General features: G+C 60.8%; 56 protein-coding genes and 6 pseudogenes (1 of these 62 running past the window's edge). 14 read left to right on the plus strand and 48 right to left on the minus strand.

Translation table 11 applies throughout. The features are described from left to right. Positions 1–361 (plus strand): annotated as a pseudogene (locus tag DMX12_RS29365) (hypothetical protein); the annotation flags it as partial. 584 nt (positions 362–945) lie between these two features. Here DMX12_RS29365 and DMX12_RS01145 read toward each other — a convergent pair. The 7 genes from DMX12_RS01145 to DMX12_RS01175 are packed head-to-tail and all read right to left on the minus strand — an operon-like array spanning position 946 to position 6,006. Then, positions 946–1,506 (minus strand): arsinothricin resistance N-acetyltransferase ArsN1 family B, encoded by a 561-nt coding sequence (locus tag DMX12_RS01145; RefSeq protein WP_110675762.1) that lies wholly within the window; start codon positions 1,504–1,506, stop codon positions 946–948. Continuing rightward, a complete protein-coding gene (locus tag DMX12_RS01150) occupies positions 1,499–2,581 on the minus strand; it encodes an ArsO family NAD(P)H-dependent flavin-containing monooxygenase (protein ID WP_110675764.1) in 1,083 nt (360 codons plus the stop codon). The genes DMX12_RS01145 and DMX12_RS01150 overlap by 8 nt, the downstream gene beginning before the upstream one ends. A gap of 25 nt (positions 2,582–2,606) precedes the next feature. Further along, a complete protein-coding gene (locus tag DMX12_RS01155) occupies positions 2,607–3,110 on the minus strand; it encodes a cyclin-dependent kinase inhibitor 3 family protein (RefSeq protein WP_110675766.1) in 504 nt (167 codons plus the stop codon). 4 nt (positions 3,111–3,114) lie between these two features. Then, positions 3,115–3,828, minus strand: a complete 714-nt coding sequence (gene arsH, locus DMX12_RS01160; RefSeq protein ID WP_023048559.1) for an arsenical resistance protein ArsH — start codon at positions 3,826–3,828, stop codon at positions 3,115–3,117. A gap of 23 nt (positions 3,829–3,851) precedes the next feature. Then, positions 3,852–4,322 (minus strand): arsenate reductase ArsC, encoded by a 471-nt coding sequence (locus DMX12_RS01165; protein ID WP_110675767.1) that lies wholly within the window; start codon positions 4,320–4,322, stop codon positions 3,852–3,854. 14 nt (positions 4,323–4,336) lie between these two features. Further along, positions 4,337–5,620, minus strand: a complete 1,284-nt coding sequence (locus tag DMX12_RS01170; RefSeq protein ID WP_110675769.1) for an arsenic transporter — start codon at positions 5,618–5,620, stop codon at positions 4,337–4,339. A gap of 29 nt (positions 5,621–5,649) precedes the next feature. Continuing rightward, on the minus strand, positions 5,650–6,006 hold the full coding sequence (locus tag DMX12_RS01175) for a metalloregulator ArsR/SmtB family transcription factor (protein ID WP_027917261.1): 357 nt from the start codon (positions 6,004–6,006) through the stop codon (positions 5,650–5,652). 177 nt (positions 6,007–6,183) lie between these two features. On the opposite strand from DMX12_RS01175, the gene arsN2 reads away from it, so the two are divergent. Together arsN2 and DMX12_RS01185 are read left to right on the plus strand one after the other, a co-directional pair. Beyond that, the gene (gene arsN2 / locus DMX12_RS30200) at positions 6,184–6,678 is read left to right on the plus strand and encodes an arsenic resistance N-acetyltransferase ArsN2 (protein WP_218277978.1); all 495 of its coding nucleotides are present in this window, start codon (positions 6,184–6,186) and stop codon (positions 6,676–6,678) included. A 103-nt stretch (positions 6,679–6,781) separates the two neighbouring features. Next, on the plus strand, positions 6,782–7,348 hold the full coding sequence (locus DMX12_RS01185; RefSeq protein WP_177411210.1) for a hypothetical protein: 567 nt from the start codon (positions 6,782–6,784) through the stop codon (positions 7,346–7,348). Positions 7,349–7,549: 201 nt separating this feature from the next. On the opposite strand, the gene mobH is transcribed toward DMX12_RS01185, so the two are convergent. Then, a complete protein-coding gene (gene mobH, locus DMX12_RS01190) occupies positions 7,550–9,262 on the minus strand; it encodes a MobH family relaxase (protein WP_110675771.1) in 1,713 nt (570 codons plus the stop codon). 224 nt (positions 9,263–9,486) lie between these two features. Here mobH and DMX12_RS01195 point away from each other — a divergent pair, with 224 nt between their 5' ends. Continuing rightward, positions 9,487–9,681, plus strand: coding sequence for a hypothetical protein (locus DMX12_RS01195; protein WP_110675773.1), 195 nt, complete (start codon positions 9,487–9,489; stop codon positions 9,679–9,681). A 124-nt stretch (positions 9,682–9,805) separates the two neighbouring features. Next, positions 9,806–10,171, plus strand: coding sequence for a histone-like nucleoid-structuring protein, MvaT/MvaU family (locus tag DMX12_RS01200; RefSeq protein WP_110675775.1), 366 nt, complete (start codon positions 9,806–9,808; stop codon positions 10,169–10,171). A gap of 82 nt (positions 10,172–10,253) precedes the next feature. Here the strand turns inward: DMX12_RS01200 and DMX12_RS01205 are convergent, their stop codons facing one another. The 3 genes from DMX12_RS01205 to DMX12_RS01215 form a co-directional block, all read right to left on the minus strand. Next, positions 10,254–11,192, minus strand: a complete 939-nt coding sequence (locus DMX12_RS01205; RefSeq protein WP_110675777.1) for an ArdC family protein — start codon at positions 11,190–11,192, stop codon at positions 10,254–10,256. Between the two features lie 88 nt (positions 11,193–11,280). Further along, positions 11,281–11,604: a hypothetical protein gene (locus tag DMX12_RS01210; protein WP_256598370.1), complete on the minus strand. Its 324-nt coding sequence runs from the start codon at positions 11,602–11,604 to the stop codon at positions 11,281–11,283. A gap of 298 nt (positions 11,605–11,902) precedes the next feature. Then, on the minus strand, positions 11,903–12,268 hold the full coding sequence (locus DMX12_RS01215; RefSeq protein ID WP_110675781.1) for a DUF3085 domain-containing protein: 366 nt from the start codon (positions 12,266–12,268) through the stop codon (positions 11,903–11,905). A gap of 464 nt (positions 12,269–12,732) precedes the next feature. Between DMX12_RS01215 and DMX12_RS01220 the strand changes: the two genes are divergently transcribed. Then, positions 12,733–13,092, plus strand: a complete 360-nt coding sequence (locus tag DMX12_RS01220) for a hypothetical protein (protein WP_110675783.1) — start codon at positions 12,733–12,735, stop codon at positions 13,090–13,092. A 6-nt stretch (positions 13,093–13,098) separates the two neighbouring features. Here the strand turns inward: DMX12_RS01220 and DMX12_RS01225 are convergent, their stop codons facing one another. The 4 genes from DMX12_RS01225 to DMX12_RS01240 are packed head-to-tail and all read right to left on the minus strand — an operon-like array spanning position 13,099 to position 17,281. Continuing rightward, the gene (locus DMX12_RS01225) at positions 13,099–14,637 is read right to left on the minus strand and encodes a conjugal transfer protein TraG N-terminal domain-containing protein (protein ID WP_110675785.1); all 1,539 of its coding nucleotides are present in this window, start codon (positions 14,635–14,637) and stop codon (positions 13,099–13,101) included. A 9-nt stretch (positions 14,638–14,646) separates the two neighbouring features. Further along, on the minus strand, positions 14,647–14,952 hold the full coding sequence (locus tag DMX12_RS01230) for a hypothetical protein (protein WP_110675787.1): 306 nt from the start codon (positions 14,950–14,952) through the stop codon (positions 14,647–14,649). After that, positions 14,949–16,304 carry an integrating conjugative element protein gene (locus DMX12_RS01235; RefSeq protein ID WP_110675789.1) on the minus strand — a complete coding sequence of 452 codons (1,356 nt, stop codon included), beginning with the start codon at positions 16,302–16,304 and terminating at the stop codon, positions 14,949–14,951. The genes DMX12_RS01230 and DMX12_RS01235 overlap by 4 nt, the downstream gene beginning before the upstream one ends. Beyond that, on the minus strand, positions 16,304–17,281 hold the full coding sequence (locus tag DMX12_RS01240) for a TIGR03756 family integrating conjugative element protein (protein ID WP_110675791.1): 978 nt from the start codon (positions 17,279–17,281) through the stop codon (positions 16,304–16,306). Before DMX12_RS01240 ends, DMX12_RS01235 begins: the two co-directional genes overlap by 1 nt. On the opposite strand from DMX12_RS01240, the gene DMX12_RS29670 reads away from it, so the two are divergent. Continuing rightward, a complete protein-coding gene (locus tag DMX12_RS29670) occupies positions 17,280–17,408 on the plus strand; it encodes a hypothetical protein (RefSeq protein ID WP_256127447.1) in 129 nt (42 codons plus the stop codon). The genes DMX12_RS01240 and DMX12_RS29670 overlap by 2 nt on opposite strands. A gap of 93 nt (positions 17,409–17,501) precedes the next feature. Here DMX12_RS29670 and DMX12_RS01245 read toward each other — a convergent pair whose 3' ends face one another. The 9 genes and pseudogenes from DMX12_RS01245 to DMX12_RS01285 form a co-directional block, all read right to left on the minus strand. Beyond that, positions 17,502–20,243 carry a conjugative transfer ATPase gene (locus tag DMX12_RS01245; protein WP_110675793.1) on the minus strand — a complete coding sequence of 914 codons (2,742 nt, stop codon included), beginning with the start codon at positions 20,241–20,243 and terminating at the stop codon, positions 17,502–17,504. Then, positions 20,243–20,662: pseudogene (locus DMX12_RS01250) on the minus strand (TIGR03751 family conjugal transfer lipoprotein). Before DMX12_RS01250 ends, DMX12_RS01245 begins: the two are co-directional and overlap by 1 nt. Beyond that, a complete protein-coding gene (locus DMX12_RS01255) occupies positions 20,625–22,133 on the minus strand; it encodes a TIGR03752 family integrating conjugative element protein (RefSeq protein WP_110675795.1) in 1,509 nt (502 codons plus the stop codon). The pseudogene DMX12_RS01250 and the gene DMX12_RS01255 overlap by 38 nt, the downstream one beginning before the upstream one ends. Next, positions 22,123–22,929: a TIGR03749 family integrating conjugative element protein gene (locus DMX12_RS01260; protein WP_110675797.1), complete on the minus strand. Its 807-nt coding sequence runs from the start codon at positions 22,927–22,929 to the stop codon at positions 22,123–22,125. Before DMX12_RS01260 ends, DMX12_RS01255 begins: the two co-directional genes overlap by 11 nt. Further along, positions 22,926–23,567, minus strand: coding sequence for a PFL_4703 family integrating conjugative element protein (locus tag DMX12_RS01265; protein WP_064492718.1), 642 nt, complete (start codon positions 23,565–23,567; stop codon positions 22,926–22,928). The genes DMX12_RS01260 and DMX12_RS01265 overlap by 4 nt, the downstream gene beginning before the upstream one ends. After that, positions 23,564–23,965, minus strand: a complete 402-nt coding sequence (locus DMX12_RS01270) for a TIGR03750 family conjugal transfer protein (RefSeq protein ID WP_110675799.1) — start codon at positions 23,963–23,965, stop codon at positions 23,564–23,566. The genes DMX12_RS01265 and DMX12_RS01270 overlap by 4 nt, the downstream gene beginning before the upstream one ends. A 7-nt stretch (positions 23,966–23,972) precedes the next feature. Further along, entirely contained in the window at positions 23,973–24,350 is a 378-nt protein-coding gene (locus DMX12_RS01275) for a TIGR03745 family integrating conjugative element membrane protein (RefSeq protein ID WP_100773722.1), read from the minus strand. 15 nt (positions 24,351–24,365) lie between these two features. Continuing rightward, positions 24,366–24,605, minus strand: coding sequence for a TIGR03758 family integrating conjugative element protein (locus tag DMX12_RS01280; RefSeq protein ID WP_012315164.1), 240 nt, complete (start codon positions 24,603–24,605; stop codon positions 24,366–24,368). Continuing rightward, complete coding sequence (locus DMX12_RS01285; protein WP_177411212.1) at positions 24,592–24,927, minus strand: RAQPRD family integrative conjugative element protein; 336 nt, start codon at positions 24,925–24,927, stop codon at positions 24,592–24,594. The genes DMX12_RS01280 and DMX12_RS01285 overlap by 14 nt, the downstream gene beginning before the upstream one ends. Positions 24,928–25,211: 284 nt before the next feature. Between DMX12_RS01285 and DMX12_RS01290 the strand changes: the two genes are divergently transcribed. Further along, positions 25,212–26,351 carry a glutathione-independent formaldehyde dehydrogenase gene (locus DMX12_RS01290; protein ID WP_110675999.1) on the plus strand — a complete coding sequence of 380 codons (1,140 nt, stop codon included), beginning with the start codon at positions 25,212–25,214 and terminating at the stop codon, positions 26,349–26,351. A 46-nt stretch (positions 26,352–26,397) separates the two neighbouring features. Here the strand turns inward: DMX12_RS01290 and DMX12_RS29675 are convergent. The 15 genes and pseudogenes from DMX12_RS29675 to DMX12_RS01375 all read right to left on the minus strand — a co-directional run bounded on the left by DMX12_RS29675 (position 26,398) and on the right by DMX12_RS01375 (position 39,126). After that, positions 26,398–26,646: pseudogene (locus tag DMX12_RS29675) on the minus strand (hypothetical protein). Between the two features lie 30 nt (positions 26,647–26,676). After that, positions 26,677–27,390, minus strand: coding sequence for a glycoside hydrolase family 15 protein (locus tag DMX12_RS01300; RefSeq protein WP_110675803.1), 714 nt, complete (start codon positions 27,388–27,390; stop codon positions 26,677–26,679). Between the two features lie 489 nt (positions 27,391–27,879). Further along, on the minus strand, positions 27,880–28,608 hold the full coding sequence (locus tag DMX12_RS01315; RefSeq protein ID WP_110675806.1) for a TIGR03747 family integrating conjugative element membrane protein: 729 nt from the start codon (positions 28,606–28,608) through the stop codon (positions 27,880–27,882). A 35-nt stretch (positions 28,609–28,643) separates the two neighbouring features. Continuing rightward, positions 28,644–30,770, minus strand: coding sequence for a type IV conjugative transfer system coupling protein TraD (traD, locus tag DMX12_RS01320; RefSeq protein ID WP_110675807.1), 2,127 nt, complete (start codon positions 30,768–30,770; stop codon positions 28,644–28,646). A 9-nt stretch (positions 30,771–30,779) separates the two neighbouring features. Next, a complete protein-coding gene (locus tag DMX12_RS01325; RefSeq protein ID WP_110675809.1) occupies positions 30,780–31,199 on the minus strand; it encodes an integrating conjugative element protein in 420 nt (139 codons plus the stop codon). Then, positions 31,196–31,750, minus strand: coding sequence for a glucosaminidase domain-containing protein (locus DMX12_RS01330; RefSeq protein WP_110675811.1), 555 nt, complete (start codon positions 31,748–31,750; stop codon positions 31,196–31,198). Before DMX12_RS01330 ends, DMX12_RS01325 begins: the two co-directional genes overlap by 4 nt. After that, positions 31,732–32,451, minus strand: coding sequence for a TIGR03759 family integrating conjugative element protein (locus tag DMX12_RS01335; RefSeq protein ID WP_110675813.1), 720 nt, complete (start codon positions 32,449–32,451; stop codon positions 31,732–31,734). The genes DMX12_RS01330 and DMX12_RS01335 overlap by 19 nt, the downstream gene beginning before the upstream one ends. A 10-nt stretch (positions 32,452–32,461) precedes the next feature. Next, positions 32,462–33,133 (minus strand): hypothetical protein, encoded by a 672-nt coding sequence (locus DMX12_RS01340; protein ID WP_110675815.1) that lies wholly within the window; start codon positions 33,131–33,133, stop codon positions 32,462–32,464. Further along, the gene (locus tag DMX12_RS01345) at positions 33,130–33,645 is read right to left on the minus strand and encodes a PilL N-terminal domain-containing protein (RefSeq protein WP_177411214.1); all 516 of its coding nucleotides are present in this window, start codon (positions 33,643–33,645) and stop codon (positions 33,130–33,132) included. The genes DMX12_RS01340 and DMX12_RS01345 overlap by 4 nt, the downstream gene beginning before the upstream one ends. Before the next feature lie 130 nt (positions 33,646–33,775). Next, positions 33,776–34,492, minus strand: coding sequence for a hypothetical protein (locus DMX12_RS01350; RefSeq protein WP_110675819.1), 717 nt, complete (start codon positions 34,490–34,492; stop codon positions 33,776–33,778). A gap of 65 nt (positions 34,493–34,557) precedes the next feature. Then, on the minus strand, positions 34,558–35,052 hold the full coding sequence (locus tag DMX12_RS01355) for a JAB domain-containing protein (protein WP_110675821.1): 495 nt from the start codon (positions 35,050–35,052) through the stop codon (positions 34,558–34,560). A 67-nt stretch (positions 35,053–35,119) separates the two neighbouring features. Next, positions 35,120–35,377, minus strand: coding sequence for a hypothetical protein (locus DMX12_RS01360; RefSeq protein WP_110675823.1), 258 nt, complete (start codon positions 35,375–35,377; stop codon positions 35,120–35,122). 67 nt (positions 35,378–35,444) lie between these two features. Continuing rightward, a complete protein-coding gene (locus DMX12_RS01365) occupies positions 35,445–35,975 on the minus strand; it encodes an STY4534 family ICE replication protein (protein ID WP_110675825.1) in 531 nt (176 codons plus the stop codon). Positions 35,976–36,716: 741 nt separating this feature from the next. Continuing rightward, positions 36,717–38,684 carry a DNA topoisomerase III gene (locus tag DMX12_RS01370; protein ID WP_110675827.1) on the minus strand — a complete coding sequence of 656 codons (1,968 nt, stop codon included), beginning with the start codon at positions 38,682–38,684 and terminating at the stop codon, positions 36,717–36,719. Between the two features lie 97 nt (positions 38,685–38,781). Then, the gene (locus tag DMX12_RS01375; RefSeq protein ID WP_110675829.1) at positions 38,782–39,126 is read right to left on the minus strand and encodes a helix-turn-helix domain-containing protein; all 345 of its coding nucleotides are present in this window, start codon (positions 39,124–39,126) and stop codon (positions 38,782–38,784) included. Positions 39,127–39,268: 142 nt separating this feature from the next. Here DMX12_RS01375 and DMX12_RS01380 point away from each other — a divergent pair, with 142 nt between their 5' ends. Further along, positions 39,269–39,496 carry a hypothetical protein gene (locus DMX12_RS01380; protein ID WP_064492784.1) on the plus strand — a complete coding sequence of 76 codons (228 nt, stop codon included), beginning with the start codon at positions 39,269–39,271 and terminating at the stop codon, positions 39,494–39,496. Between the two features lie 94 nt (positions 39,497–39,590). On the opposite strand, the gene DMX12_RS01385 is transcribed toward DMX12_RS01380, so the two are convergent. The 9 genes from DMX12_RS01385 to DMX12_RS01425 all read right to left on the minus strand — a co-directional run bounded on the left by DMX12_RS01385 (position 39,591) and on the right by DMX12_RS01425 (position 46,694). Continuing rightward, positions 39,591–40,019 (minus strand): single-stranded DNA-binding protein, encoded by a 429-nt coding sequence (locus DMX12_RS01385; RefSeq protein ID WP_064492701.1) that lies wholly within the window; start codon positions 40,017–40,019, stop codon positions 39,591–39,593. 5 nt (positions 40,020–40,024) lie between these two features. Next, positions 40,025–40,519, minus strand: coding sequence for a DUF3158 family protein (locus DMX12_RS01390; RefSeq protein ID WP_110675831.1), 495 nt, complete (start codon positions 40,517–40,519; stop codon positions 40,025–40,027). Continuing rightward, entirely contained in the window at positions 40,516–41,271 is a 756-nt protein-coding gene (locus DMX12_RS01395) for a PFL_4669 family integrating conjugative element protein (RefSeq protein ID WP_110675833.1), read from the minus strand. The genes DMX12_RS01390 and DMX12_RS01395 overlap by 4 nt, the downstream gene beginning before the upstream one ends. Before the next feature lie 151 nt (positions 41,272–41,422). Further along, positions 41,423–42,640: an STY4528 family pathogenicity island replication protein gene (locus DMX12_RS01400; RefSeq protein ID WP_110675835.1), complete on the minus strand. Its 1,218-nt coding sequence runs from the start codon at positions 42,638–42,640 to the stop codon at positions 41,423–41,425. After that, positions 42,634–43,185, minus strand: a complete 552-nt coding sequence (locus DMX12_RS01405; RefSeq protein ID WP_110675837.1) for a DUF2857 domain-containing protein — start codon at positions 43,183–43,185, stop codon at positions 42,634–42,636. Before DMX12_RS01405 ends, DMX12_RS01400 begins: the two co-directional genes overlap by 7 nt. Positions 43,186–43,201: 16 nt before the next feature. Next, complete coding sequence (locus tag DMX12_RS01410; protein ID WP_110675839.1) at positions 43,202–44,740, minus strand: ParB family protein; 1,539 nt, start codon at positions 44,738–44,740, stop codon at positions 43,202–43,204. A gap of 14 nt (positions 44,741–44,754) precedes the next feature. Next, positions 44,755–45,624 carry a ParA family protein gene (locus DMX12_RS01415; protein WP_110675840.1) on the minus strand — a complete coding sequence of 290 codons (870 nt, stop codon included), beginning with the start codon at positions 45,622–45,624 and terminating at the stop codon, positions 44,755–44,757. 3 nt (positions 45,625–45,627) lie between these two features. Further along, a complete protein-coding gene (locus DMX12_RS01420; RefSeq protein WP_110675843.1) occupies positions 45,628–45,843 on the minus strand; it encodes an AlpA family transcriptional regulator in 216 nt (71 codons plus the stop codon). Between the two features lie 113 nt (positions 45,844–45,956). Next, complete coding sequence (locus tag DMX12_RS01425; protein WP_110675845.1) at positions 45,957–46,694, minus strand: hypothetical protein; 738 nt, start codon at positions 46,692–46,694, stop codon at positions 45,957–45,959. A gap of 353 nt (positions 46,695–47,047) precedes the next feature. On the opposite strand from DMX12_RS01425, the pseudogene DMX12_RS01430 reads away from it, so the two are divergent. The 5 genes and pseudogenes from DMX12_RS01430 to DMX12_RS01450 form a co-directional block, all read left to right on the plus strand. Next, positions 47,048–47,305: pseudogene (locus DMX12_RS01430) on the plus strand (enolase C-terminal domain-like protein); the annotation flags it as partial. 269 nt (positions 47,306–47,574) lie between these two features. Further along, a pseudogene (locus tag DMX12_RS01435) lies at positions 47,575–48,561 on the plus strand (IS5 family transposase). A gap of 345 nt (positions 48,562–48,906) precedes the next feature. Continuing rightward, positions 48,907–51,108: pseudogene (locus tag DMX12_RS01440) on the plus strand (putative bifunctional diguanylate cyclase/phosphodiesterase). 133 nt (positions 51,109–51,241) lie between these two features. Further along, positions 51,242–54,238 (plus strand): molybdopterin cofactor-binding domain-containing protein, encoded by a 2,997-nt coding sequence (locus DMX12_RS01445; protein WP_110675847.1) that lies wholly within the window; start codon positions 51,242–51,244, stop codon positions 54,236–54,238. Continuing rightward, positions 54,235–54,305, plus strand: partial view of a xanthine dehydrogenase family protein subunit M gene (locus tag DMX12_RS01450; RefSeq protein ID WP_110675849.1) — the beginning only. It continues 736 nt past the right edge of the window; only the first 71 of its 807 coding nucleotides appear in the window; the start codon lies at positions 54,235–54,237; its stop codon lies off the right edge, out of view. The genes DMX12_RS01445 and DMX12_RS01450 overlap by 4 nt, the downstream gene beginning before the upstream one ends.

The following is a 54,305-nucleotide window of genomic DNA, read 5'->3' on the forward strand; positions in this document are numbered from 1 at the left end:
CTTTCTCGGTCACTTGCTTGACCGCTTCGATCTTGAATTCTTCGGGGTAACGCTGACGACTCATGGCACCTCCTATTTGGGCCTCATTATGAGGCTTGGAGGTGTCTACGAAACCAGGGGCGATTCACTATGTGGGCAGATCGATGGCTACATTGCTCCGCAAGTCGAGATCAGTCCTGATGAGAAATCTAAGCTTTCTGCGCTACTGAGGCGCCTGGTGGAAAAGCTAACGAACGCCTATGTGTTCAACGAGCAGCGGCACCAGTACAAAATCAGAACCTTGCAGGTCTCCAACTTTAAGGATTTTGTGAAGCTGGTGCCATTGCTTCCAGCAGAGGCGGACAGGCTCAAAGACTTGTAGGCTAATCTGAGCCCGCTTGAGCATGATGATGTGCGGAATTACTACTCCACCAAATCCATCTATCAATTTGGCACGTGGTACGAAGAGATCAAGTCGATCAAAAATGCGGTTGAGGTGCGGCGTATATAACCTGCCACGACCCCGTCAGTGCGGCCTTTTCTGCGCATGTGGAAGTTCGCGGGTTTTTAGAAGGATCATGTGCCCGAGGGAGTGGGACTAGGACCCTGGCCCATTCCGCGTAGCGGGTCAAGATGTCGATAGCCGGTACACAGGCGACAGGCCCTGTGATGCGAAAAGCAGCTGGCGCAGCGTTTCGCACCTGATGCTCATCTGTAACCTTGCAGCTGTCTTGGATGTGCACCCTATGTTCGGCTTACCTCCGGCCAAGGATGCGGCACGCATTGTGGAGTGAGCAGGTCTCCAGGTCATTGACCAGTGGTGGATCAGGTTGATCACCAGACGCAACTCTCACAGAAAGTGCTCGCCGTGACCGTCTGCTATGGGTCGACAGCGGCCAGTCGCGAATGACCGCCTTCGACCCATAGCTGCCTTTCGCGGAAGACAGCTAAACTCACTGGGACCCTCTAACGTGGCATTCGGATTTGGGATAGGAAGCTTAATGGAGCCTCGGGGTGAAGGCCTTCGTCACCGAAATCAAACCACCAATACCCCACATCATGCCAAGCACCGAGCTTGAATCCGACCTGCGGAAACGTACCGATGTGCTGGAAGCCGAGTCGCTCGTGCAGCCCGACACTGCCTTCATTCGGCAAGGCAATGCCGGCATACGCCGAGCGATATCCCAGACGCTTTAGAACCGGCAGCAGCACGTCATAGAGTTGGCGAGCAATCCCGCTGCGGCGTTGCCCTTCAGCGACATACACCGTCACATCCACCGCCCACCGGTACGCCGCACGCGCGCGGTGCTGACTGGCGTAGGCATAGCCGACTACTCGTCCTTCTCGCACAGCCACCAGATACGGGTAGGTTTGCAGCGTCGTGGAGATCCGCTCACGCATTTGCTCCACGCTCGGCACTGCCTCTTCGAATGAGATAGCCGTGTTGAGCACGATGGGCGCGTAGATGATCTGGATCTCTTCTGCATCCTCTGGTCTGGCGACACGAATATCGATTCCGCTATGCATCCGGCTGCTCCAAGCTGTTCAGGTGTTCAACTACTTCGTTGACCGTGCTGCGCGCGGTACGGGTGACGCCGATCAACGTCGCCGAGGCCAGGCCGGTCCAGTCGCCATATCCGACCAGCCAGAGGCGCGGCTCGCGGATAGAGTGCCCCCCATCAACCTCGACCCTACCGTTGTCATCCAGCACGTCCAGTGCCTTCAGATGATCCAGCGCCGGCCGGAACCCAGTACACCAGACCACAGCATCGACCTGGGTTTTCTCACCGTTGAGCCAAGCGACCCCGTCCGGCGTGAATGAGGTAAAAGGCCTTACAGCACGAAGGGCCCCGCGCTCGCGAGCCCGGACCACTGAGGGCACCATGACGATATCGCCAAGCCCACCGACCGGTGCGTCGATAACACGGCCCTCCTGTTGAGCCTTGAGGCGCTCGGTAGCCCGTTCGAACAGCACCCGGCCATCAACGTCATCAGGCAGAAACGCCGGTTCCTCCGTGGTTACCCACGTTGCGTCGGCGACCTCGGACAGCTCCGCATAGATTTGCGCCCCCGAGTTGCCACCACCAACGACCAGCACGCGCTTTCCTTGGAAAGCCTCGGGTGATTGATAATGGGCGGAGTGAATCTGCTGTCCCTGGAACAGCTCTATCCCCGGATAGGCCGGAACATAGGGGTTGCTCCAGGTCCCCGTTGCGCTGATGACGACACGAGCCTCCCAGTCGCGGTCCTTCGAGCGTACACGAAGACCACGCCCGGTCCGCTCCACAGACGTGACGCTGACGGGACGAACGATAGAAAACCCGTAGCGTGCCTCGTACTGCTCCAGATAGCTGACCACGTGATCCCTATCGGGATTACCTTCGGTGACTGGCGGCATCGGCCAGCCCGCGATCGTGCTCCATGCGGAGGGCGAGAACAGCGTCAGCGAGTCCCAGCCATGGCGCCAAGCCCCGCCCGCAGCCTCTTCGGCATCGAGCAACAGGAACGACAGCTTGGCTCGCTTGAGAAAATAAGCCACCGTCAGCGCGGACTGCCCGCCGCCAATCACAATGACATCAAGTAGTTCGCCTTCGGTGGCCATGGTTTCTCCTGTCTGGCTGGAGCGCTCAGTCTTCGCCGAACTGGTTGATGTAGTTGATGTGCGCAGGCTTCTGAATCGCCCGAGGGCGAAGCTCCTGCACCCAGGCGATCGCCTCGCGGCGCGGCATTCCGGATTCGATCAGCAGACGGGCAGCGAACAGCCCGGTGCGGCCGGAGCCGCCCTTGCAGTGGATTGCCAGGGCCTTGTTGGAAGCGAGCAAAGCGTACAACTGGTGGCGAACCTCTCCCAGCCGAGCCTCGAAGTTTTGATCAGGAGCCTGATCATCCTCGATCGGCAGCTGGAACCACTCCAACCCATGCTGCTTGGCCGCGATGCCAAGCTGGGCAACTCCGTTTTCCTGAAGCTCTGCGTCCGACATCAGCGTAACAAGCGCTACGGCACCGGCCTGCTTGAGCGTATCCAGGCTTTCAGCGAGAGCGCTGGTCTGGGTGCCCGGACAAGGCGTAAAAATCAGTACACCCGGAGCATGGGGCAAGGATTTCAATGAGTAAGGATGCGACATGCTCATGACCTCAAATAGACCGAATATTGACTCTCTTGGATAGTTCTTCCGCCGACTCTTTGCGTTCGGAGTAGCGGTCTACCAAGTAATCCTGGCGATCACGCAGCAGCAGCGTGAACTTGGTCAGTTCCTCCATCACATCGACCAGCCGATCGTAGAAAGACGACGGTTTCATGCGTCCGGCTTCATCGAACTCCAGGAAGGCTTTTGGCACCGACGACTGGTTCGGGATGGTAAACATACGCATCCAGCGGCCAAGCACGCGCAGTTGGTTCACCACGTTAAAAGACTGCGAGCCTCCACACACCTGCATCACCGCGAGGGTCTTGCCCTGGGTTGGGCGAACGGCGCCCATGGCCAGCGGTACCCAATCGATCTGCGCTTTGAAGACAGCACTCATTGAGCCGTGACGCTCGGGGGAGCACCACACTTGGCCCTCGGACCATTGCATCAGCTCGCGGAGTTCCAGCACCTTCTCGTGGGAGTCCGGAGCGTCATCCGGCAGCGGCAGGCCGGAAGGGTCGAAGATACGGGTTTCAGCGCCGAACTCTTCCAGCAGGCGCGCAGCTTCCTGGACCATCAAGCGGCTGAATGAGCGTTCGCGGGTCGATCCGTACAGCAACAGGATGCGCGGTTTGTGTGTGGAAGGATCCTTCGGCGCCAGCCGCTCCAGCGACGGCAGATCAATCAGTTCTGGTTGGACATTTGGCAGGTGGTCGTTCATTTCTGTCTCCATTGATCCAGGGCCTACAGCGCGCCGATTCGGGCAAGTTCGGCTTTCAGTTCGTCCTGGCTCAGTTGCGAGAAAGGCAGCGCAATGAAGGCGCGCACGCGCTCATCGATCTTCGCAAGTGTGGTCTGGAAGGCTTCTTCGATTTCTGTCTCACTCCCGGTGACCGCTGAAGGATCGGCCAGGCCCCAGTGGGCTTTGAGCGATGGACCGAAGAAGATCGGGCAGGCTTCGCCGGCAGCCCGGTCGCACACGGTGACAACGATGTCGGGAAGAGAACTCTCGAAGGCATCCGAGGCCTTGCTTGAAAGACCAGCGGTGGGGATACCGGCGGCTTCCAAGGTTTTCAGTGCCCGCTCATTGACCTTGCCGCTTGGGAAGCTGCCAGAACTCACAGCTTCCATACCCTCGGGGGCCAGGTGATTGAACAGCGCCTCGGACAGGATGCTGCGGCAGCTGTTGTGGGTGCACATGAACAAGACTTTCATCAGGTATCTCCGGTTCAAAAGCTCAGGCGGATGGCCAATGCGGCCAAGGTGGCAAGCAGGATCGGCAGCGTCAGGACTATGCCGGTACGGAAGTAGTAGCCCCAGGTGATGACGATGTTCTTGCGGGCCAGCACGTGCAGCCACAGCAAAGTGGCCAGGCTGCCGATTGGGGTGATTTTCGGACCGAGGTCACAACCGATGACGTTGGCGTAGACCATGGCCTCGCGCACGATGCCGGTGGCCTCGGCGGATTGGATCGACAAGGCCCCTACCAGCACAGTGGGCATGTTGTTCATGACCGACGACAGGCCAGCAGCGAGCAGCCCCGTCCCGAGGGATGCGCCCCAGATCCCGTAGCCGGCGAAAACATTGAGGATCTGCGTCAGGTATTCGGTGAGGCCGGCGTTACGCAGGCCATAGACCACGAGATACATGCCAAGCGAGAACACCACGACCTGCCAAGGCGCGTCCTTGAGCACCTTGCGGGTAGAAATCACATGCCCGCGAGCGGCGATCAGGTAGAGGATCAGCGCGCAGGCAGCAGCGATGGCGCTGATCGGAACACCCAGCGGCTCGATGGCAAAGAAGCCGACCAGCAACAGCGCAAGCACCCACCAGCCGGCAACGAACGTCGCTTTGTCGCGGATAGCGGCCTCGGGAGCCTTCAGTTGGTCGAGTTCATAGGTACGCGGCAGGTCCTTGCGGAAGAACCACAGCAGCATGCCCAGGGTGGCGGCGATGCTGACCAGGTTCACCGGCACCATGACCGAGGCGTACTCGCTGAAACCGATGCCGAAGTAGTCGGCGGAGACGATGTTCACCAGGTTGGACACCACCAGCGGCAGGCTCGCGGTATCGGCGATAAAGCCTGCTGCCATGACGAATGCCAGCGTCGCCGCCGGGGAAAAGCGCAGGGCCAGCAGCATGGCGATGACGATCGGAGTCAGGATCAGTGCCGCACCGTCGTTGGCGAACAACGCCGAGACGGCGGCGCCCAGCAGGATGATGAAGGCAAACAGCTTGCGGCTGCTGCCCTTGCCCCAGCGCGCCACGTGTAATGCCGCCCACTCGAAGAAGCCCGCCTCATCCAGCAGCAGGCTGATGATGATGACGGCGATGAAGGTGGCGGTAGCGTTCCAGACGATCTGCCAGACCACGGGGATATCGGACAAGCTCACGACGCCCGCCAGCAGCGCCACGACGGCCCCCAGTGCGGCACTCCAGCCCACACCCAGGCCTTTGGGCTGCCAGATGACGAGAACGATCGTCACCAGGAAAATCATAAATGCGATCAGCATGACTACAACTCAATCAGCGAAGGGAAGTCTCAAGCACAAGCAACAGGGTTCTGCGGCCGCTCGCCCATTTCGGCAAGGCGCAATGCATCGGGGCTCAACCATTCCTGGTTGGCATCGACCACTCCCTTCAGCATCGCGTCCACCCACTGAGGCAGTTCGGGGTGCAGTCGGTAATACACCCATTGACCCTTGCGGCGATCCATCAGGATTCCAGCCTCGCGCAACTGGGCAAGATGACGGGAGATCTTCGGCTGGCTCAGCTCCAGCGCGTGGGTAAGTTCGCAGACACAGAGTTCGCCTTCACGGGCGATCAGCAGGGTCATCCGGGCCCGGGTGTCATCAGCCAGGCATTTGAAAACGATGGGGGGAGTCAGTGTTTCCCGCATGTGCCCTCCTGAGGAATGTATGCACGGCCAATATCTGGAAATTCGAATATATGCTGATTTGTATATGCGGTAAAGCAGATATTTACAATCGACTCGCCTTACGGGACGTCATAGAACTGGAAAAAGCCCGCGCTCTAGGCCCTATACTGGCCGTCGATACCATCCCCAGAGTTCCCAATGAACCGGTCTGATATCTCTGTCCGATTGCTTGATACCGATCAAATCCAAGGCCTAGCTGCGCATCTGACTGCTGCGGGCTTGCCGACCCAAGACCTTTTGCAGCCCGGTCGAATGTTCTATTCCTTTCACCGGGGAAAAACGGAGCTGGGATACGGGGGCATTGAAGGAAGCGGTCGGACTCGTCTGATTCGCTCACTGGTTGTCGTACCGGCCCAGCGAAGGTCAGGGATCGGTAACCTGCTGCTCAGAGCACTTGAGCGAATAGCGGAAGCTGACGGAGCCCAAAGCCTTCATCTGCTGACCACAACAGCACCCGACTTCTTCGCGGCTCGGGGATATGAGCAGAGAGACCGATCCCAAGCCCCAAAGGCAATTTCCAGTTCGGAGGAGTTCAACAGCCTCTGCCCGACGTCTGCGGTTTACATGGTGAAGGAGCTTGGCGACATAAACTCGGTGTCACCACAGGTAACTCGCCTCCACGGACGTCAGTGAGTTCATTCTCAGGTGTCCCAGGAGCGAGTCCTGCGCCCCCCGAGAGATGTCAGTTAAGCCCGACCTCCGGCTCAACAACGCTCTGGATAATGATGTCGAGGTGATGACCAGTGTGGATAGGGTGCTGATTTATGACCGCTCAATAGGACATGCCGGTTTGCTATGGCGTGACCTGCAGTCATGGTACGAGGAGAAGGAAGGGCTCAGTAAAGGGGAGGGCAAAAAGCCCTTGTATCAACGCTTGAGCGAGAGTCTCAAGGGCACATCGAAGGTGCGGTTACTGGCGTTCACAAGCTTCTACAAAGCGTTCCCCAGGGAGAACGTTCCAAACCTCCCAGCTCTACTGCCAGAGGTCTGGTTTCACTGGGATCCGCAGACGGTTGCGCAACGTGGCAAAGACGCGTTGCTCCGGTCGCGGATGGATTTTCTTCTGCTGCTGCCCGGCGGTGTCAGGATAGTCATCGAAGTCGACGGCCAGCACCATTACGCAACGGATGATGGCCGAGCTAGCCCGCAGCAATACTCGGACATGGTGGCTGCCGACAGACTGCTCAGGTTGTCAGGCTATGAAGTGTATAGGTTTGGGGGATACGAGCTTGGTCAGTCTGGCGCTGAAGAGATGCTGGTCCGGTTCTTCCGAGCACTATTTGATCGATACGCTTTGTTATGACAGCGTGATGTGATGAGCTCGCCTCGCTTTTCGGCAAGGTTGTGTGCATAGGTCTGAATAGCCCTGCCATGTTGTATAAAAGGTTGGGATGTTTAGACATACCTTGTGGTCTCCAGTAAATGCACCAGCACTATCAGTGTCACCTTACTGACTGCCACATCCCACACGGTTCGCGAATGAAAGGCTGGGTAGTTCCGGGCTTTAAGGGATTAAAGTCAAAAACGGATTGTTGGCGGGAAGTTCGCTCGAAATTGATCTGGCGTCGCGTAACAAGTAGCCATTCAATGAGCTGGCTTTGCGGGGACCTCTGACTTCGCAACTCCAAATATTCCTACCATTGGGCTTTCTCAGATGAGCATCCAGCTTTTCAAATTGACGTTGGATTCGTCGCCAGGCGTCGCTTTGAGGGTCTGCTTCGGCTGACCCTGGGTGTTCGGCGGCGTAGCGTTGGAAAATGCCCGGGGTGACCATGAAGAAAGTGCCGTCTACGGTGTGGACCTTGGCCTTGCTGTCGTTGACCACCAAGCGATGACTGCGGACACCGTCGCGCAACCACTCGAGGAAGGCCACCCCCTCGGTATCCTTGGATGGCGCAGTGGTGGATTGCAGGCTTCCCGCGCTTGGTCCAGTGTCGACCTCGTTCTGTTCTTGCAACATGTCCATCAAGTCGTCGAGATAGTCAAAATCCTGGTTCGGGTGCTCGGGTACGGGCTGTTTTTCTTGCGGCGTTGGTTGTGGTCGATCCAAAGCCGACTCGCAGGTTTCACCGGCCGGCAGAGAATGTTCCATCATCGGCTCAACCGTTCCTCTAAAGCAGTCTGGCCGGGGTTCATCGGCCCAAATCAGGCTCGGTTGCAGGCGGAGAAAGGTAAAGCGATGTTGCCAGTCATCGACTGTTACGTTGGCATTCCATACCGCTTTGCCCTCAGGTGTCGCGTCCACCAATCCATGTGACTGCAGTTCATCGAACAAAGCGATGTTGGAGGAGGGAATACCATCCACGGATTGAGCCAGCAGGTAGGCACGCAGTTTGTCAGTCGCAGTTTTGCTGACCAACCATAGGTGGTCCTCGGTGAGCCAGCCGGTGGCGCCGGGCTGGTTGAGCTTGAACTCGTTTTTGACCAAGTGGCGTAGCCCCATGAGCAGGTGATGCTGTAGCGAGTGCTTGGGTGCCTGCAAAGCTTTCGCGGGATTGGCACCGATGTTTTGCGCGGTGGATACCCGGTCAGCTTGCAGCACCAACTCCCCGAGCGTGCCGGCGAGTTCATAGTGGTCAGCCAGCAAGGACAGCAATTGCCCCCATAAGACGGGGTAGCTGCTGAGCCAGTCGAGCAGGGCGGGGGTCAGGATCTGCGTATACAACAGCCCAGCGGCGGCACCGTGTAGCTGGTAATCCCGGTCGGGGTGGTAGCGGAAGCGGTATGGCTGGTTGAGGGGGCCGTGCCAGGGGTGCCAGCGTCCACCATTCTGGTACTCCACCTGGAGATCGACGGCAATTTTACCAACGTCATGGAGCAGGGCGCCGTAGGCAATGGCGGCGCTCCAAGCATCAGCCTGCGCGGCCTGGTCTTCCGGTGCAGCACCACTGGGAAGGAGGTAGGACTGGCGTAACTTCAGGCTGCACGCCACCAGTTCCAAGCCGTGGTCGAGCATACCCCCAGCATAGGCATGATGATGGCTTTCACTGGCCGGTAGTTGCTGCACATAGCTGGCGTAGCGACGAATCGGTTCAAGGTAGAGTTGTTCGAACTGTAGCGGGGAGAGGGCCGTGAATTGCCAGATGCGTTCGAGCAGCTTTTTCCGGTGGCTGACAGTGAGCAGTGATTCCGCCGACAGTGGTTGATGATAGCCCACGTGGGCGGGGGCGGTCTCTTCGGGAAGGCCTTTTTGAGGTTTGAACCACCAGCGTTTCATCGCAGTACCTGCCTCGTGTTCAAAAGGTCCTTTTGCCTTTTCGGATAAGCCTCTTACCCTTGCGCCCCCTTCCATTGACACCATTACCCTTTACCGCCTTGGCCTTTTTCGCGAGTGCGATAATCCGAAGTCTGGCGCATCGGGTTAGCCGGCCGAATCGGCATAGCCGACCCTTTCGAGTGGGGGTAGACTGACCGGCATAATGTTTCTGAGCTGGGGCGCTGATGACGCTGAGTGATGCTGTATTGATCGTGCTGCTGGCGGACCGGATTCATGGCACAGATGCTGCCATTCGGCCTGCCGCCAAGCGCTGTGCGAAAAAGATGCCGCGCAGCCAGCGCGACGTCTTGTTCAAAATTGGCAACAGCGCGGCGCCTCGCGAAGTGGTGGCGCATCTCTGCCAGAACTTGGCTGATTGATCTGTCACAGAGTTTTGCAATTAATGAGCATGAAATGACTCTTAGATTGGGAATTAATACTCGGATATTGAGTGTGTCTCAGTTAGTATTCCTACATGTGTCTCATACCTAGGAAAAATTTCTCATGTCCAAACTTGCCGAATTCAAAGCACTGGAAGCGCAACTGGCCGCGCAACTTCAACAGCTGGATGCGATGAAAAACGATTCCGGCCTGAAGCAGGAAATCGAGTTTGAACAGAAGCTGAAAGCCTTGCTGGAAGAGTACGGCATGAGCCTGCGTCAGGTGATCACCATTCTGGACCCGTCCAAGGGCGTGAGCGTGAGTGCCGCAAGCGTGTCGAGCGGCACTAAGCGCAAGCCGCGCGACGTCAAACGCTACAAGAACCCGCACAGCGGCGAGGTCGTGGAAACCAAGGGTGGCAATCACAAGATCCTCAAGCAGTGGAAGCACGAACACGGCTCGGACGTCGTCGAGAGCTGGCTGGAGTAATCGACTGCGCATTAGCGGTCCATACCGGCCCTGCCGAAAAACAAAGGCCCCAAATCGGGGTCTTTTTGCTGATTGAAGGAAATCACGCCGTGAGTCGCTCCGGCGCTTCTGTGGTGCGGTCGGCCTGCAGTGCCAGCAGGAACTCCGAGGCCTCACGGGCCTGGCCACTGGCGCGGAAAATCGCACGCTTGTCTTCCTTGAGGATCTTCAGCCAGGAGGCCAGGTACTCCTCGTGGCGCAATTCTCCCTGGGTGGCGGTCAGTGCGCAGAGAAACGCTGCACCCATTTCCGCGACCAACTCCTCGAAAGCATAGGCTGCGGAACCGAACGCGTGCCCGCCGGTGATGCCATCGCGATTCAGGCGCGATCGATGACCTGACCAGTGAGTCAGCTCATGCAGGGCTGTCGCGTAGTAGCTGCCGACGTCCTCGAATTGAGCCTTGGTGGGCAGCTGGATGCGATCGCGCAGCGGCTGATAGAACGCGCTATCGCCATAGCAATGCTCGATCTGCGCGCCGCTCGCGAGCAACAGCTGCTCGGCTTGGGTATGGTCGATAAACGCCGGTGGCTCGGTGTGCTCATCAAGGTCTGGCTCCTCGCCAGGCAAGCCTTCGGTCTGCTTGATGTTGAACAGGCAGTGCGTGCGCAAGAGGGCGAACTGCACCATCTTGATGTTGCCCTGGTCATCGCGAACGACCTGGCCGTTCTCGTCGTGCGCCTCCTTGCTCATCGGTTTGTACAGCACCGCGAGGGTGGATTGCTCGCCCTTGCGTACATGGCCACCAGCTTTGCGTGCCTGGTTGAAGGTCAGCCAGCGATCCTGAGTGAAACCTCGCAGGCGCGCCTCGGCCCACAGCAGTGGAATGTTGATGCCGGCGTAGGGGCGTCTGGTGATGGCGTTGATGGGAAAAGGGGAGTCAGCACTTGAACCGGTGGTGGTCCAGGGTTTGATCCAGGGGATCACGCCTTGGCTCAAAGCGCTGACGATCTTGTTGGTGACATCCTGATAGACATCTGACATGGCGTTCTCCGGGCGTGTAGGGGGAACGCTGCCCAGCCGGGAAGGGTTCCCGGTGGGGTAAAGTGAGGCAGTAGCTGTGCTGACAAGGTCAGAGGGCGGCGATATCTACTACGGTCTCGCTGGGTAGCCGGATGAGCAGAAAAGCCGGGCCGCTGTGTGGCGTGATGCGAGCCAACTGAAGCTGCGGCAGGTGAGCAGATACTGAAGTGCCGTTTTGCCGCAAGCGGTCGAGTTGCAGCTCGATGGGGCAGTGTGAAGCACGCAGAGCCGAAGTCAGCACGCTGTTGAGCAGGACTGCCAAGCGCAGGCCTGACTGTCCAATCGGTTCCTCGCCTGTGGCAGGTTCAATGAACTGCTGCCAAACGCCTGGGCTCAGCACCACCGCATCGGAAAAGCGCTTCATCCTGGACATTGGGACCTCCGCGTAGCTGATCCCGCGACATCTCATGTGAGGTTCGTGCATGGATCTGCTCAATCCGAGCAAGGCATTGAGCAGGGTGCGTCCATGTATTAAACCGCGCTTGGACGTAAGGTCAATCTCCGGCCATACCTCCAATAGAGTGCTCTATCCAGGGTGTTCCAAGGGAGACTTTCCGGCCTTGGGCTCCTGACAAACGGCGATCTTCAACCGACTGAAAAAGGATGCGAGAGGAGCCCAGAGAGGCCGGTTAAGGTGCCGCTCTGGGTAAGCGTGGAGCTCGCTTCTGCGTTCAAGATTTGCCTGCCGGATCAACCTCGGCGGCCAGGTACAGGTGGGTGGAGGTAGCCTCTACCACCAGCGATCCTGCAGTGCCTCGAAGGCTGGCGAGGACAGGATCATCGATGTCGAAGTACTCGGCAAAATCATCGCCGCCGAATACATCGCGGGCGCGATTCCACCAGGTGTCGAAGTCGTCGACGTTGGGGTTGCAGCCAGTGGCATAGGCCACGCGTTTGCGGCCACCGCCATCCGGTTTGCTTTCGCCGATCTCGGACATGAGGTAAACACCGTGGTCCTTCACCAATATCAATCTGCAACCATTGATACCGGCCTCGGCCAACACGGCGTGAAGTTCAGTGCCTCTGAAACGCAGCATGATGAGATCCTCCAGAGGGTGCGGAGGAACGCCGCCCTGTGTGGGAGAGTTCCCAGCACTGGAATGGATGTGAGTAGGGTGCAACGAAGACGCAGGGTCAGCGAACCCTGGGAATTAGCAAGCGTTCATCACCGGGGAACGATGACCATGCGAGCTGCCGAACGCGAATCGCATTTTGGGGTAACCATCACATCGTGACGTAGCCTCAAAGGTTACGGCTACCTGGGGTGCTGGAAAACCAGCGATTGCATAATTGGTTTACCAAGCGAACCGATGTAGCGTCAATGGCGCTTTTCGGTGGATGCAATGTTCCCTATCCAATGAGCGCCACCGGCGATAATCCGCTTAGTCCGAGTGATCAACGGTCATGGAATTTAGCGACGGAGGAGTAAGCTAGAGCTTGGATCCAAATTCGCGGTAGCGGCTTGGCCGCGATCGCAGTGACGGGTATCGGAGGCAATCAAATGTCGACTTCAGCATCCTCGACTTCTGGCCGGACCGGCATCGGCAGGCATCTCATCAGTGCTGCGGTTGGTGCTGGTCGGAGGGTGCGCCGCCTCGAATTGTCAGTGTTGCACTCCAACATATTGGCTTCAGTGCCGTTCAAACATCGGCAAATCGCTTTGCAGCTTTGCAAGCTGCTCCTATTGCTCGCTGTTGCGTCGTTTGCGTTGGTCATAGCAATCGGAATGGTTGCTTTGTGGACCATAGCGGCGCTGCCTATTTCTGCACCCGACAATGAGCCCGATGTCTTTGAGGTAAGCCATCCTCGTCATCGTTTAAAGTATCCTGAAATGTACGATGATCACGGATCACTTCGTTAGTTGTGATTACTTGAGCTTGTGGGCGCCTCCAACGATGTGGGACGATCCTTTTCCTGCTTGGAGTTTGGCGCTTTCTGCGCCTTGAGTTAGCAAGCTTTGAACGTTGCTGCCAACGTTGTAACCCGCCCAGCTCATCGCGCCGAGAAAAAACATCGGTAGTACTAAAAACATAGCGCCCATGACGTATTCGATCACCTGCGCGGTAACTGTCCCGTCCATGAGGCCTGCTGTCGGCAACGACAACAGCGCCTGGTCTGTGACCGATACCTGGTTGTACAGCGTTTCGAGCATGCTCGAGTCGATCCAGCGCGCGAGCTCCCACCAGAAGGTGAGCATGTGCAGCGTGAACAGCGCGAACGTGATCGTCATTAGCGCTTTGAGCTGGTACGTGCTGATCAGCAGTACCAGCGGCAGGCTGATAATCGTTCCCATGATCAAGAAGGCCTGGACCATCGGCAATGCTGCGCGTAGCGCATTCATTGCCGGGAAATTACTGAACGAGCCTAGGGCCAGGCCGGTGTTGGTGGCCAGGTTGTTCAGCCCTTGCGTCAGCGAACCGCCGCGGGCGCTGCTGCCGTAGTCCTGGAACACCTGCCCAGGCGCCATGCTCAATGACTGCTGGCGTGGGCTCACCAGCTCGCGCAGAGTTGCATCTTCGACCTCCGCAGAGGTGCGCCCCGTCAGCCAGCCCCGTAGCTGCGATAGCAGTGATGAATCAACCGCGGCCACCAAGCGATCGCGCAGTCCGATCGTGCCGTCGCTCCACCACTGCTTGCAGGTGGGGTAGCCGGCGCCGCTGTCGAGCTGCGGCAGGGAGGTGTCTCGCGTCTCGTCGTACGGCCAATCGACCCGGGGCGTTCGCGAGCGGTCGGTATCGTAGTAGCCCGGTGTGTTGAGAAGGTACGTCGAGCCAATCCAGGACGCGTCGTAGCTCTGTGACTCGTCCAGCTCGGGGCGATTGGTGAACAGCCGCGAGCGCGAAAAGCCGTAGCAATCCCGCGTGAAGTCGGCGACTTCCTGCAGTAGCACCTGGTCATTGATGCGCGAGCTGTCGATCTCCATGCGCATCGCGCGGATGTCGGGTGCACAGGGAATCGACGCGGTCGCTGCGGCGGTGATGCCTTTGCTCATGGCATGCACGAGAAACCACCACACCGGCACGTTCGCTGATTTCTCGCCGATGGTATTGAAGCTCGTGCCCCAGGCCGTGTCGGCGGGCCTGGCCATGGACACCCCACAGCGCTGGCTCGCGGCATCGTCGAAAGTCACAGAGGACAGGTTCAGCGGGAAGAACGGCATGCAGCCAAACAGAATGACCACGTAGCTCATCCACAAGCGGTTCTCGACGCGAGGGATCGATAGCAGACCTTTGTTTCCCTCGTCGGCCCCCTGTTGGCGCGCCGATAGCCACTCCTGCAGGATGATCGCGCCGAAGGGGGCGGCGAACAGCCCGGTGTCCGCCAGCGTGTTCCAGATGCCGTTGTTGATGATCCAGGCCAGCAGCGACAGGTAGTACTCGAGGTAGCTGTTGGTGCTCATGCTCATGGCTACACCTCACACGCGAGACAGTTCGACCAGGATGATCGAGCTGAAGCCGATCAATCCCAGACGCTTTAGTCTTTGCTGGTCCACAGGCGCAGGCCGTATGCGCAACGCGGCGGCCCAACCGGTGAAGATCAGGGTGTACAGCAGGACGCGCCACCACGCGAAGTAGGTGGCAGTTGACCGCGTTGGTGCGAGCCAATCCAGTTGGGCGGCGGGCAGTTGTAGTGCCATCCAGGCAATCAGCAACATGATCAGCATGGTGCCGAGGATCAGCAGCACGTGGGCGATCGAGGACCTCACAGAAAGCGGGATCATGGCGTGCTCCTCTCCTGTTCAGCCCGACGCAGTCGGTCCGGCTCCGGGTCGCGTTGATCGATGTTCCGCGAGGCGTCAGCACCGCCGGCGTGACGATCGAGGACCAGGCTGGCGGTATTGGTGGCCAGTGACTGGCGTACTTGCAGCTCGGTTTGCAGCAGGCGGATCTCCCGTTCCAGGGTTTCGACGTTGCTGTTGAGGGCGGTGGTGGCGGGCTGCGCCGATGCCACGTTCGGTTCGTGGCTGCCGGCGAACAGCGTGCGCTGTAGCAGCATCGCCTTGTAGATCACGCTGGACAGCGCGGTCTCACTGGCCAGGCGCCGGGCCAGCAAGTTCTGGTCGGGGTCATCGCGCAGCCCCTCGATGACGCCGCGGGAGACCTGCAACAAGGGGCTGGAGACCTTGCTGAGGTTCTCTGGGGTAGGCTGGTTGGCACCCGAGACCATGTGCTGCAGTCCTTCCAGGTGTTCCGTGTAGGTTTCCTGGATCAATGGAGACAGGCCCGTACCGGCGGTGACTCGCAACGTCTCGCAGTCATCGCAGGTTTCCACCTCGGTTTCACCGAGTACCCGTGTCGCCCATTCTGAGGCGTCCTCGGGGCTTGACCATGCCTGGCAGATGGCGCCATTCTGGCAAGCCGAACCGAGGGCTGAGGTGTCCTCGGCGGATCGGTTGTGCAGCAGGTTGTAGCCGGCCTTGACCACATCCGAAGTAACCCGGATGGGTTGCTGGCCGTTGCCACCGGCTTTGTGCCCGCCGACCCAGCTGACGCCGTTGTTGCCGTTGTTCGACTCGGTATCCTTCACCGCCATTACGGCATCACCGCCGGACTGCTCGAGGTTGTGCTGCATTTCCTGATTCTGAGCCAGCGCGCCCCAGCCGGCCTGGTCGACCTTGTCGGCCATTTTCGCGGCCATCGCCTGGCAGGTGAGCTTGGAACGATCGAAGTCGATGCGCCCCTGCAGCACGCCATTGCTCAGCAGCTCATACAGCCCGGGGTTGGCGCGCTGGATGATCATTGCCGGAAGCGACATGACCGCCTGTGTGGCGTTCTGGATGACGTTGCCCATGATCTGCTGGAAGCCCTGTGTGGCACCATTGAGTTGGTTCTGCAGGGTGTTCGAGAGGTTCATGTTTCCGCACATCATGTTGGCGCGCCAGGACATGCCGACGCCGAGGCCGTTGGGACGGTAAAGCGAGGAGGGCGCTCCCGCCGCGGAGCCGCCGCCGATGGTGTACATCACGCGGTCGTCCAGGACCGGTGCCTGGTCACCGAGGTGGTAGCCGTTCTCTGCGGCATGGCCTGCGGCACACACGAGGAAGCAGACCAACCCGAGCGCGAGGTTTTTCATCATTGACCTCCATCAAAGTTGATGCTGAACAGAAAAGTCTGACCCATACGTTGGCAGCAGCGGTAGGGCCGCCACAGCGACCAGGCATAGGCGCCGTCGGCGCTCTGGATCGTTGGGCTGGGGAAGATGGCGCAGGTGTTCTGGATCACCGGGACCAGCAACTGCCAGCGGTGGTTGTTGACGTTGTTCTCCATCACCGGCTGGGGCGGCCAATAGCCGGGAGCCGGCATCGGCTGCAGCGGTAGATAAACGTGCGGCTGGCCGACGCGGGTGATGAAGTCGCTGGCGCGCTGGGCCATCACGGCAGCTGCCTTGAAATCATCGGGCTGCACCAGAAAACCGTGGCGCGGATACACGCTGCCCCACATGTCCCCGAGAGCCTGGTTGCCAATTTCGCGCATCCCCGGGACCAGTGCTTGCGGGTAGACAGACTCGGGAATCGCCTGGCGCCACGCCAGCGGGTCGAGTGTACTGAGGTAGTAGGGCACAAACGGCACGCCTCCGCTCGGGCATGCATAGCCGAACGTGTGCGCCAAAGCGGTGAGGGCTGCCCCGCCGGGATGCCCAATGCCGTCGACATTCTTGAATCGGGGCAGGTTATCGCGCTGCGGCGAAGGCGTGATCAGGTTGCCACCCCCTTGCGATGCCGGCGTCGGTGCCGACAGCGCCGACATCTCGCTCCAGGGATTGGCGCCGGTGTCGGCATAGCTCGATACCACCAGCTCGGGAATGAAGTGACGGATCTTCGGTGAGGTTCGCACCGTACAGCCGAAGGGCGTACAGAGCAGCCAGTAGCAGATCCCGACGATCCGATACTCCAGGCACTGCAGTGAAGTGACGGAAGCGATAAGGGTAGGCGTGGTCAATGCCAGACACTGCTCGGCGGCGACCAGCAGAGCTGCCGCGGTGAAGGCATGGCCACGGCGAGCCTTTCTGGGTTTCGGCGCTTTGCTTCTGGTGAGGGCGGTGACGTTCATGGGCAACGCTCGGCAGGTGGCAGCGGTGTGCATCCGTGCGCCAAGTTTCAGCATCCCGGATCCGGTGCTGGAGGAGGGCGGACAAACCGAGTCCGGGGTGATCGGTTTCGTCGGGCGCTCGATTTAGCGGCGCGAGATAAGCAAAATGGCGATGGAGTACAAATGTACTCCTGTCGATTCTCGCTTAACAAAAGGGCTCGGATAGCCCTGACGGTGTCGTTCACGAGATGCCGCGCAGGCGATCAATCTCTGCCGCGACCTGCAGGGCGGCTTCCAGCTCGGACTGCTGGTGCTCTTCCATCAATCGCCAGCGCTGAGCTTTTTCCTCGGGCTCGGTCATGGCTAACGCGAGGTACAGGCTCGGTGGTACCGCGCGGAACAGCGTCTCTAGGTTCTTCGACAGGACTACGCCTTCGGTGTATTTGCCCGAGGCCTTGCTCGCGGAGAGCAGCAGCGCTTTCTGCGCCGGCGTGAGTTTCTTGAAGCGAGCGATCTCCTCGATTTCTGCTGGCGGCATATTCAGGCAGATCCACCACTCGATCATGTTGAGCATGGTCTGCGCCGCATCGGGCAAGTCGGCCATGTTCTGCGTCGCCAGCCAGAACCAGGCGCCGAGCTTGCGCCACATCTTCGTGCCCTTGACCACAAAGGGGGCCAACAGCGGGTTCTTGGTGATGATGTGGCCTTCGTCGGTGACCATGATGATCGGTCGCCCCAGGTACTGATCGCGCTCGGCGATGTTGTTCACCGTGTTCATCAGGCTGATGTAGCTGATGGACATCTGCGCCTCGTAACCCTCACGGGCGTACGTGGCGAGGTCGACGATCGTCACGTCGCTCTCCGGCCAGGGTGTGCCGGGCCGGTCGAACAGGGCACCCTCAAACCCCTGGCAGAACAGGTCGATGGACTCGGCCATCTCCTGCGCACGCTCACGGCGTTTGTCGGGCAGGTGGGTGTCGCTGGCCACCTTACGCAGGGCATCGCGGACATGCCGGGCCAGCACCTGCTGCTCAGTCGTCGCGCAGTGCCGGGCGGCCTCAAGGATGCATTCGCGGATCAGGCTGCGGTCTGCCCGGGTTAGGCGCGCTTCTTCCTTGGCTTCGCCGCCGGTGATCATCAGCCGCGCGGTGATCTCCAGCTCGCCCAACACATCGCGCTGTTCATCGTTGTCCGGCTCGGCCTCATCCAGGTCTTCGGTCGACAAGCTCGCGACCTGGTCCGGATGTTCGATCAGGCGCCGGGCATGGGCGAACGGCGCCAGGCTCACATCGCTGCCCGGTTTGAGCTGAACCTTGTTAACGGACAGCCCGAGTGTGGCGAAATAGTCGCCCTGCAGGCCGAAGGAGTTGCCCGCTTCGACGATGAACAGTCGCGGCCGGTACACGGCCATGACCTGCATCAGGATTGAAACCAGGGTGGCCGACTTGCCGGCGCCGGTCGGGCCGAACAACAGCAGGTGGCCGTTCATGGAGCGGTCAAAGCGCGACAGCGGGTCGAATGACAACGGCGCGCCACCGCGGTTGAAGAAGGTGATGCCCGGGTTGCCGGTACCGATGCTACGTCCCCAAAGCGGCAGCAGGTTGGCGACGTGCTGGGCAAACAGCAGTCGGGTGTACCAATTGCGTGTGTCCCGCGCCGGGTTGTAGACCATCGGTAACCAGCGCAGATAGCTGTTGCACGCGGCCACTTCATCGCCCTCGCGCACCGGCTGCAGGCCGGCGCCGAGCAGGACGTTGGCAGCTTGGACCGAGCGCTGGCGCAACTGCTGTTCATCGGCACCGCGCAAGTACAGTGCCAACGTGCCGCGGTACAGCTTGTGCTGGCGACCAATCAGCGCGCGGGCTTCTTCCACGTCCTGTCGAGTCTGCGTCGAAGCGAGGTTCTCACCGATAGCTTTGCGTGCCAGTCGGTTGAGCTGCTCCTCGAGCACATCTTGGGGCGTGATCACCAAGGTCAGGCTCATCACCGACTGCTCGGGCAACTGATCGAACAAGGCATTCAACGCTTCGCCTTTGCGCGTTTCGCCGGTCAGCTGGCCGATATGTGGTGGCCTGCGCAGCTTGTCGACCACCATCACAGCGTGGGGCTGCTGATCGAAGTACCACAGACCCTGCTCGCTATTGGAGTGCGGCTCCTGAAAGAACAGCCGCTCGGCGAAATCGTGGTCGAACGGCAGCGGCAGCTCCTCGCCGTTATCCACTTCCGGGTAGGGCACACGTCGATAGAACGCGGCGGGGGATTCGCCAGTGAGGGCAGGAGCCGGGTTGAACCAAGGTAGCAACCAAGCGTAGAAGTCACGCCCGGTCAGGCGTCGAGGGCTGACTCCGCAGGCCTGCAGCGAGGCCATCAGGCGGTCGCAGGTGCGGTTCAACAGCTGAACCGGGTTCTGCCCATCATCGTCGGCCTGCTCTCCGAGCCAGCGATAGACCACCAGACGAATCCGCCGATTGCTGCCGCGCCAGGGGAGGTGAGACACCACATGGTCGTCGAACAGCCCGCCCGGTTTGCCGACGGCGTCGAGGTGACGCTGCATCGACGCAAGGAAGGCTTCGGTGAACGGCGTACCTCGCGCGCGTGGTGCGATATAGCGCTCTAGGCGTTCAAGGTACGGGGCGAAGTCACTGTCGTCCTGGCAGAAGAACTGCACCACCCAGGGCGCCTGGTCGAACTCGTCGAAGCTGTCTTGCAACGCATCTTCCAGCGCATCGCGCGCTGCCATCAACCATTCGGGCTCGCGACCCTCGGTGCCGATCGGCTGCAGCTCGAACACAGCACCCACCGATCGGTTGTCGTCGAGCAGAAAGCACTGCTTATCTTCGAGGTATTCGACCCAGGGCAGATGGTCGGCGAAGCTGGGGTTGTGCGCGTATTGCGCGGCCTCATCGGCCAGCGTAGCCCGCCGACGCTGTATGGGGCGCCAAGGCTGCCAGCGCGGCGGGTCGCGAGTCGCGTCATCGTCCATCACAGATCGTCCAGGCGCTCGCCGGGCAGCGCGTACTGGACCTTCTCGTACAACGGGAATACGGTCTAATAGCCTGGCACCGGCGTCTGCTGAGTACCGGCCAAGTGCGGGTACACATACATGACCAAGTCCGGGTTGGGCAGGCGCGGGAACTGGGCACGGATCTCGTTGGCCGCCGTCCGCGTATAGGCGCTCTGGTCGTTGATCAGGCGCTCGGGATCAAGCACCGGACGACGCAGTTCTCCACGCGCCTCCAATAGCTGTTGCTGAGTACCGACCGAGCCACCGCCGTTCCAAATATCCAGCATGGTGTGTTCGCCGTGGGGCAGCATTTCTTCCTTGCTGGTGGAGCAGCCGGCCAGGTGCAGGCCGAGCAGCAGGCTAATCCAGATCCAGTACCGATACGGATGGGCTTTCATGGTTCACTCTCCGGCCTTTGGGTTCGTAGTCGATGCTGATTTCGTGGTCCAGGTGCACGGCCACCTTGGCCCCAGGGGGCACGTAGATGGCGGCGAAGGCTTCGCCGTAGAGCTTGTTGATCCACTCACGGATGTCGCCAATGCCACCGCTGATCACCGAGTTCAGCGCGCTGTTGCCGCTGTTCTGGGACAGGCCCAGGCTGCCGCTGGCCGAGTTGATGAACGAGGTGTTGGTCTGCTCGCTGCCCAACGCTGCGGCAAAGCCGGCGCCGGCCGCGGTGATCAGGCTCTGGCTGCCCAGGTACTGCTGAGCGTTGGAGCGGCGCTCGCCGGAAATGCAGGGGATGCCGTAAGGGTCGGAGATGTAGCCCAGGCCGCCGCGGATTTTCTCGGTGTCCGAGGTCTGCGTGCTGCTGCGATTGCGGCTGACGACCTTCTGCGGCTGCGGCACCGTGCGGACAGTACCGTCGCTGAAGACGAAAGTGATCGACTCGACCTGGCCGCGCACGCAAGACAACGTCCAGTCACCGGCGGCGGTGCCGCTCATGACCGCGCCGACCACGTCCGGCAGGTCGATGCCGTTGGCAGTGAGGTTGTCTGGCCCTACCAGCACCTTGAACGGATAGGGATCGTTCACTGTGCCGTCCACCGGCACCCGGCCAATCAGTGCTGTCATGGCGATTGAGCCCATGAGCGTCGAATTCTCGGGGATCGTGTAGACGGGCCGGGCACCTTCGGTACGGTCCTGAACGTTCTCCAGGTCACGGTCGCCTTTGGCGACGGCGCGCAAGCGGTCCTGGCCACGGTCGATGGCGTTGTTGTCCAGGCCGTGCAAGTCCTTGAACTTGGCTGTCAGCGACGACAGCGGCCCGTCGGCTTTGCCGGTGTCCTCCTGGCCGGCGCGTGCATTCGAAGGTTCGATCCACTGCACCGCATCTGCCGGTGCCTGAGGGCCTGCAAACTGCTGCTCGTCGCCTGGCTCAAGACCGAAGCCCGCAGGCACATCCGACTTCCTGGTTGGCTTACCGGCGAGCTGGTCCTTGAGCCTGGAGAGTAGCACCTGAGTCTCGCGGTGCTGCTGCTCGGCCTTCTGCCGAGCATCGTTGGCCTGCTGGCGCTGCTCGGTGACCTGTTGGGTGACACTGCTCAGCGTGCTCTGGATGCGCGTATCGATATTGCCTTCGCGCGTGCGCAGTCGGTTGTTCTCGGTCTGCAGGGCATCGTTGCCTTTCTTTAGCGTCTGCATCTCGCTGCGCATTGCCTTGACCTGGCCGATCAACGTGGCCACGGTGTCGCGCGGAGTGTCGCCGGCGATGCCCAAGGCCTTGGCCTGCTCGGCAGTTAGTGTGGCCTTGTCCGGATCGTGAGTGGGCTGGCCATCTGGAGCGGCCACCCACGATTTGATGATAATCAGTACGATGCCCAGCAGGACCGCAGGCACCAACCATTTCAGCAGGCCATTAGCTTTCATGATCGTCAGCCTCCGGCTTTGGCGGGGGCAACAGCAGCGCATGCATCAGGTCGCCGCCGTGGGTGACGAGATAGGCCAGGGTGGTGTCTTCAGGTGTGCCGGCGAGACCGAGGTCCGCGTGCTGGAAGGTTGCGGCGAACAGCGTGGCCTGCAAATGGCGCGGGTCCAATGCCACCTTGCCAGGGCCGCGATTCACGATCTTTACCGCGGTAACCCAGTAGTCGCCTAGCCGCCAGGCTGCGAGTGCCTTGATCGAAACCCGTTCGGTGGGCAGCAAGGTGCTGAACGCGGCGGAGTTGCTCAGCGGCACCCGCCGCACACCGGGTAGAGGTGCCACGGTACGCAGGGGCGCATAGAGGTTCTGCGCCGCATAGCGGGTGAGCACCACCGGTACCGGGGTCTCTGCAGGTGACGTGTCCTTCACAGCTTCCACGTCCGGTGCCGAAGCCTGGGCCACGATCTTGACCGGTTCCAGTGCCTCGCTGCCCTCGAGCGCCTCGATGTCGATCAGGATGATGTCGCCTGATTTCACCGACTGCAGTTGCAACCGGGTTGGGGGAAGGGTGTCAGCGGCGCGCAGATACACCGTACCGCCGACGGACTGCACACGCAGCTTACCGGCGATCGTGCCCGGCACCCCCACGCGAACATCCTCATCCAGCATCAGGACGCGCTCCTGGCCCACCGTAAGTGGAACGGCCAGCGGCAGGCGATCCCAGTATTTGACCTCGACCGCACCGACTGCAGAACACCAGCCTGCGGCTACCGCCAGCATCATGATCAAGACACGTATCATCCCGCACCTCCAGGCAGCGTCAGCTTCTGCGGTGTGCCTTCGTAGCAGTCCAGGGCGAGGCCCCACTTGTTGTGCTCGGGGTCGACGTCGAAGCGCACCACACGCAGCGGGTAGCGCACGACCACGCGCTTCACCGGCTCGGCGGCGTAGTACTCGTCGGCGTTGAGGTCGAGCTTGACCAGCCAGCTGTGCTTATCCAGCTGCTTCACTCGCAGGTCGGGATCGTCGCTGTAGCCGCGGCCTAGCACCTCGTATACGCCGCGCACCCGGCCGCGCAGTTCGCCGGCAGCCTTTCGGTACTCAAAGTCACCATCGAAGAAGGTCTTGCACGCCGGTGTCAGGTAGGGCTGCAGGGCAAAGATGGCACGGTGGTAATCGACCTCGCCGTCGGTGGGCCACCGGTTGAGCTGGCCGAAGATGTACAGCGCGAAGGCGTAGATGTTTTCTGGCGGTACATCCCACCACTTGCGCGTACTGCCGGAGCGCAGATCAGGCGGCACGTGAATGGTCAGCTCGGAGGGCGACGACTGCCAGCCGTACCAAAGCCCGCAGCACAGCAGTGCCAGGATCGAAACTGCCAGGCGCAGGCTGAAGATATGCGCCTGCTGCGCATCCACTTTGTTGCGGAAGCGGCTCATGGCGTAGCCCTCGCGTGTCGACGCGTCCGGCGCACGGTCCAAGGCCCCGAGTGCAGGATCAACTGATGAGTGCCGACACCCCAGTGCACTGCCAGATGCCATTGCAGGCGACGATACAGCCAGGTTTCCGGGCGGGCGCGCTTGGCTCGGCGCATCAGCTTGCCGCCACCCAGCAACACCAGCGCCATGCAGATGAACATGCAAGTGGGGAGGGTGGCAATGGAGGCGGTGGCCACCGCCAGCGGTGCACCGAGAATTACTCCCAGCCCGGCACCGACCACTAGGGTGACCCACATCTCGTCGTTGGTGAGCCCGCGGAGAACGGCGGGGTCTCGGTTGAGGCGCTCCGGCAGGAAGGTCAATGTGCCATCAGGCAGCGTGACTGGGGCATCGGACATAGTGACCTCACAGGATCGTCGCGGCTTTGGTGAGGAACCACAGGATCACCACCACCAGCAGGGCGCCGACGCCGACCACGGCGCCGAGGTCCTTCCAGGTCTTGCGCTGGTTCTGCACGTCGGCGTAGACGGTGAGCGAATGCCAGGCTACGCCGAGGAAGGCGAGGGTGGCGATCAACAGACCGAGCAGGATGCCGCCGTCGTAGGCATAGTTCTTGATGGTGTCGATCAGTCCAGAGCCTTCGCCGCGGGAAGGCGCCTCCATGGTCGGCAGGTCAGCCCAGGCTAGCGTCGAGCTCAGCAGCACCAGGCCCCCGAACAGGACTTGAGAATAGGATTCCCGCAACAGAACGAGCGGGCGATGGCAACGACGGGAGAGGTTCATGGCAATGTCTCCTGATTACGACAGCATGAAAAACATCAACACGATTAGGGCGAGGGCCAGGCGTAGCGTGCTGCCGCCGAGCGCACCGAAATTCAGGTTGCCAGCCGCCCAGCCGCGGTAGCCGGTCCACAGCGCCCAGGTGCACCAGAGCAATGCGAGCACGAGCACCGATGAGCGCCACATCACCGAACTGAGCTGCGGGGTAAATCCGGCCACGGCCGAAAACGCGCTGAGTTGGGCATCAGTCATGCTCATCGGAGGTACCCGAGTGAGGCGCTTCAGCACGGTAATCACCGGTCAGCTCGACCAGATCAGCTGGCTGCGCACGCGAGGGCGATAGGTATTTGTGGATGCCTTGACGCATACGCTTGAGGTCCGCAGCGAACCTCGAATAGTCGAAGCGATAGCGTGCACCTGCCGCATCGACTGAGCCGCTGCTGGCGCGGGCGGCCAACAATTCGATGGCAGTGATCTGCCGCTGAGCCAGGCCGAGATCTGCGCGCTCAGGCGCGTCTTGAGCGACGGCACCGAGCGACACCACACAGGAAAGTAACAGGGCGGAAGAGGAAGTGTTCATGGTGAAGTCCAGCCGGGTATCTGGCATCCACCCTGATGAGTCAAGCAGTTTTTAGCGTGCATTAAATGGATATCCGGATCTTCGTTTTGGAGTAGAGAGATCCACAGAGCCCGAACGGAAAGAGCAGCAGTGTAATAATCTGCTGGTCGGTTGAATCCTTAGAGCAATAATGATTAGCGCCGCTGATCTGGCCAATGACGTGTTGTACGGAACACCTTGAACTCAGCGGTTACCAGAACAGGGTAGGGCGCTTTTCCGCCGCCCCTGACTTTTGGGAGTTCAACATGAAAGCCATCGTGTACAACGGCCCACGTGACGTCGCGGTCAAGGATGTCCCGGACGCTAAAATCGAGAAGCCCACCGACGTTCTGGTGCGGATCACCACTACCAACATCTGTGGCTCCGACCTCCACATGTACGAAGGCCGGACGTCTTTCGAGACAGGTCGAGTTTTTGGCCATGAAAACCTCGGCGAAGTGATTGAGGTGGGCGCCGGGGTTGACCGGGTAAAAGTCGGTGATCGAGTTTGCCTGCCATTCAATATCGGCTGTGGATTCTGCGAGAACTGCGAGAAAGGCCTCACAGGATTCTGTCTGACGGCCAACCCAGGGTCTGCCGGCGCCGCTTACGGTTTTGCCGAGATGGGGCCCTATCAAGGCGGTCAGGCGGAGCTGCTCCGCGTTCCGTATGCAGATTTTAACTGCCTGGTACTGCCGGAGGATGCCCAGGAACGAGAAGATGACTACGTCATGCTCTCGGACATTTTTCCCACCGGTTGGCACGCAACAGAACTGGCTGGCTTGCTGCCTGGTGAGAGCATCGCAATCTATGGTGCGGGGCCTGTCGGGCTTATGGCTGCGCACTCGGCAATCATCAAAGGTGCCTCTCAGGTATTCGTGATCGACAACCAGCCGGATCGCCTACAGCTTGCCGCGCAGCTTGGTGCAACCCCTATCAACGCAGTCGAGAAGAAGGCTGTGGAAGAGATATTGAACCTGACCCATGGCAAAGGCACCGACCGGGGATGCGAGTGCGTCGGCTACCAGTGCTGCGACAAACATGGCCATGAAGCGAACTACCTGACCATGAACAACCTGGTCGCTTCTACCAAGGCTACTGGTGGCATTGGCGTTGTGGGAGTGTTCGTACCTGAAGACCCTGGTGCGAAGAACGACCTGGCGAAACAGGGCAAAATGGCCTTCGATTTCGGCGCGTTCTGGTTCAAAGGTCAACAGATTCGCACAGGCCAGGCGAATGTAAAAGCCTATAACCGCCGTCTTGCAGAGCTCATTCATCATGGGCGTGCCAAGCCTTCCCAGATCATCTCTCATCGTCTGAAGCTTGCAGAGGGCCCTGATGCCTACAAGCACTTCGATGCACGGGATGATGGTTGGACGAAGGTGGTGCTCAAACCAGCAGCTTGAGCCCTGCATAGATGCTTCCAAGGAAGGAAGCACCGGCCACGCCCCATTACCTAGAAGCTTCCAACTGTGTGTTCTTCCGCCATCCTCGCAGATTCATGGCGCATAGGCAGAACTGCAGGATGATCAAAGCCCAGGCCTCTGCCTGCCAGCCCCAGACGGCCCTCAAGACATTGCTTGCGATGAAACAACAGAAGCCAACCTTCCTCCTCCCCGGAGAGCGGGAACCGATGCATCACGCTGCCAGCACGGTTATTATCATGGCTGGCCATTCTAGTAATCCAATCCAATGTTCCATACGTTTTTTCCCAGCTACGGAGAAGCGAACTTACTCATGATCGACTCTTGGCCAAGCGGCGGCGTTCAACGCTCTCGATGGCTGACCTCGTCGGTCAGGGCGGTAGCCACCAATGGCCAGCGCTGCCCGAAGCGCAGCCAGGTGCGTCAGACCCTGCGGTAGGTTGCCCAGGTACTGGCCACTCTGCGGATCGATCATTTCCGAGTAGATGCCTACCCCCCGCGATAACCCGCTCAGTGATTCGGCATAAGCGGCCTCGGCTCTATCTTGCTGACCTAAGATTGCCCAAGCTTCGACCAACCAGAACGTACAGGCCAGGAAGCAACCTTCCTCCTCCTGAGCCTGGCTGTAGCGATAGTGGAAAGCGCCGGCACCCAGCTCATTTTGAACAGCCTCCAGCGTGCTGCGTAGCCGTTCCACGCTGGGATAACCGAATCGGACAGCGAGTGCTACCGAAGCATCCAAGCGGTCACTGTCTGGGTAGAACAGATAGGCTTGGTGTTTCTCACTCCAGCAGTTGACCTCAATCCATTCCTTAATCCTTTGCCGCTCGCGATCCCACCGCTCCCGGCATGGGGTGGGAAGATGACCGCCATCGGCCAACTCGATGGCCCGGCTCAAGACTTGCCAGCAGCTGATTTTGGACATTGTGTAGTGCCGCTGTTCCGGTAGCTCCCAGATGCCAGCGTCCTCCCGTCGCCAAAGGGGATGTGGAAGGGCTCGAGGATTCCCAGGTTGCTGCAGGGATCATGCTGGGCGATATGCTCGCATTCCCGCTTACGCTGCGCAGAGCATCAACTTGGTTCTATCCGTTGTAGCGTTGAGCATTCTGTTTCATGGCTTGAGCGTCCAACCATTGTTGGCCCGATATGAGGCCTGGAAAACGCACGCCCCATGATGTGGACTGAGCACTGCAAGAGAGCGCCGCAAGGCCGTGGCTTTTTTATTCATTTCGCGGCTTGCGCCCGGTGCGTATTCACGCAGTACACGACTCTTTTTCACCGCTCGCGCGTGAGCGTAGTGATTGGTAAAAAGGCCGAGTGCTCCATGGTCGAGTTCATCGACGAAATCATCGACCAACCGAACTGATTTTGTTAGATGATGTAATCGCACAGGCACGCGGTCAGCAACGTTTCGATTAATCGCTTCATGATCGTCCTCGGCAAGATCTCGACGATCGGGATATTAGACAAACGCAGGCGTTGTCACACAGCTTGGATCGATAGAGGACATTCAAAGGTATTTTTTGAAAGTCGCAGCTGTTATTGCCACCATCCATCCGAGTAGTGCAGCACATGGTAGTAGCACCCAAATGGGATTCATCGAGAAGGGAAGGGAGAGGTAGATCACCCAAGGGCTTACCATCAGCGGCAGCAATGTACGCTTCGCTCGATGGTACACAAAACTGCTCTCCCGGCCCGCTTCGAACTTGCGCAGGTCGCGACGCATCAGCCCATCGACCGCTCCGGTGATCACCGCAAGCAGGAACAACGGCATCGCCAGTATGAGAACGGCCAGCCGCGCTACGAAAGTAAAGACCGTAAACAGGGCCGCCAGCAGATAGTCCTGCATCACAACGTAGACATGCGCGAACTGCCCCTGGACTGACGCTTCTCGACTAAGCAGTTTTAGCTGGGTGTCAGATTGCGCCCATCCAGAGCGCACTACGACCCAGTCGTTCAAGTGTTCGAGTATCTTGGCGGTCGCTTGCGCCGGCTCTTGCACGAGCAAAGAATTCTTGAAGTGATTACTGAGCCAGCCGAGCTCACTCAGCCACATCGCATGGCTGTGATGCCAGCCCTGCTCGGGCCAGAACCAAAGCATGCCTACAAATTCCAGAAAAATGGAGAATATCAGCGAAGCGAACAACAGCCCGAGCATTCGCAGACACAGCTCGAGCATGCCGATAATGAGCCCCGGACTTCGCTGTGGGGGAGTTGGGCTGGCTGGGGGCGGCGGCATATGGACTCCAGAATATCCGGTTGCTTAAAGCGCGCTCATTGAGAGTTTCTGCGCCCGGGGGGAGGCATATCTGGATCGAAATTGATCGTCGGTGCACCGCCAGCGCTGCTCCACCAACTCCCCGCATTGGCGTTGTAGGACTCGCGCATGCGCGCGGCCAGGGTTTGCAGGTCCGCCGGCATTTGGTCGTCACTGGCGGGTTTGGGCAATGGCATACGCACTTTCCATAGCTGCCCCCCTTCCTGGAACGAGAACATCTGCCCCTTGGGCAAGGCGATGATGTGCGCCGGTTCGATCAGTGGTACGGCGGTGGTGGTGACCCGATCCTGCGAGGAGGAGGTGAAGTCGGTTCGGGCATCAGGATCGGCGGTGTCCGTCGCGCCAGAGACCAGGGTTCGGGTCTGCACATTGACCTTGGGCAACTGATTGGTCAGCAATTCGGCGGTGGCGGTTTCCCGCACGCGAAGCATCTGCAGGGTGTTGAAGTTGCCGATGACCTGGCCGGCCTTGGCCCGGTTTCCGATACGCGCCTCAATGTCGCTCAAGGTCTGGGTGTAGGCGGTGACCTGGATACCGGCGCCACCCCCCTTATTGATCAGCGGAATGAACTCGTCGCCCATCAGTTCGTTGAATTCGTCAGCGTGCAGGTTGATCGACACTTTGTCCGCAGCGCTGGAGGAGCCTGGCAGACCATGATCGATACCGTGCTTGTAGATATGGCCAGCGACGGAAACCAGGTCGGCAAACATTGAGTTACCGACTGCGGCGGCGACCTCAGCATCGGACAGCGCATCCAGGCCAACGTAGACGATGCCGCGTTTGCGGATGACCTGCAGCCAGTCGAAGATCGGCCGTGGGTCGTCGAGGTCGGTGTAGTTGGGGGCGAGCAGTTGTGCGGTCTTGCCGCTGGTGAGTTTTTCCAGGAGTGGCAGCAGTGAAGCCACGATCTTGTCGAAGTAGGTGCGGTCGTAGCGCACCGCTGAGCGCAGGCCATCCATCACTGGATCGAAGATGCGCTTGGCGGTCAGATACTGCTCGATGGCGACCACGCGCTTTTCCCGGCCGATCATGTGCCGCGGTATGTTCTTTTCGTTCAGCCGGCCCTCGATTTGCACGATCGTTTCCCAGGCCTGACGATCATGGCGGGCGAAGAAGTGCTGGGCGTACTCGATGAACAGCGCATCGATGTTCACCACATGCCGCTGGATTTGCAGGTAGTCGGGGCGCCGGCCGAGCTCGATCAGGGCCCTGGCGATGATGTTGACGAAACGCCAGGCAAACTCGCGAAACGCCGCCGAGTTGCCTTCGCCGCTCAGTTGACCGGCGATGCGAGTGGCAACTTCGGAAATGCGGCCGAAGCGGCCGATGGCGTTGTAGCGGGCGGAGATCTCCGGCCAGCCCAAATGGAACACGTAGAACTCATGCTCGCGGCCGGCGCGGCGCGCTTCCACGTACATGCGCTTGAGCAGATCGGCATCGCCTTTGGGATCGAAGACAATCACCACTTCCTGAGTAGGGCGGTGGATGTCCTGGGTGATGTACACCTCGGCCAGGCGTGTCTTGCCGACCCGCGTGGTGCCCAGCACCAGGGTATGCCCGACTCGCTCTCCCAGCGGCAAGCTGGCTTCCTGCTCCTTCGGCTCGACGCCATGCAGCAGAGGTGAGCCACCCACTGGCGGCAGCGGCCGCAACGGGTTGAATGGGCTGTCCCAGGCGGTCAGGCGGGGCAGCAGCGACAGCCCGGGTGGGGCCTTCTCCAGCAGGTGTTCCATCCGGCGCGCCCACTGGTGAGCGGTTGATTGATTGACGTAGCGGGCCAGCGCTGGGTCCTGCGCTTCGAGCAGACGCTGGGTGTGCAGGCGGGTCCAGCGAAAACCGCGGCCCATGAACAGACGTTTGCCGCTTACCGGAATCTGTCGGCTGGTCAGCGAGTAGCGCGGCAGGCGGCGGATGTTGCGCCGATAGCGCAGGACGATCCGTGCCTCGTTAAGCCGCTTCAGGCCGAATGCGGTATAGGCCAGGGCCATGCCTGCCCCCACCTCGGGCGACAGGGCCACCGCCCAGGGCGAATGCAGGCACAGCGCGCCGGCACCGGCACAGATGCCCACGGTGTAAAGCTCCACCGCAGGGCGCAGCAGGGCCTCCATCGCATGCTCGCTCATGATGAGCCCTCACTGTTCCAGGCCGGTGGGCGTGATCAGCACCGGGTAGTGCTGCAGTTCCAGGCGCTCGGCGATGTCGTCGCCACTCACCGGCCAGATGTCCAACCCCGGGGCTGCCGCCTGGATGCTGCGCAAGGCTTGGGCGTCGGCCACTTCAACCGCCAGGCCGCTGGCGCCCAGGTCCTGAAGCCTCTGTGCATGCTGGGCCAACCATTCCAGAGAGGCGGCGTCGTGCCCGACCAGGAACAGCGGCGTGAACCCTGGCAGCTTCAATATCCTTGGCGACACGGCACCGGGTGACAGGCGTGTGCTGTGTACGGGCAGAGCCCACGTCAGCGCGCGGGGATCGGGCAACTGGCTGGGGGCCGCGAGCGCGCCAACCGTCCACCAGAGACAAATACACAGCGTTACCCAGCACCGACGGTTCATGGCTGCGGCCCTCTCGGAGATGCCACGAGCGCTTGGACACGCTGCCAGTGCAGGCTGAACTGTCGGCGGTAGCGCGCTGCAGGTTTACCGCCGGCAGGGCGGTGATAGCGGCCCGCCGCCAAGACCCAGTCACCGCTGTCGGCATAGTGAGCGCGCAGCAGCTCGGCAGTGACGGCCAGGTTGGCGCGAGGATCGAGAGCCTCGCAGGCGCTGCGGTAGCGATCGGGGTGGTAGCCCAGGTTGGTCTGACCCAGCCCGACATCGATGCGCTTGGGATCGTGGCGGGCCAGTGCCTGTTTGAGTGCGGCACACGCCTCATCACGACGGGCGAAGCGCTGCGGCGTGCCGGCGACATTCAGGGTCCAAGGCCAGGGCATGAGGTGACCGCGTAGTGGCGTACCACTCTCCTGCAGGGCGATGGCGAACAGCACGGACGGGGGGATTCCGGCGCGCGCGGCGGCCAGTTGATACGCAGGCGGCGGCAGCGCGTCCGCGTGAACGGCCGTGGCGCAGGTCAAGGCCAGCGCGAGGATCAGTCGATGCGCTGCCATTCCCCGTCCACCTGCTGGTAGCGCGCCGGTAAGGGGCGGCTGGCGCCCAGGGCGAACCAGCGGCCGCGGTCATGGTTGAGGGTGACCTGGCCACTGCTGACCTGGGCGGGGGTAATGCCTGCGCCACGTGCCCACTGGCGTAGACGCCCATCGTCACCCTGGCTGCCGACCAGGTACACGTCGAGGCGCGCGCCGCTACGCAGCCACTGCTGGGTGTTGGTGACACAGGGTGGGCAGCGTTCCTCCACAAACAGGGCAAAGCGGCCAGCAGCGGTGGCTGCTGGATCATCGGCCATGCCCTGTACGGGCAGCATGCCCGGGAACAGCCGCGCCCAGGCGGCGGTGTAGGCTTTCTGGTAGGCCAGTTCGCGCTCGGCGCGTTTGGCTTCGAGACGGACTTGCAGCTCGGCGTAGCGTTGCCGTTCCTGGTCCGAGTCGGCTTCCACCCCCAGGGTGGTGAGTGGGTCGAGCTGCGGCGACCAGTAGTGGCGGGGCCCGGCCTGCAGGCGCTCAAATTTAGCCCACTCATCATCGGTCAGCCCCCAGGCCTTGGCCCGAGCCGCAGCGGATGGCTGTCGATCTAACAGTGTCTGTTCGCTGAACCGCGGGGCCGAGTCAACCAATTCTGGCGCGCTCCATGCCGCACCTGCAAACAGGCAACTGGGGAGCAGGATGAGCGAGAGAAAGGAGATCCGAGTCATACGCACCTCATCACGGCAGTGGCAATGTGTGGTCGCCATGCCCCGGGACATGGAACACCACCTGGTCCGCGCGGATTGCGCGCAGCTGCCAGCTGTTCAAGCTTTCGCCAGGCTGTAGCAGGTGCACGGTCTTGAGCGAATGGGCGCCGGCGGGCAGGGCAGCCACGAACCTGATACCACCTCGGGTCTCGATACCCAGCAGGGTAAAAGGCGGGGCCAGAGGCTTGGCCTTGGCTTTCTCACCGGTGGAGGCATGCGGTTGCGTATTGGCGGTTGCAGGCGCAGAAGGGCGGGTCGACAGTTTCTCGAGCGTGGCCTCTGTCGTGGCCAACCGTTGTCCCAAAGTCGTCAGATCGTTGCTGCTTGGTCCTGGCGGTGCTGCCTGGAGCGCCTTGAGCGAGACGGCCAGCTCATCCTGCTGCTGGCCGAGGGCGGCCTGCGCCGCAGTGTGTCGACCTTGCGCCTCGCCCAACGCCACGACCTGCGGCTGCAGCGTAGAAAGCCTGGCACCCAATGCATCGATATCGCGGCGCAAGGCCGGCGCTGGGTCGGCCGGGGCGTTACGGGCGGCAGCCTGAAGCTCGGCCAGTTGCTGATGATGGTTGTAGGTTTCGGCGGCGAGCACGGCGGCGCCCAGGCAGAGGGCCCCGACCACCAGGGCCTGAAAATGGAGGACCTTCATGGCGTGAGCTCCAGGGTCGAAAAGGGGGGAGTGGGCGACGGCACGCGCAGGGCGTAGCACACGGTCCGATCAACTGGATCGATGTCGAGTCGCCAGGCCGGGCCGCCGATGATGGTCAGGGCATCCAGCAGCGTGATCGGCCCGAGCTGGTGCTGTACCGCGGGCAGAGGGCGACGGAACAAGCGATCCACCGCTGCGCTATCGGCACACAGCGCGTAGCCTGAGCGTTGCAGCACGTGACGCAGGGCTTCACCGACGGTGGCATGCAGGGCTGGCGCAATTTGTACGTTGACCAATTGATACAGCGGCTGGCGCTGCTCCAGCGTTGGCCGGGTGGTGACCAGGGTGTAACGGTCCCGGCGCACCCAGGCCGGAAGCTGGGCTTTCGGCTTTGGCAATGCCGCCGGCAACGCGGGTGGTGCTGCGGGGGCCGGGGCCGGAGGCGGAGGCGGCGTGCTGCAGCCCGCCAGGGCGATCAGCAGACCGAGGGTGGAGAGTGTGGGTGTGTGCATGACCATGTCTCGACAAATGTTGCCGATACGATGGCGAAGGCGCGAGGCGAGTCCCCACTGGAAAACCGAATCCGGCGAGCCAGCTTTTCAGTCGGCTGCCACAAAAAAGGCGCCCGGAAGGGCGCCTTGGTCAGTCTTCGGTGAAGAGCGGTAGCTCCGCCAGTGGTGCGGCGTCGGGGTCAAAGATCAGCAGGCGGGTGTCTGCCTGGCCTGCCAGCATCAGCAGCTGGAGCAGCACCGGCGGGACATGGTCATCGCGCATGCGCGCACAGACTTCGCTGGCGCTCCAGCCGATCCTGCTGGCTTCATGTGCCGCTACCCAGGGTGTCGAGTACAGCTTGCACCCCACGGCATGGTTGCTGTTGAGCTCGAAGCACCCGAAGAAGCCCGCTGGCGAATTGCACCAGGTGCACACCTGCAGGAACTCGAACTCGTCTGCGGGCAGGTGCGCGCTGCTGATCTCCCAACTGCGGCTGTAGTGTCCGGTGGCAAAGGACAGTTGCTCGATCAGGTTTTGCGCCGCCTCGACGTTGCCGAGGTCGCCGATATGCATCGAGCGTCCGAGCTGATTGCCCATGATCTGGTAGAGCACCGTGTTCACCAGACCGTCGGCCGGGCAGCGCATGCGCACAAACTCGGGCACGCACACACCGTCGGTGATCACCGCGACGTCGTCATCGAATAGACACGGCTGCAGGGTGATGGCTTCGTTGGGTAGCTCGTTCTGAGCCGGATGCAGCGTGCGGTAGCACGGCGGGCAATCGTCGGCATAGCTGATCTGCAGGACGCGCTCATAGCGCAGGTCTTGGAAACCGCGAAGAAACGGATTGGGCAGGGAAGGGTGCATGGTGATTCTCCGGAAGCGCCGAGGCCACCCCGAACGGGCGGTGACCTCAAAGGCAAGGTGGGCTTTCACATCCAGCCGTACTCGGCCAACGAAAGCGGGGTGCCTTCGCCGACGATGATGTGGTCCAGGACACATACCTCGACCAGGGCCAAAGCCTCGGTCAGGCGGGTGGTGAGTACCCGATCAGCGCCGCTCGGTTCAGAGCAGCCGGAGGGGTGGTTGTGGCTGAAGATCACGGCGGCGGCATTGTGTTCGAGGGCCTTGATGACCACTTGGCGGGGATACACGGAGGCACCGTCAATGCTGCCGGTGAAGAGGATGTCGAAGCTCAGCACACGGTGGCGCGAGTCAAGGCAGAGCAGGGCAAACACCTCGTGGTGGTAGGGGGCGAGTTGCAGTTTCAAGTAGGCTGCAGCATCAGCGGGGGTTATCAGCACCTCGCCGCGCTGGAAGTGACGCTGGTCCAGCAGTTGCAGGGCCTCGGTGATCAGCGCATCCTCACGGATGCGTTGGGCCAGTACGGGATCGAGCGGGTCGACCAGGTTCAAGGCAGTGTTCATGGGCAATTCCTCGTGTGAGATGGAGCGCCCTCCTGAGGGCGTGCCCCAGGCTGGTTTAGGTGTGTGATCAAAGGCGCGTGAAGCGATGTCGCGTGCCGTGCAGTGGGCTTAGGCAGCCTTCGCACGGTTGCATGGAGAAAGCCTCGATACCGGTGCCGGTATGGGGGTCGAAATCGGCGCTCAGCGGTAGCAGGGCTTGCAGTTGGGCGCGCATAAGAGCGATGCGGTGTTCGACTTCAGCCTCGCTGTAGTACAGCGAGAGCGCACTGAAGTCGTCGTAGGCGACCGCCTGCAGGCAGTCTTCGCAGAGCCAGAAACTTTCCATGGCGACCTCCGACGTGATTGAACAACAGGCGCTCATGAGAGCGCCTGCTGCGTGCGGTCAACCTGCCTCAAGCAGACTGACGTGCGGCGGTGGATTTGCGTGCAGCGGGTGGAGTTGGCTGGCCTTGGTCAGCGTCACCGTCCACCTGTTCCGACTCTGCTGATTCAGCAGCCTCAGAGGCGGCGGCGTCGGTCCGAGCTGGCGCACGGTAGCTGAATTGGCCATCAACTTTGATCCACTCGATGAAGATCAGTCGGCCTTTGAGGCTGGCGCCGGGTTGCCCCTTGCGTTCGCCTTTCTCGTACATGAACGGATCGACCCAGAGGTCGCCGATGCGAAACGCGATGAGGACCTTGCGTTCCGCGCGGACGTCTTCCAGGTGTTCACGGATCAGCCGGTCGGCTTCACCGCTGGCGACCTTGCAGTCGAAGCGGGTGTACTCGACGTCGTCCGAGGCACCGTGCAAGGCAGCGATGTCACAGGCCATGAACGCTTGGCCGCGGCGAACCGGGACTTCGCGAACTCGGTTCAGGTAACCGATGCCTTGGGTGTGCAGGTTGAAGTAGGTGGTGGGGGCGTTATTGCTTGCAGTAGTCATGATGGAGCTCCTGTTCAGCAGAACGCGGACATCCACCGGCCCTGGCGGCTGGTGAGTTCCGCAAGGGGAGGTGCAAACACATGATCGGTCGAGAGGGCGCTCATCACCGATGGGACGGTGACCGTGCGAGCTGCCGAGCGCGAGTCGCACTTTGGGGGAGAACCACCCGAAACGGGCGTAGCCTTGAAGGTCCTGGCTACCTGGGTGCTGTCAACGACAGCGGTGTGCAGCTCATCTATAAAACGCCGCGAAAGGCCCGTCAACCGTGGTCTTCAGGCGGTCTGAGCGGACGGAATCGGATGGCTTTCGGTGGATTGTCGGGGGCGAAAAAAAAGCCCGACGGTCATCAGGCTAGGAAGAGTTGGACCACCCTTGACCCGGCGATGTGGCACCGGAGTCCGTCGCAGAGCTCCACTGCCGATCCACCTGGATCAACCGACCCTTGTCGTGGCCTGGGTCGGAATCAACTGGCACGCATCCGCGCACAAAAGGTGCCCAGTGTTTCGCCGGCGGGCACCGGAGCTGAGCATCGTCGCCGAAGCGGATGACCCCTGAGGCCTGGTACAAGCCGCAGGGGTCATCCACCTGGGAGACTTGGAACGCTGAAAAGTCATCCGCAGATGGACTGAAGTGTGGCTCCGAACTCTAGGAGTCTGACCGAGCTGCCCGGAGCGAGTCGGTCTTGGTCGCCAAGCGGCGAGGGGCCAGATCACTACACCAGTGCTGTGGTGTGCCGTCAAGTCACGTGCTCTTCGATCGCTTGGATTTCGCCACCGGTTTGGTGCCCTTGCACTCGGGGTAGCGGATGCAAGACCAGAAGCTGCCGGTGCGACCTTTGCGCTGGCGCATGGTGCTGCGGCACACCGGGCAGAAGAGCCCCTTGCTGGGGGGCGGGCGCAGGGTGAGCGTGGCGTTACTGCGCACCAGTCGAGTCAGCCATTCTGCCTGTTTGGCGAGAAAGGTCTCGACGCTCAGTTGGCCCGACTCAATGCGGTCCAGCGCCTGCTCCCACAAAGCGGTCATGACCGGGTCGGCGACCTCTGGTGGCACCGCTTCGATCAAGGTATGCGCTGCCGGTGAGGCAGCCAGGCTGCGCTTTTTCTTGGTTAGGTAACCGTGATCGATCAGGCCTTGGATGATGGCCGCGCGGGTGGCCTCGGTACCGAGCCCGCAGCTGTCCTTGAGCTTCTGCTTGAGCCGGGGTTCGGCCACCTGATTGGCGATGGTTTTCATCGCTTTGACCAAGGTGCCTTCGGTGTAGGCCTTGGGCGGTTGTGTGCGCTGTGCGTTGAGCGTGGCGTCGATCAGCGCCACCGTCGCGGATTCACGCAACGTTGGCAAGCGCTGGGCCTGTTCGGCCGGCTCGGTGCCGTCGGCCTCGTTGATCACTGCCTTCCAGCCGCGGACCAGGATCTGCTTGCCGCGCGCCATCAGTTGGTCCGCCTGGCTGTGCAGCAGTGCCTGGGTGTTCAGGTACTCGTGCTCGGGCATGAACTGCGCGAGGTAGCGTGCGCGAATCAGTGTGTAAACCGCCCGCTCGCGTTCGGAGAGCTGCGCCAGATCCAGCGTGACGGCGGTGGGAATAATGCCGTGGTGCGCGGTGATCTTGCTGCTGTTCCAGGCACGGGAGCGGCGGCTGGGGTCCACCTCTTTCAGAACTGCCCCCAGCGATGGCGCAGCGGCGGCCAAGGTGTGGAGCACGCGCGGCACTTCATCGAGCATGCTCTCCGGCAGGTAGCCGCAATCGGTCCTCGGGTAAGTCGTTGCCTTGTGGGTTTCATACAGGGCCTGGGCGGTGGCCAGGGTCTCCTGTGCACCCAGTCCGAGCTTGGCCGAGCAGATCTCCTGCAACGTGCCCAGGTCGAACGGTAGCGGCGGGCCTTCGCGCACGTGCTCGACTTCGACACTGTCGATCTGCGCGCTGCCGGCTTGAGTTAGGCGCCTGACCGTCTGTTTCGCAGCGGTTTCGTCGATACAGCGTCCAACCGCATCGCTGGCCGCGGTCGGGGGCTGCCAGCGCGCGTGAAAACGGACCCCGTCCTGCTCCAGGTGTGCATCGACGGTCCAGAATGGCTGCGGCACAAAGCTGGCGATCGCCCGGTCGCGCTCGACGACTAGGCGCAAGGTTGGGGTTTGCACACGCCCCACCGGCAGCAGTCCATCGAAACCGGCGCGGCGGCCGAGCAGGGTGAACAGTCGGCTCAGGTTGATGCCGACCAGCCAATCAGCACGGGAACGGGCGAGGGCACAGTGGTACAGCGGCAAGGTCTGCTCTCCCGGACGCAAGGCATCCAAGGCTCGGCGGATCGACGCCTCATCCAGCGCGGATAACCATAGACGCAAAATCGGCCCCTGGTACTGACAGCGATCGAGAATTTCCCGGGCGATCATCTCGCCTTCGCGGTCGGCGTCGGTGGCGATGACCACCTCGCTGCAAGTGCGCAGCAGTTGGCTGATCACCCTGAGCTGACTGGCGACCTTGGGCTTGGCCACCAGTTGCCAGCGGCTGGGAATGATTGGCAGATCGTCCAGCGACCAGCGCTTGTAATCGCCATAGGTTTCAGGCGGAGCGGTCTCCAGCAGATGGCCGACGCACCAGGTGACGGTGACGTACTGACCCTTCAGGCAGCCATCACCGCGATTGCTGGCCTGCAGCACTCGGGCGATGTCGCGGGCTTGGGAGGGTTTCTCGCAGATGAACAGGCGCATACGTGGGCCCTCTCGGTGGGTACCGACAGGGTGGGGGGTTGATCGCGGAACGCCAGGGTAAATCCGAAGGTGCCGAGTTCATATCGGCGGAGTGGCATTACTTGCGTTGCGCAAGGTGGCTCGCCAGCGCTTTCAGAGACTCCAGGGCGAATTGCTTATCCGCCTCATCGAGCTCCTTGATGATCGAGTTGATCTGCACGCCCAGGTCCTGCGGCCGAGGGCTGATAGCGAGCAGCAATTCATCGGCGGGGCAGCCGTACAAGTCGGCCAATTGCAGCAGCTTGGAGACCGAGAGCTCAACGAAGCCTCGCTCCAGGCGCGACACCGCTTCGCCGGAGATCTGCAGGTACTCGCCGACCTGCGCCTGGGTCAAGTGCCGGGCACGACGATACTTCGCCAACTGGCGACCAATGTGATGTGGACTAGGCTCTTTGACGGACAATGGGGGCGCTCTCCAATTCGACCTATATGGTCGAACAGCACCCCAAAGATATGAACGACTCAGAGGGTTGACTAACAACCTTACGAGGCGTATCACCAAAAATAAGATGGATGACTCGACCGTCACCACGGAGGCAACAAACTTGCACGGATCCCACCAGAGTGAGGCAGATGCGCTAGCGATCAAGGCCTATGAGCTGTTTATGGCCACCCATCTGGAACCGGACAAGGAGCAGGCTCGCGCCCGGCTGATTGCATGGGTTCAGGAGAGTCCGCTGCACTGGCGGGCGTTCCTTGCCCTGGACCAGTATTTGGCGGAAGTGAAGCAAATGCTGGAGCATGAGCGGCGCAAGAGCGCCCGGCAAGAGTGAATCAAACGGCAGCCCCCAGTGTTGCCCGCTGAGCTGTCTGCATGGTTCCAGTGACATCGCGCTGCAGGCGGCGATTCCACTGAATACCACGCACTTACCCGGACTTGCGTGGCGCTTTCTTGCCTCCCCCTTTGCGCGAAGTGCTGGCGTTGTCGCTGGCTTTCTCGCGCATGGTCACCGAGGCCAGGCGGTGCGGCAGAATACCGATGCGCCGCGCCTCCACCTTGAACGTCACGCGCGCATTGTCCTCGCTGTCTTCCCATTCCTCCTTGACCGTGCGCCCTTCAACCAGGACGCGCATGCCTTTCTGGTAGAGCGTGGCCCAGTGTTCGGCGTCGCGGTTCCAGAGCTCCACGGGTGCCCAATAGCCGCCGCGATCCTCGTAGCCGCCTTCGCGCGGTACTGGGTTGTCGAAATAGACATTCAGCCGCAGCAGGCGCCGCGGCTCATCCGGGTTGGTGTTGAACTCCTGATACTCCGGAACGCTGCCGATGTTGCCTTCACCAACAAACAAAGTACTCATGCGGGTTACTCCTCGGTGGGGGAACGGGTTAGGGCGAGCTCGGCGGCCTCGAGCTTGCTGGCACCAGTGATGGCGTGGCGATACAGAGACTGCAGGCTGCTCATCTGCAGGTTCAGCACCACACGGTTGGTCTCCAGCTGATACAGCGCCTGCCGCAGCTCAGGGTGCAGACGCGGCTGAACCACCGCTTCCTGCCACACCTGCACGCCCATGCGCAGAAAATCCGGGCTGCGCCAGCGCAGGAAATCAGTGCCCGTCGCGCTGTGCTGGACGACCAGGCGCAGGTCCAGCAACGAGAAGGGTGGCTGGGCCATGATCGCCAGCATCACCGCCATCAGCTCGGCGACCTGGGTGCGCAGGCGCAGGATCGTCTCGGCGAACTGCTGCAGCTCCCCCTTACCCTTAAAAGGCTTTAAAAGGCCTTTTAGGGAGGCACCTTGTGCAAACTCGCGATAGGCATCGGCTGACAAACGCCGGGCAATGGCTTCGGCCAGGGTCATGCCTCACCCCCGTCGTTCGCGGTATCCGGTGTGGGCTGCTCATCGGCTGCCGGCGGATTCGGGCCTTCGATCTCGGAGCGCACGTTACTGCGGGCGATTGGCGGGGCGAACTGGGAGCGGCGCGTCCCTTCGAGAATGTCCTGTGGCAGGATGCCGAACTTGTCGATGGCTTCGCGGGCACGGGCATTGTTGGCGGCCATGTCGTCCCGACTTACCCCGGCCAGGCGGTAGCGCTGCGCCAGGCCGAACAGGCTGCGCAGCAGATGGGCGCCGCCATCGATCCAGGACTCCATGTCGCCCCGGCCGATCAGCGCCGTGTGGTGGGCAAGCAGCACCCGCCGGACCAGGGTGTCGTAGTCGGTGAGCAGGTAGATCGCGAGAAAGCCCAGCTGGCTGCCAATGAACAGCGGCAGGGTGACGGGGTGGATGTTGAGGTTGTCGCCGACATCGACTTGCGTGGGCAGAGCCCGTTCAACTCGGCTCATTTGCTGCGTCAGCGTGGCCATGTCCAACCTGGCCTGCAGCAGCTTTTCCTCCAGTTGCAGCATGAACCAGTCCGCATAGGGATCACACTGGCTGCTGGCGTGTTTGAGCAGGTTGGTGACGCTGATGTAACCGGGCATGCCCAGGATCGGATGTACCCCGTCGCGACCGCTGCGCCCCTGCCACAGCCGTGCCGCATGGTGGGTGTGTAGAGTGAGGGTGATGCTGCTGCGCAGGGAGCCCAGGTTGAGTTGGTAGTGATCGACCATCGCCAGTACCTCGCCGTCGGAATGACACCGACGATGGACCGATCCTTGGCTGGCGATGCGGATCTACCTGAAGGTGGATTGCTCGTATTTTCCCGAGGGTGGACTTCCCTGGAAACGATGGCATCGACATTAGGTCCACCGGGTTCCAGCCCTATGTAGCTGCAGTGATCCCTCGGCAGCGTTGTTTCAGTTCCTCCAGGCAGGAGAGGGCAAGTGGCGACGCGGTGCGCTGACCGCCGCGCTTAGGTCGTTCGCGAGGCGGCTCCCCTGACGCTGGCTTGGCTGGGCGTGAAGCAGGGTTTAAGGTTTTTTCTTCCTCGCCACGCGCGGCCCACAGGGTGAACTCGCCCTGGCAGGCGCGCTTGATCAAGCCCATCAGATAGGCGATGGGTTTTCGGATCTCACCGCGAGCGCAGCGCACCGCCGCTTCGTTGATTACCGCTTGTTGCTGTTCCGGCTCGAGCTGACGCATCGCCTGGGAGGCCATGCGCCGCTCGTTCGGGGTCAGCGGTAAATCTTCGGGCCATCGCGCTCGACTAAACTCCACCTGCCCCAGTACCGTACTTTTTTTGCTTTGGTCTTTCTGTACTGTACGGCCAGCATCGACATTCCGAACCGCAGGCAAATCCGCTGCATTGCCGCAGGGTTCGGGATTTGTTGTTCCCATCGGGGAATTCCGAACGGGGTCGACTGCGCCTGGTTCGGAATTCGTTGGGGCTGCTGCTTCGCTCATCAGCGGCAGCGGTTGCTGTTGGACCGGCGGCAGCGAGCCGAGCCTGTCCTTGTCGACTTGAGCGACTTGCGGGTCGGCCTGGATTTCCGCGATCACATGCTGGGCCACGTCTCGGACCCCTTTGGTGGCATGAGTGAGGTTCTGTTTCAGCAGCGCGGCGTAGCCGCTGTCCAATTCCAGCTGCTCGGCTGCGGTCAGCGGATCTCCGTGCAGCACGTAGACGCAACCACGTAGGCAGCCGTTGGCATCGCGTGTGCGCTCCACCAAGCTGAGCCAGCGGGTGGTGCGCGGGAAATTGAGTGCCCGGGCGATGGTTTCGCGAGACGCTTGGGCGCCGCAGGGACTGGTCGCCAGGTAGGGCTGCAGGTCCTGGTAGCGTGGCGTCTTGACCTTACGTTCGGTGATCAGCCAGCGCAGCACCTGCCAGGTGTTACGTTCCAGTGGCGTCAGCCGCCGGTCCAGCAACAAGGTCTGCGGCAGCGGGTCGTTGTCACCGTAATAGATCGTTCGTACCGCGGGCTCCTCGGCGGAGACCGCCAGTTTGCCATGGGCTGCGTACCACTCATTTCGCCGCCGAAGGGCGTCGTAGCACTGGCGCACCACGTCCTGCCAGTCGACCTCGTAAAAGCTCAGCATGGAGTTCCTCCGTACAGTTCGACCTGTTGCCAGACCAAGGTCAGGCTGATCTGTTGTTCCTCGGCCAGCATCATCATCGTGTCCAACGGATCGTTGTCCGGATCCTCCGCGCGCAACTGGCTCCAGCGATTCCACACCGCATGTTCCTGCGCTTCACTGAGCTGGACCGGCCGACCGCGGTGCGTCTCGATTTTCAGCACACGGCGGCGCAGCGCGGTTTCCGAATGGTCCAGGCCGAAGCAGCGGTACATGATGTTGGAGCTCGCGCCCAACTTGAGCGCCCGGTTGATCAACCGCTCGTTCTGCTCGTCGCGCTCGGCCTGCACGATCAGCCGTCGTAACACGGTGATGTCGACCTTCACTTCTACCCAGGCGATCGATGAGTGCGCCAGGTGGGACAAGGTGGTCGGCGGCAGCGACTGCAGCACCTCGATGTTCTCGTCGTCCAGGCCCAGGGCCTTACAGCGCTGCAGACGGCCATGGCGCAGCTCATGCAGCACCTGATTCAACATGGCATGGTTCAACAGATTGAAAGTCGTGCTCATGAGGTCGCTCCTCACGTTATCGAGTGGACGACAGCGTCAGTTCGATCAACTGCCGGGCGTGACGGATCAGCAAGAACAGCTGCTCCAGCTGGGCATCAGGAAGGCGCTCAAGGCCCACCGTCAGGGCTGGGCGGTCGGTGAAGGGCAGGTCGTAGACGCCGATCAGCAGCTGACCAAACAGCGCGGCCGGCAACTGCTGGCGTTCCTTCCAGGTCACGTCGTCCTGCAGGCGCAGCAGGGCAGAAAGCAACAGCTGGATACCAGTGTGCCGCGGGCTGATTTTCTCGCCATGCACCATTGAAAGCGTGAAGCCGAGGTCATCTGCGAGCGCGTTGACCATGTCGTCAGCGTCTGCGTAAACGGCAAGCTCGGCGGCCAAGGACGCGCAGCTCGCGCGCAAGGCGCTGATCTTTTCCAGTGATGCTGCGCCTGATGGCGCCGTCACGATTGACCTCGCAACTTCCTCGACCTCTTCCAGAAGCTTTTCCGGTAATGGTTCGTCCCCCAACGCCTGGCGAATATCGGGCAGGCGTGGTGCTTGCTGCGCCGAGAGGCCTGCATCAGCTTTTGTCGGTTCGGGTTTGGGTACCGCAGTCGGCGCTTCTGGCGGATGTACAGGTGAAGGCGAGGACTTTGCAAGCTCACCCGCTGGAGTGGACTGAGGGGTAAGAGTGCTGTCGGCAGGGGGGAGCGAAGGGCGTTGCTCCTGATGCATCTCCAGAGCCAACAGACGAGGTGTTTGCTCTAGGCTCACCGCCATTCTGGCAATCAAGTCATCCTGCAGCTCACCCGAATCCAGTTCCGGTTTTTCACCGTCGAACGCTGACAGAACCTCGAACCACAACAGCGGGAACTGCTCGGGGGCACCGAAGTATCGATTCCAAATCGACTCCGCTCGCCGTCGCAAACTGATGAGGCGCGCGATGGCAGATTTGCCTAGGCCCGCGTACAGCATCTGCGGGATGGCAGGGAGCAGGTGCTCGAGCGCGTCGAACATGCGGCTGATGTGTGACTGCGAGATGGGATAGCCACCCTCACTCAAGCGCGCCGCGAGCTCGCGCTGGGTGAGGTGGGTATCGCCGGGCTCAAACATGCCCTGAAGCTTCGCCACTGCGAGGGCCCGTTCGATAAACGTCAACTGGCCGTGCAAGTCACTCTCGGCCAGGTGCCCGAGCAAGGCATGTGACTCCGACTGCCAAGGGCGGAACAGGCAATGGATACGGAAAAACCGCTCTTCGCGCGTTTCCTGCCACAGCTCACCGAGGATGCTAAGACGCGTGTTACCGCCGTTGCGGATGATGAAGTGCCGCTCATTAGGACGCCGGGTGATCGCAGGTGACTGATCCAGACCACGCTCGCGGATTGAGGCTTTGATGTCGTCATACAGCGGGTTGCGCACCACACGCGGGTTGAGCTCGTAGGGCTGCAGTTGCTCGAGAGTGACCACCATCGGGGTATCGCCAACGGTGGCCATGGCGAGATCGCGATCGTGTTTCTGCGGAAAGTGCGCCTGTTGCAGCTGACGCGTGATGTCTTCGGAGGTTGGTGGCTTCATCACTCATCCTCCGATCAGACGCGACGGAGCAGTTGGTGCCCAGCAGCAGTCGGAATGCCCGGCGCACGCGCGGCGATCTGCTTAGCCCATTGCGGGAATAGCTCGATGGCCAGGCGGCGCATCACTTCTGCGGCGCAAAGGCTGCGGCTGCCGGGCGCTGGAACTGGCTCTACCCGGTGCACAGGCAGGCCGAGCGAAGCGGCATTCGGATAAGCCACACGATCGGGGATCACCGTGCGGCAGACGCTGACATGAGGGTCTTCCTGAAAAGAGGCTTGGAGGCTCTGCATGATCAAGCGCGTTTCGCGGCGGTTGGCATTGACCTGGTTGAGAAGCAGCTTTACTGATGGCAAGTCAACGCCCAGGTAGCGGTAGGGTTCCAACTCTTCGAACAGACCCAGCGTACCCCTGCGCAGTTCTCGTGCGGCGAGCATTTCCGGCGGGACCGGGCACAGCGCGCAAGCGGAAGCGAGGATGACCATCTCCACGACTACGCTGCGTGCGCCCTGGGTGTCGATGATCATCATGTCGTAGTGATCCTCGAAGGCAGGCAGCAGGTTGCGCAGGCGTAGACGGCCATCGGCCGCGTGCAGCAGCAGGGTGCTGATGTGCCCGGCGCGGTCGTTGGAGACGATCAGGTCCAGGTGCTGGATCACAGTGGCAGAGATCACCTGATCAGGTGCCGTGAGCCGCTGGGCGATAAGTTCGTAGCTTCCTGCCACACGTGCTTCGCTCACGGTGTAGTAGCTGGACAGCGTCGGTTGGCTGTCCAGGTCCAGCAGCAGAACGCGAAGGCCGGCATCGGCGAGCACGCCGCCGAGGTTGGCGGCGACGGTGGTCTTGCCCGCGCCGCCCTTGGTCGAGATCAGCGAGAGGACGTCCATGAGTTAGTCCCCCCTGGACAGTCGGTCCTGAACCCACTGTTCGATTTCCAGAGAATCCCAACCGACAGCGCGGGTGCCGATGCGCCGGCATTGCGGGAACTGGCCAGCCTTCATCAGGTGGTAGATGTGCGACCGCTTGAAACCGGTTTTTTGCTCCACTTCATCACGGCGCATGATGTGGCGATCGGCTGACAGAGGGGCAGGGCTTGTGGATTGCATGATGTCACTCCTTAGCGCCGGGTGGCGCGTGGTGGGAAGTGACTGTCAGTGAAGGTCGGAACAGGATGAAAAACATTGTCAGGCAATGCCGGGCATTGCCTGACAATGCGGCCTCAGCCCCGTTTTATCTGGGCTATAAGCCGGCGCGCGTCCGCAAATCGCCGATCAATGGTACTTTTACTCAGACCATCCACACCGGGAAAGCGCAGCAGAATAGCTTGTACCAACGCTGCCTGGCTGGAATAGATCGACTGCTGCTTGCCGTTTTGGTTTTTCCCGAGCGTGGTCTCGAGCATCGCGCCGACCAGCCTGGTGTGCACGGCTACAGAGGTCTCTGAGGGCATACCAAGCGACTCCAGTCGCGCTTTCAGCTTGTCGTTGAGCGTTGAGAGCAATGCCATTTCTTCAGCGGCGGCAGCATAGGTTTGTTGCAATCGCTCAAGCGTATTAAGGGCAAAGTCGAGCTTGGCTTGCTTCGCCAAATGCGCATCCAGGCTGACGCATTCTGAGTGATCAACGTTTTGGGAAAACAGAAAGGCAGGTTTCTGATCGGGGAGGCAGCGCACGAACCAGACTAGGAGATCGGCGCGCCGAACGGAGTAGTACACCCGGTAAATGTGACTATCCGCAGTAATTGGCTGGCCCAGATAGGTCGCGGGCAAATCGCCGCTGAGAATGGCGTCGTAGATGCACTCAACGTGGTCGTGCAGACGGGGCCACTGTGGGAAATGCTTTCGTAGGCTACCTGGCTGCGAGATGTCCACATGAAGAATTTCATCTTCGTGGTCGGAGAGGTCACACCAGAGAATCGCGGCGTCAATGGGGTGGTAGGAGCTTCTGAGCGAGATCATGGCACACAGCCTCCTGCTGCGTTCGTCCTAGAATCGCTGGCGAGGGCTTCTTGTCTGGGCCCCTGTCGAGCGAGCCGGTTTCCACAGATCAATAATGGATCCAAAAGTGAAGACCGTGGCAGCGTTGGTTCGTTCACTGTACAAGACTTCATCGCGACAGATTTTGACGTGATGGATTTGGACTGGTACCAACATCGTGTTGATCTCGGCAGTGCGCCCTCTGCATCCCACTCACAAATGCAAGCTTGCACTGTTGTGCGCTGGACCATGAGGGCACGCTGTTAGTGGCATTCAGGAGGGGGCCAGTGGGTCCATATGCTAAGCGCTCCGGTCACGTATCACTTGTATCAGGACTGGCCGAGGCAGCCTACGAGCGCTACGGTTTCAAGGACTTCAAACTCAAAGGTAGGGTGCTGCGCGGTGCCGAGGGAATCGAGGCGGTAACCGCGCTTTCCGAGCGCTTCCCGGATGCTCGTATTACCCTCGATCCGAATGGTGTCAGGTCGCTGAAGGAAGCCATCGCCCTCTGCCGCGACCAGCATGACTTGCTGGCCTACGCCGAAGACCCCTGTGGTGCGGAAAACGGTTACAGCGGCCGCTGCGTAATTGCAGTCACTTGACCACCTGTTTGCATCGGACGTGACTAGGCAATTGCATTTGATCTGACCAATTTTTCGCATGGCCCAAGAGCGAATGCAGCTTTATGACTGACCGCTAATGCCATAGCGAACATTCCGGGCATATCCTTAGATCGAGAGCTGGCTTACACGAGCAGATAGCTGCTCGGCGCTTTCCTAAGGATTCTCCGATCGAGTCAGCACAGGCCATCCGACCTGTGCTGAAATAGACCTTCGTTCAGCTACCCCAGTAAGCCTTGCCCATGAGTCAGATGAGCTTCTCCGATTTCGAGTACGCCGGTGAGCGTAAGCAGGCCCGTCGTGAGCGTTTCCTGGCCGAGATCGAGCAAGTCGTGCCGTGGAGCGGATTGGTCGCGTTGATTGAGCCGCACTATCCGAAGGCCGGTGGTGGTCGTAAACCCTATCCCTTGGAAAGCATGCTGCGCATTCACCTGCTGCAGAACTGGCTTTCACTGAGCGATCCAGCCATGGAGGAAGCGCTGTACGAGATAACGTCGATGCGCCAGTTTGCGCGGCTGACGCTCAGCGCCCCGACCCCCGAAGACACGACGATTATGAATTTCCGGCATCTGCTGGAGAAGCATCAACTCGCGGCAGAGATTCTGGAAACCATCATCAACTACCTGCAAGACAAAGGTCGGTCTGTCTCTACGCCAGGGTACGATTGTCGATGCCACCATCATCCACGCGCCCAGCTCGACCAAGAACAAAGAAGGCAAGCGCGATCCGGAAATGCACCAGACGAAGAAGGGCAACCAATACTTCTTCGGCATGAAAGCGCATATCGGAGCCGACGCTGAGTCGGGTCTGGTGCATCACGTCCACGGCACCGCCGCGAACGTGGCCGCCGTAACGGAAGTTTCACATCTACTGCATGGCGCAGAGAACGTCGCCTGTGCCGATGCGGGCTATACCGGCGTTGAGAAAAGACCGGAGCATGAAGGGCGACCGGTGATCTGGCAGATCGCTGCGCGACGCCGCACCTACAAGCACTTGGGCCAACGCGCGTGCTCTACTAAGCCAAGCGCAAGATCGAAAAGGTCAAGGCGCAGGTACGCGCGAAAGTGGAGCATCCGTTCCGAGTGATCAAGCGCCAGTTTGGCTATGTGAGAACTCGCTTTCGCGGCGTGGCCAAGAATACGGCGCAACTGACGACGTTGTTTGCGCTGTCGAATCTGTGGATGGCGCGCCGGCAGTTATTGAACACTGCGGGAGAGATACGTCTGTAGCGGGTAAGAACGAGGGCAAAGCCCTGGTTTTGCACTGATTGGCGGCTGGAAAAATGGGCATTTCGGCGTCAAAGCACAGTTCACTGCGTGCTCGGGGCAACTTGTTCGGAGTTTCCCTAGGTCGAGCGAGTCTAGAAGCGAAGTCAGCCAACGGCGGCAATCTGATACTGTTTTTATGTTGGATCTGAACCTTTTCTAGCTGGTCGGTGCTCTATAGAGTGCGCGTCCGACGCACTAGTGGACAGTGATCGGCCGCCTACTATTACTGGCTCTCTGAAGACCGGACGACCTCGAGAGTCTTCAGGAACCACCATGAATGCTCCTCCTGGCTTCCACAGCTAGGCATTGCCCGAGTCGCAACGTGACATTCTCGGCATGATCGCGACCGACCGGCATCTGGGCGAAATACTCTGCGCCAACTGCCAGATGCTCGACGCACAGGCCCCCGAAACCTTCTGCTCTATTCTGCTGACCGATGCCGAGGGCAAACGCTTGCTGAGCGGCGCGGCGCCCGGCCTGCCGCTCGAATACAGCGAGGCGGTTCACGGTATGGCCATTGGTCCAGAGGAAGGAACCTGCGGTACCGCAGCATTCCGGCGAGCTTGTGGTCACCGAAGACATCGCCCGAGACCCTAACTGGGAGCGTTTTCGCGACCTGGCGTTGGGGCATAACCTGCGTTCCTGCTGGTCGGTGCCTTTGCTCTCCCATCAAGGAAACGTGTTGGGTACATTTGCCCTGTACCACAACCGCGTCCATGCGCCGGTGGAGGCGCAGATTCAACGACTGGTCTGCGCGGCCCATCTGGCAGTCATTGCGATCCGCCATGAGCGTGATGGCCAACGTCTGGAGGAAAGCGAGCAACGTTTTGGTCGTTGTTCACCTACAACCCCAACCCGGTGTTCGCCCCTGATCTGGCTGGCAACATCCAGAGTGTGAACCCAGCAGGCCACAAGCTAAAACCGAACACTGCAACCAATTTCATTGGTCATCACTTTTCCCATCTGGTGCTCGAAGAGGACCTGGAACGGGTCGGTCAGCATTTTTCCGCAGCGCGCGAAGGAGAACCTCAACGCTTCGAGGCACGGGTTTTCGACGAGAGTGAAAAACTGTTGACCATGGACATCTCTAACCTGCCGATCATGGTCCACGGAGAGATCGTCGGGGTATTTGGCATTGCCCGGGGCATCAGCGAGCAGAAACAATTCGAGCGACAATTGAGCTTCAACGCCAGCCATGACCGGCTGACCGGTTTGCTTAACCGTGTTTCGCTTGAAGAGCGGCTTGTTCTGGATTGTCACATCAGTCGTCAGCCTCAGCTTCGTCTGGCGGTAATGTGCATTGACCTGGATGGATTCAAATCCCTCAACGCTTCGATCGGTCACTATTTCGACGATCAGGTGCTGATTGAGTTGGCGCAGCGCATGACCCAGCAGGTTCGTCCTGATGACACCATCGTGCGCATGGGTGGTGACGAATTTATCGTGCTGCTGCCGGACCTGCTTCGTGATGAGGACGTTGTGCCGGTGGCCGAGCACCTGATGGCCAGCATTGCCAGACCCTACTGTATCCAGGGCATTGACCTGCGGGTGAGTGCAAATGTCGGCATCACCCTGAGCAATGGTCACATCGAGCAACCGATGCAACTGATCCAGCAGGCTGACATGGCCCTGTACAAAGCCAAGCAGCAAGGGCGCAACAGCTTTCAGTGGTACAGCAGCGATCTTAATCAGCGTGTTTGCGCGCACGCGAGCCTGCGTAATGACCTGCAAAAGGCAATCGAAACTCAGTCGTTGCAGCTGCATTACCAACCACAGATAGGCGCGCGCACGGGGCGGGTGGTCGGGATCGAAGCGTTGCTGCGCTGGGAACATCCGGAAAATGGATTTATCTCACCCGCGGAGTTTGTGCCGGTGGCTGAGGACAGTGGTCAGATTATCCCGCTGAGCCTTTGGGTGCTCGATAAGGCATGCGCGGAGCTTCGTCAGCTAAGCGAGCAGGGCATCACGGGTATCTCGATGGCGGTGAATATTTCACCGATGCATTTTCAGCGTGGCTATTTCGTCCAGTGTGTCCAGGCTACCCTGGGGAAACATGGTCTGCGTGGTGAGCAGTTGGAGCTGGAGATCACCGCGTCGCTGCTGTTGCATAACGCTGAGCAGGCGATTGACACGTTGCACCGGCTCAAGGCGTTGGTGCGCATTGCGCTTGATGATTTCGGAACCGGTTTTTCCAGCCTCAGCTACCTCAAGCGTTTACCCATTGACAAGATCAAGGTCGACCGCTCGTTCATCCAGGAAATCGCCACCGACCATCATGATGCAGCGTGCACCAAAGGCATTATTTCCATGGCCCATCACCTGCGCCTGACGGTGGTCGCCGAAGGCGTGGAAATGGCGTCCCAGGTGGATTTCCTGAAGCGCAGTCGCTGCGATGTTTTGCAGGGGTATTACTTTGCCAAACCGATGCCCCATACAGAAATCGAAGCTCTCCTGAGCCAACCCGCCGCCACATCCCTGACAGGCAGTTCTGACTGGTCCCTGTCCTGAAAATCAGACGCCAAGGTAAATTTTCAGACCCCAACGCAGAACTCCCTTTCTCCAGGCAAGGCGCTCCCTGCGCCTTTCTCACACACTCGGCTCTAACGCTATCGCGCTGTATAACAACAAGAGCCGCGAAAAAATGACCAGTTCCCAACCTGCTACCGAAAGCCAGACCGGCCACATCGGCGCCCGTCAGGCCCGTGTCGAGGACGCCGCATTGTTGCGCGGCCTCGGCTGCTATGCCGATGACGCTGCGATCCCTCCGGGAACGCTACATGCGGCGATCATCCGTTCACCCCACGCTCATGCCCGGATCATCTCGGTGGACTTTTCCAAAGCGCTGCTGATGAAAGGCGTGCACGGCGTACTGGTCGGCGAAGACGTCAAACGCTGGGCGCTGCCGTTTCCGGTGGGTGTACGTCAGCCGATGGAGCACTGGTGCGTCGCCGTCGACAAGGTGCGTTATGTCGGAGAGCCGGTGGCCGTGGTGATCGCTGAGAGCCGCTATCTGGCGGAGGACGCCATCGAAGGTGTGCGCGTTGAATACGAGCGGCTGTCGCCGATCATAGATCCTGAACTGGCCACCGCCGAACAGGCGCCGATCCTGCACGAAGCGGTCGGCAGCAACGTGGTCAACGAACGGCACTTTCGCTATGGCGAGCCGGAACAGGCGTTCGAGCAGGCGCCGCACAAGGTCTCGCTCAAAGTGAAGTTTCCGCGCAGTTCCTGCACACCCATTGAATGCTATGTGGTGCTGGCTCAGTACGAGCGCGCCACTGGCATCTATGACGTGTTGGCCAATTTCCAGGGCCCCTATGCGTTGCACACGGTCATGGCCCGGGCACTGAATGTGCCTGGCAACCGCTTGCGTTTGCGCACACCGAAAGATTCCGGCGGTAGCTTTGGCATCAAGCAAGGCGTGTTCCCTTACGTCGTGATGATGGGCCTGGCGTCACGCAAAGTCGGCGCACCGGTGAAGTGGGTCGAGGACCGTCTGGAACATCTTCAAGGGGCTTCTTCGGCGACCAATCGGGTGACCGAGATTGAAGCGGCGGTAGAAGCCGATGGCCGTATCACCGCGTTGCGTTATGACCAGATCGACGATTGCGGTGCCTACCTGAGAGCGCCCGAACCGGCAACGTTCTACCGCATGCACGGCAACCTGACGGGGGCCTACGCGATCCGCAATGTGCAAGTTCGCAACCGCGTGGTGCTGACCAACAAAACCCCTTCCGGCCTGAACCGTGGTTTTGGTGGACCGCAGGTGTATTTCGCCCTGGAGCGGCTGCTGCAACACATCGCCGTGCAGTTGAAGCTTGATCCGTTGGAGGTGATCCGCCGCAACCTGGTGCCGGCCGATGCTTTTCCTTATCAGGCGGCCGCCGGCGCGCTGCTCGATTCCGGCAATTACCAGGCAGGCATCGCCTTGGCGGCTGATGAGGGCGGTCTCGACGAGTTGCTCAAGCGTCGTGATCAGGCGCGTGCCGAAGGCCGAATCTATGGCATCGGTTATGCCGCCGTCATCGAACCCTCGATTTCCAACATGGGCTACATCACCACCGCGATGACACCCGAAGAGCGGCGCAAGGCCGGTCCGAAAAACGGCGCTGTCGCCACCGCCACCATCAACGTCGGCCCATTGGGTGACGTCAGTGTGCACGTATCCTCGGCGCCGCAAGGGCAGGGCCATCAAACCACCGTCGCTCAGGTCGTCGCCGAAGTGCTTGGGGTGGCGCTGGAATCCATCGTGGTCAACGTCGAACTGGATACCCAGAAGGACGCCTGGTCGATTGCCTCGGGCAACTATTCCAGCCGCTTCGCCGGCGCTGTGGCCGGTGCCGTCTACAAGGCCGCGCTGAAGATCCGCGATCGCCTCGCCGCAATTGCCGCCGAGCAGTTGCAGGCCAGTCCCGAAGATATTCGTTTCGCCGGCGGCAAGATTTTTGTGGTCAATGGCGGGGCGGTGGCGCCATTCCATCGGATTGCCGGTGCGACCCACTGGTCGCCGGGCCTGCTGCCGGAAGGTGAAAGCGGCGGCCTGCGCGAAACCGCCTTCTGGAGCCCGCCGCAACTGGTGGCGCCGGACGACCAGGATCAGGTCAATAGCTCACTGTGCTACGGCTTTGTCTTTGACATCTGTGGCCTGGAAATCGACCGCATGACCGGTGAGATCCACATCGATCGCTACGTCACCTGCCATGACGCCGGCCGCCTGCTCAACCCGGCACTGGTCGATGGCCAGATTCGTGGTGGCTTCACCCAGGGCCTCGGCGCGGCGCTGATGGAAGAGTTCGCCTATGGCGAGGACGGCAGCTTCCTCTCCGGGACCTTCGCCGATTACCTGGTGCCGACCGCACCGGAAGTGATCGAACCGGTGATCCTGCACATGGAAACGCCATCGCCATTCACCCCGTTGGGCGCCAAGGGTGTGGGCGAGGGCAACAATATGAGCACGCCGGTGTGCATCGCCAACGCGGTGGCCGACGCCCTCGGTCGCTCGGACATCCGTCTGCCACTGACGCCCTCGAAAGTACGCACGCTCATTGGCATCGACGAACCGCCACGGCCCGCCGGTATGGAAGCCGATGACAACCTCGACGCAGCCGCCGGTGGACCGGCACTGCGGGCCAACGACTCGGTGGTGATTCCTGCCTCGCCGCAACAGGTGTTCGATACCTTGCTCGACCCGCAGACGCTGGCGGCGATCATTCCCGGTTGCCACGACCTCGTGCTCGAAGGCGAAAACCGTTACCGCGCAGACGTCACCGTCGGCGTCGGCATGATCCGCGCGCGCTTCGAGGCCAAGGTGGCCCTGAGTGATCTGGACCCGCCGCATTCGTTGCGTCTGTCGGGATCCGGCAGCAGCTCCATGGGATCGGCCCAAGGCCAGGCCCAGGTGCGTTTCGTTGAACTGGAAAATGGCCACACACGTCTGGAGTACCAATACCAGGTGGCGGTCAGCGGCAAAGTCGCCGCAGTCGGCGGTCGAATGTTGCAAGGGGCCTCGAAAGTGATCATCGGACAAATATTTACTCGCCTGTCGCAACGGGTCAGCGGCCAAGCCATCTCCACCGGCTGGTGGGCGCGGCTGCGTGCCTCGCTCGGCGCGCTGTTTGGCAAGGGAGGTGCGCAATGAAACCGGCGGCTTTCGATTACGTTCGGGCTGACACCCGTCGTCAGGTGGTTGAGTTGCTCGCCGAGTA

Origin of the sequence: Pseudomonas sp. MB-090624 (assembly GCF_003205245.1) — a bacterium.
Lineage (GTDB): Bacteria > Pseudomonadota > Gammaproteobacteria > Pseudomonadales > Pseudomonadaceae > Aquipseudomonas > Aquipseudomonas juntendi.

What these genes read in the sequence shown, in the direction of transcription:
- DMX12_RS01400 (WP_110675835.1), bottom strand. Translation starts at nt 42,640, where the DNA reads ATGCTGAGCTTTTACGAGGTCGACTGGCAGGACGTGGTGCGCCAGTGC.
- DMX12_RS01255 (WP_110675795.1), bottom strand. Translation starts at nt 22,133, where the DNA reads ATGAAAGCTAATGGCCTGCTGAAATGGTTGGTGCCTGCGGTCCTGCTG.
- DMX12_RS01175 (WP_027917261.1), bottom strand. Translation starts at nt 6,006, where the DNA reads ATGCGGGAAACACTGACTCCCCCCATCGTTTTCAAATGCCTGGCTGAT.
- DMX12_RS01185 (WP_177411210.1), top strand. Translation starts at nt 6,782, where the DNA reads ATGACCAGTGTGGATAGGGTGCTGATTTATGACCGCTCAATAGGACAT.
- DMX12_RS01395 (WP_110675833.1), bottom strand. Translation starts at nt 41,271, where the DNA reads ATGGTCGATCACTACCAACTCAACCTGGGCTCCCTGCGCAGCAGCATC.
- DMX12_RS29670 (WP_256127447.1), top strand. Translation starts at nt 17,280, where the DNA reads ATGGGCAACGCTCGGCAGGTGGCAGCGGTGTGCATCCGTGCGCCAAGT.
- DMX12_RS01360 (WP_110675823.1), bottom strand. Translation starts at nt 35,377, where the DNA reads ATGGAAAGTTTCTGGCTCTGCGAAGACTGCCTGCAGGCGGTCGCCTAC.
- arsH (WP_023048559.1), bottom strand. Translation starts at nt 3,828, where the DNA reads ATGAACGACCACCTGCCAAATGTCCAACCAGAACTGATTGATCTGCCG.
- DMX12_RS01210 (WP_256598370.1), bottom strand. Translation starts at nt 11,604, where the DNA reads ATGTCCAGGATGAAGCGCTTTTCCGATGCGGTGGTGCTGAGCCCAGGC.
- DMX12_RS01420 (WP_110675843.1), bottom strand. Translation starts at nt 45,843, where the DNA reads ATGCAATCCACAAGCCCTGCCCCTCTGTCAGCCGATCGCCACATCATG.
- DMX12_RS01215 (WP_110675781.1), bottom strand. Translation starts at nt 12,268, where the DNA reads ATGCTGCGTTTCAGAGGCACTGAACTTCACGCCGTGTTGGCCGAGGCC.
- DMX12_RS01365 (WP_110675825.1), bottom strand. Translation starts at nt 35,975, where the DNA reads ATGACTACTGCAAGCAATAACGCCCCCACCACCTACTTCAACCTGCAC.
- DMX12_RS01235 (WP_110675789.1), bottom strand. Translation starts at nt 16,304, where the DNA reads ATGAAAAACCTCGCGCTCGGGTTGGTCTGCTTCCTCGTGTGTGCCGCA.
- DMX12_RS01195 (WP_110675773.1), top strand. Translation starts at nt 9,487, where the DNA reads ATGACGCTGAGTGATGCTGTATTGATCGTGCTGCTGGCGGACCGGATT.
- DMX12_RS01410 (WP_110675839.1), bottom strand. Translation starts at nt 44,740, where the DNA reads ATGAAGCCACCAACCTCCGAAGACATCACGCGTCAGCTGCAACAGGCG.
- DMX12_RS01240 (WP_110675791.1), bottom strand. Translation starts at nt 17,281, where the DNA reads ATGAACGTCACCGCCCTCACCAGAAGCAAAGCGCCGAAACCCAGAAAG.
- DMX12_RS01150 (WP_110675764.1), bottom strand. Translation starts at nt 2,581, where the DNA reads ATGGCCACCGAAGGCGAACTACTTGATGTCATTGTGATTGGCGGCGGG.
- DMX12_RS01330 (WP_110675811.1), bottom strand. Translation starts at nt 31,750, where the DNA reads ATGGCAGCGCATCGACTGATCCTCGCGCTGGCCTTGACCTGCGCCACG.
- DMX12_RS01270 (WP_110675799.1), bottom strand. Translation starts at nt 23,965, where the DNA reads ATGTCCGATGCCCCAGTCACGCTGCCTGATGGCACATTGACCTTCCTG.
- DMX12_RS01415 (WP_110675840.1), bottom strand. Translation starts at nt 45,624, where the DNA reads ATGGACGTCCTCTCGCTGATCTCGACCAAGGGCGGCGCGGGCAAGACC.
- DMX12_RS01230 (WP_110675787.1), bottom strand. Translation starts at nt 14,952, where the DNA reads ATGATCCCGCTTTCTGTGAGGTCCTCGATCGCCCACGTGCTGCTGATC.
- DMX12_RS01260 (WP_110675797.1), bottom strand. Translation starts at nt 22,929, where the DNA reads ATGATACGTGTCTTGATCATGATGCTGGCGGTAGCCGCAGGCTGGTGT.
- DMX12_RS01280 (WP_012315164.1), bottom strand. Translation starts at nt 24,605, where the DNA reads ATGAGCATGACTGATGCCCAACTCAGCGCGTTTTCGGCCGTGGCCGGA.
- DMX12_RS01200 (WP_110675775.1), top strand. Translation starts at nt 9,806, where the DNA reads ATGTCCAAACTTGCCGAATTCAAAGCACTGGAAGCGCAACTGGCCGCG.
- DMX12_RS01345 (WP_177411214.1), bottom strand. Translation starts at nt 33,645, where the DNA reads ATGCACACACCCACACTCTCCACCCTCGGTCTGCTGATCGCCCTGGCG.
- DMX12_RS01390 (WP_110675831.1), bottom strand. Translation starts at nt 40,519, where the DNA reads ATGACCCTGGCCGAAGCCATTGCCCGGCGTTTGTCAGCCGATGCCTAT.
- DMX12_RS01290 (WP_110675999.1), top strand. Translation starts at nt 25,212, where the DNA reads ATGAAAGCCATCGTGTACAACGGCCCACGTGACGTCGCGGTCAAGGAT.
- DMX12_RS01385 (WP_064492701.1), bottom strand. Translation starts at nt 40,019, where the DNA reads ATGAGTACTTTGTTTGTTGGTGAAGGCAACATCGGCAGCGTTCCGGAG.
- DMX12_RS01170 (WP_110675769.1), bottom strand. Translation starts at nt 5,620, where the DNA reads ATGCTGATCGCATTTATGATTTTCCTGGTGACGATCGTTCTCGTCATC.
- DMX12_RS01335 (WP_110675813.1), bottom strand. Translation starts at nt 32,451, where the DNA reads ATGACTCGGATCTCCTTTCTCTCGCTCATCCTGCTCCCCAGTTGCCTG.
- DMX12_RS01405 (WP_110675837.1), bottom strand. Translation starts at nt 43,185, where the DNA reads ATGAGCACGACTTTCAATCTGTTGAACCATGCCATGTTGAATCAGGTG.
- DMX12_RS01275 (WP_100773722.1), bottom strand. Translation starts at nt 24,350, where the DNA reads ATGAACCTCTCCCGTCGTTGCCATCGCCCGCTCGTTCTGTTGCGGGAA.
- DMX12_RS01425 (WP_110675845.1), bottom strand. Translation starts at nt 46,694, where the DNA reads ATGATCTCGCTCAGAAGCTCCTACCACCCCATTGACGCCGCGATTCTC.
- DMX12_RS01145 (WP_110675762.1), bottom strand. Translation starts at nt 1,506, where the DNA reads ATGCATAGCGGAATCGATATTCGTGTCGCCAGACCAGAGGATGCAGAA.
- arsN2 (WP_218277978.1), top strand. Translation starts at nt 6,184, where the DNA reads ATGAACCGGTCTGATATCTCTGTCCGATTGCTTGATACCGATCAAATC.
- DMX12_RS01350 (WP_110675819.1), bottom strand. Translation starts at nt 34,492, where the DNA reads ATGCACCCTTCCCTGCCCAATCCGTTTCTTCGCGGTTTCCAAGACCTG.
- DMX12_RS01445 (WP_110675847.1), top strand. Translation starts at nt 51,242, where the DNA reads ATGACCAGTTCCCAACCTGCTACCGAAAGCCAGACCGGCCACATCGGC.
- DMX12_RS01370 (WP_110675827.1), bottom strand. Translation starts at nt 38,684, where the DNA reads ATGCGCCTGTTCATCTGCGAGAAACCCTCCCAAGCCCGCGACATCGCC.
- DMX12_RS01220 (WP_110675783.1), top strand. Translation starts at nt 12,733, where the DNA reads ATGTCGACTTCAGCATCCTCGACTTCTGGCCGGACCGGCATCGGCAGG.
- DMX12_RS01355 (WP_110675821.1), bottom strand. Translation starts at nt 35,052, where the DNA reads ATGAACACTGCCTTGAACCTGGTCGACCCGCTCGATCCCGTACTGGCC.
- DMX12_RS01325 (WP_110675809.1), bottom strand. Translation starts at nt 31,199, where the DNA reads ATGAACCGTCGGTGCTGGGTAACGCTGTGTATTTGTCTCTGGTGGACG.
- DMX12_RS01315 (WP_110675806.1), bottom strand. Translation starts at nt 28,608, where the DNA reads ATGCCGCCGCCCCCAGCCAGCCCAACTCCCCCACAGCGAAGTCCGGGG.
- DMX12_RS01265 (WP_064492718.1), bottom strand. Translation starts at nt 23,567, where the DNA reads ATGAGCCGCTTCCGCAACAAAGTGGATGCGCAGCAGGCGCATATCTTC.
- traD (WP_110675807.1), bottom strand. Translation starts at nt 30,770, where the DNA reads ATGAGCGAGCATGCGATGGAGGCCCTGCTGCGCCCTGCGGTGGAGCTT.
- mobH (WP_110675771.1), bottom strand. Translation starts at nt 9,262, where the DNA reads ATGAAACGCTGGTGGTTCAAACCTCAAAAAGGCCTTCCCGAAGAGACC.
- DMX12_RS01285 (WP_177411212.1), bottom strand. Translation starts at nt 24,927, where the DNA reads ATGAACACTTCCTCTTCCGCCCTGTTACTTTCCTGTGTGGTGTCGCTC.
- DMX12_RS01225 (WP_110675785.1), bottom strand. Translation starts at nt 14,637, where the DNA reads ATGAGCATGAGCACCAACAGCTACCTCGAGTACTACCTGTCGCTGCTG.
- DMX12_RS01205 (WP_110675777.1), bottom strand. Translation starts at nt 11,192, where the DNA reads ATGTCAGATGTCTATCAGGATGTCACCAACAAGATCGTCAGCGCTTTG.
- DMX12_RS01165 (WP_110675767.1), bottom strand. Translation starts at nt 4,322, where the DNA reads ATGAAAGTCTTGTTCATGTGCACCCACAACAGCTGCCGCAGCATCCTG.
- DMX12_RS01155 (WP_110675766.1), bottom strand. Translation starts at nt 3,110, where the DNA reads ATGAGCATGTCGCATCCTTACTCATTGAAATCCTTGCCCCATGCTCCG.
- DMX12_RS01340 (WP_110675815.1), bottom strand. Translation starts at nt 33,133, where the DNA reads ATGAAGGTCCTCCATTTTCAGGCCCTGGTGGTCGGGGCCCTCTGCCTG.
- DMX12_RS01245 (WP_110675793.1), bottom strand. Translation starts at nt 20,243, where the DNA reads ATGGACGATGACGCGACTCGCGACCCGCCGCGCTGGCAGCCTTGGCGC.